Source organism: Streptomyces sp. NPDC016851 (assembly GCF_055562795.1).
Genome location: NZ_JBVHEP010000009.1, coordinates 287,359 through 330,233, shown reverse-complemented (window position 1 = coordinate 330,233; position 42,875 = coordinate 287,359). Strand labels below are relative to the sequence as shown.

General features: G+C 71.2%; 32 protein-coding genes and 2 pseudogenes (1 of these 34 running past the window's edge). 18 read left to right on the top strand and 16 right to left on the bottom strand.

Features of this window, described 5'->3' with window-relative positions; genetic code table 11:
* Both ACZ3I3_RS17480 and ACZ3I3_RS17475 read right to left on the bottom strand, forming a co-directional pair.
* On the bottom strand, nt 1-693 hold a 693-nt coding region (locus ACZ3I3_RS17480), incomplete at its 3' end, for a maltotransferase domain-containing protein (protein WP_467365938.1).
* A 215-nt stretch (nt 694-908) separates the two neighbouring features.
* Nucleotides 909-2,111, bottom strand: coding sequence for a S8 family peptidase (locus ACZ3I3_RS17475; protein WP_467365936.1), 1,203 nt, complete (start codon nt 2,109-2,111; stop codon nt 909-911).
* 289 nt (nt 2,112-2,400) lie between these two features.
* Between ACZ3I3_RS17475 and ACZ3I3_RS17470 the strand changes: the two genes are divergently transcribed.
* Nucleotides 2,401-5,022 carry a glycosyltransferase family 1 protein gene (locus ACZ3I3_RS17470; RefSeq protein WP_467365935.1) on the top strand — a complete coding sequence of 874 codons (2,622 nt, stop codon included), beginning with the start codon at nt 2,401-2,403 and terminating at the stop codon, nt 5,020-5,022.
* 93 nt (nt 5,023-5,115) lie between these two features.
* On the opposite strand, the gene ACZ3I3_RS17465 is transcribed toward ACZ3I3_RS17470, so the two are convergent.
* From ACZ3I3_RS17465 to ACZ3I3_RS17445, 5 genes are all read right to left on the bottom strand, one after another.
* Nucleotides 5,116-5,649 (bottom strand): DUF1990 family protein, encoded by a 534-nt coding sequence (locus ACZ3I3_RS17465; protein ID WP_467365933.1) that lies wholly within the window; start codon nt 5,647-5,649, stop codon nt 5,116-5,118.
* Nucleotides 5,650-5,711: 62 nt separating this feature from the next.
* Nucleotides 5,712-7,358, bottom strand: a complete 1,647-nt coding sequence (locus ACZ3I3_RS17460) for a M4 family metallopeptidase (RefSeq protein WP_467365931.1) — start codon at nt 7,356-7,358, stop codon at nt 5,712-5,714.
* Nucleotides 7,359-7,566: 208 nt separating this feature from the next.
* Nucleotides 7,567-9,627 carry a M4 family metallopeptidase gene (locus tag ACZ3I3_RS17455; protein ID WP_467365929.1) on the bottom strand — a complete coding sequence of 687 codons (2,061 nt, stop codon included), beginning with the start codon at nt 9,625-9,627 and terminating at the stop codon, nt 7,567-7,569.
* 195 nt (nt 9,628-9,822) lie between these two features.
* On the bottom strand, nt 9,823-11,775 hold the full coding sequence (locus ACZ3I3_RS17450; protein ID WP_467365927.1) for an ABC transporter ATP-binding protein: 1,953 nt from the start codon (nt 11,773-11,775) through the stop codon (nt 9,823-9,825).
* On the bottom strand, nt 11,772-13,613 hold the full coding sequence (locus tag ACZ3I3_RS17445) for an ABC transporter ATP-binding protein (protein WP_467365925.1): 1,842 nt from the start codon (nt 13,611-13,613) through the stop codon (nt 11,772-11,774). The genes ACZ3I3_RS17450 and ACZ3I3_RS17445 overlap by 4 nt, the downstream gene beginning before the upstream one ends.
* Nucleotides 13,614-13,979: 366 nt before the next feature.
* Here ACZ3I3_RS17445 and ACZ3I3_RS17440 point away from each other — a divergent pair, with 366 nt between their 5' ends.
* Nucleotides 13,980-15,230, top strand: a complete 1,251-nt coding sequence (locus tag ACZ3I3_RS17440; RefSeq protein ID WP_467365923.1) for a sensor histidine kinase — start codon at nt 13,980-13,982, stop codon at nt 15,228-15,230.
* The gene (locus ACZ3I3_RS17435; protein WP_467365921.1) at nt 15,223-15,942 is read left to right on the top strand and encodes a response regulator; all 720 of its coding nucleotides are present in this window, start codon (nt 15,223-15,225) and stop codon (nt 15,940-15,942) included. Before ACZ3I3_RS17440 ends, ACZ3I3_RS17435 begins: the two co-directional genes overlap by 8 nt.
* A gap of 19 nt (nt 15,943-15,961) precedes the next feature.
* On the opposite strand, the gene ACZ3I3_RS17430 is transcribed toward ACZ3I3_RS17435, so the two are convergent.
* A complete protein-coding gene (locus ACZ3I3_RS17430) occupies nt 15,962-17,416 on the bottom strand; it encodes an MFS transporter (protein ID WP_467365919.1) in 1,455 nt (484 codons plus the stop codon).
* A 246-nt stretch (nt 17,417-17,662) separates the two neighbouring features.
* On the opposite strand from ACZ3I3_RS17430, the gene ACZ3I3_RS17425 reads away from it, so the two are divergent.
* A complete protein-coding gene (locus tag ACZ3I3_RS17425) occupies nt 17,663-18,313 on the top strand; it encodes a TetR/AcrR family transcriptional regulator (RefSeq protein ID WP_467365917.1) in 651 nt (216 codons plus the stop codon).
* Nucleotides 18,314-18,330: 17 nt separating this feature from the next.
* Here the strand turns inward: ACZ3I3_RS17425 and glgX are convergent, their stop codons facing one another.
* Complete coding sequence (gene glgX, locus ACZ3I3_RS17420; RefSeq protein ID WP_467365915.1) at nt 18,331-20,598, bottom strand: glycogen debranching protein GlgX; 2,268 nt, start codon at nt 20,596-20,598, stop codon at nt 18,331-18,333.
* A 186-nt stretch (nt 20,599-20,784) separates the two neighbouring features.
* Here glgX and ACZ3I3_RS17415 point away from each other — a divergent pair, with 186 nt between their 5' ends.
* The 8 genes and pseudogenes from ACZ3I3_RS17415 (at nt 20,785) to ACZ3I3_RS17380 (ending at nt 28,287) form a co-directional block, all read left to right on the top strand.
* Nucleotides 20,785-22,029, top strand: coding sequence for a L,D-transpeptidase (locus ACZ3I3_RS17415; RefSeq protein WP_467365913.1), 1,245 nt, complete (start codon nt 20,785-20,787; stop codon nt 22,027-22,029).
* A 160-nt stretch (nt 22,030-22,189) separates the two neighbouring features.
* Nucleotides 22,190-23,422, top strand: coding sequence for a L,D-transpeptidase (locus tag ACZ3I3_RS17410; RefSeq protein ID WP_467365911.1), 1,233 nt, complete (start codon nt 22,190-22,192; stop codon nt 23,420-23,422).
* 81 nt (nt 23,423-23,503) lie between these two features.
* Nucleotides 23,504-24,271 (top strand): enoyl-CoA hydratase/isomerase family protein, encoded by a 768-nt coding sequence (locus ACZ3I3_RS17405; protein ID WP_467365909.1) that lies wholly within the window; start codon nt 23,504-23,506, stop codon nt 24,269-24,271.
* A 169-nt stretch (nt 24,272-24,440) separates the two neighbouring features.
* Nucleotides 24,441-25,049, top strand: coding sequence for an ATP-binding protein (locus ACZ3I3_RS17400; protein WP_467365907.1), 609 nt, complete (start codon nt 24,441-24,443; stop codon nt 25,047-25,049).
* 111 nt (nt 25,050-25,160) lie between these two features.
* The gene (locus tag ACZ3I3_RS17395; RefSeq protein WP_467365905.1) at nt 25,161-26,339 is read left to right on the top strand and encodes a YncE family protein; all 1,179 of its coding nucleotides are present in this window, start codon (nt 25,161-25,163) and stop codon (nt 26,337-26,339) included.
* A 93-nt stretch (nt 26,340-26,432) separates the two neighbouring features.
* A complete protein-coding gene (locus ACZ3I3_RS17390; protein ID WP_467365903.1) occupies nt 26,433-27,068 on the top strand; it encodes an ADP-ribosyltransferase in 636 nt (211 codons plus the stop codon).
* A 45-nt stretch (nt 27,069-27,113) separates the two neighbouring features.
* A pseudogene (locus tag ACZ3I3_RS17385) lies at nt 27,114-28,027 on the top strand (helix-turn-helix domain-containing protein).
* 47 nt (nt 28,028-28,074) lie between these two features.
* The gene (locus ACZ3I3_RS17380; protein WP_467365901.1) at nt 28,075-28,287 is read left to right on the top strand and encodes an EF-hand domain-containing protein; all 213 of its coding nucleotides are present in this window, start codon (nt 28,075-28,077) and stop codon (nt 28,285-28,287) included.
* A 69-nt stretch (nt 28,288-28,356) separates the two neighbouring features.
* Here ACZ3I3_RS17380 and ACZ3I3_RS17375 read toward each other — a convergent pair whose 3' ends face one another.
* Nucleotides 28,357-29,151: an ABC transporter ATP-binding protein gene (locus ACZ3I3_RS17375; RefSeq protein ID WP_467365899.1), complete on the bottom strand. Its 795-nt coding sequence runs from the start codon at nt 29,149-29,151 to the stop codon at nt 28,357-28,359.
* Nucleotides 29,148-30,860 carry a 2-isopropylmalate synthase gene (locus ACZ3I3_RS17370; RefSeq protein ID WP_467365897.1) on the bottom strand — a complete coding sequence of 571 codons (1,713 nt, stop codon included), beginning with the start codon at nt 30,858-30,860 and terminating at the stop codon, nt 29,148-29,150. The genes ACZ3I3_RS17375 and ACZ3I3_RS17370 overlap by 4 nt, the downstream gene beginning before the upstream one ends.
* A 195-nt stretch (nt 30,861-31,055) precedes the next feature.
* Here ACZ3I3_RS17370 and ACZ3I3_RS17365 point away from each other — a divergent pair, with 195 nt between their 5' ends.
* From ACZ3I3_RS17365 to ACZ3I3_RS17345, 5 genes and pseudogenes are all read left to right on the top strand, one after another.
* Nucleotides 31,056-31,748: a FadR/GntR family transcriptional regulator gene (locus tag ACZ3I3_RS17365; RefSeq protein ID WP_467365895.1), complete on the top strand. Its 693-nt coding sequence runs from the start codon at nt 31,056-31,058 to the stop codon at nt 31,746-31,748.
* Between the two features lie 57 nt (nt 31,749-31,805).
* On the top strand, nt 31,806-32,489 hold the full coding sequence (locus tag ACZ3I3_RS17360) for an NADPH-dependent F420 reductase (RefSeq protein WP_467365959.1): 684 nt from the start codon (nt 31,806-31,808) through the stop codon (nt 32,487-32,489).
* 771 nt (nt 32,490-33,260) lie between these two features.
* Entirely contained in the window at nt 33,261-33,818 is a 558-nt protein-coding gene (locus tag ACZ3I3_RS17355; protein WP_467365957.1) for an endonuclease domain-containing protein, read from the top strand.
* Between the two features lie 39 nt (nt 33,819-33,857).
* A protein-coding gene (locus tag ACZ3I3_RS17350; RefSeq protein ID WP_467365893.1) for an IS5 family transposase occupies nt 33,858-34,675 on the top strand; the annotation gives its coding sequence in 2 pieces (ribosomal slippage) (nt 33,858-34,200 and nt 34,200-34,675; 819 coding nt in all).
* A 66-nt stretch (nt 34,676-34,741) separates the two neighbouring features.
* Nucleotides 34,742-35,045 (top strand): annotated as a pseudogene (locus ACZ3I3_RS17345) (IS5/IS1182 family transposase); the annotation flags it as partial.
* A 101-nt stretch (nt 35,046-35,146) separates the two neighbouring features.
* Here the strand turns inward: ACZ3I3_RS17345 and ACZ3I3_RS17340 are convergent.
* The 3 genes from ACZ3I3_RS17340 to ACZ3I3_RS17330 form a co-directional block, all read right to left on the bottom strand.
* Entirely contained in the window at nt 35,147-35,704 is a 558-nt protein-coding gene (locus ACZ3I3_RS17340) for a GH25 family lysozyme (protein ID WP_467365892.1), read from the bottom strand.
* Nucleotides 35,705-35,789: 85 nt separating this feature from the next.
* Complete coding sequence (locus ACZ3I3_RS17335) at nt 35,790-37,049, bottom strand: McrC family protein (RefSeq protein WP_467365890.1); 1,260 nt, start codon at nt 37,047-37,049, stop codon at nt 35,790-35,792.
* Nucleotides 37,046-39,238 carry an McrB family protein gene (locus ACZ3I3_RS17330; protein ID WP_467365888.1) on the bottom strand — a complete coding sequence of 731 codons (2,193 nt, stop codon included), beginning with the start codon at nt 39,236-39,238 and terminating at the stop codon, nt 37,046-37,048. Before ACZ3I3_RS17330 ends, ACZ3I3_RS17335 begins: the two co-directional genes overlap by 4 nt.
* 108 nt (nt 39,239-39,346) lie before the next feature.
* Here ACZ3I3_RS17330 and ACZ3I3_RS17325 point away from each other — a divergent pair, with 108 nt between their 5' ends.
* On the top strand, nt 39,347-40,564 hold the full coding sequence (locus tag ACZ3I3_RS17325; protein ID WP_467365886.1) for an ATP-grasp domain-containing protein: 1,218 nt from the start codon (nt 39,347-39,349) through the stop codon (nt 40,562-40,564).
* 536 nt (nt 40,565-41,100) lie between these two features.
* Here the strand turns inward: ACZ3I3_RS17325 and ACZ3I3_RS17320 are convergent.
* Nucleotides 41,101-42,468, bottom strand: a complete 1,368-nt coding sequence (locus ACZ3I3_RS17320) for an L-serine ammonia-lyase (protein ID WP_467365884.1) — start codon at nt 42,466-42,468, stop codon at nt 41,101-41,103.
* A gap of 96 nt (nt 42,469-42,564) precedes the next feature.
* On the bottom strand, nt 42,565-42,875 hold the final stretch of the coding sequence (glyA, locus tag ACZ3I3_RS17315; protein WP_467365882.1) for a serine hydroxymethyltransferase. Its footprint extends 952 nt past the window's final position; 311 of the gene's 1,263 nt are visible here — the last part of the coding sequence; the start codon falls outside the window, past its right edge — the gene reads right to left on this strand; it ends in the stop codon at nt 42,565-42,567.

Below are 42,875 nucleotides of genomic sequence, written 5' to 3'. Positions count from 1 at the left end.
CAGCGGCTCGGAGGTGGTGACCAGGTCCCGCAGCGGATGCCGGGCCAGGACCTCGTCCACCTCCGGCGTCAACGCCGCCGCCAACCGCGCCGCCGCCGGGCGGTTCTCGTCCCGCAGGGCTGCGACGGCCGCGAGGATCACGTCCCGGCGGCCCTCCTCCTCGGGCACCCCGGCGGCCGCCCTCTCGTACAGGCGCGCGCCCTCCTCCAGCACGACGTCCGTGTCCATGCCCGCCGGGATCTTGATCTGCGCGTGATGGCGCCAGGTGCTGACCGGGTCGCCCCACGCCTCCACCGTGAACGACCACAGGCCGGGCTCCCCGGCGGTGACCTCGGCGCCCCACCGGTCCGTCCCCGGAGCCAGCTCACGCATCGGCGTCCACGGACCGGGGCGGCCCTCGGGATCCTTCAGGACGGCATTGGCGGCGACCGCGTCGTGCCCCTCCCGGAACACGGTCGCCGAGATCTCGAACGTCTCGCCGGTCACGGCCTTGGCCGGCCGGCGTCCGCGCTGGACGACCGGGCGGACATCGAGAACGGGTATGCGCCCGACGGCGGTCGCCTCGCCCGCGGGGGGTGGTTGCGGAATCTGCGGACCGGCGTCGGCCGGGCGCGCGGAACGGGACTCGCCGCTGGGCGCGCGCGCCCCGGTGCGACGGGTGGGGGGTGGTGACGAATGGTGCTTGGCGGGCATGACCGCTCCTGTCCGCGTCAACGTGGGTGGGCGGATGTCTGTGGGGAGGTGGGTCCTGCATGGTGCTCCTGAGAGGGGTACCCGCAGGAGCCTTCCCACCCTATTCGGGTGGGCAATCCGGCACTTTGTTAACTACTCACGCGTATGTCGACACACAAGACCGGCCTCGTCCGCGAAGGACGAGGCCGGCCCCTGCGCGAGGCTGCTCCTTCGCCCTAGCCGTGCGGCACCCGCAGTAACTTGTCCGGTGAGCCGGGACCCCGGCCGGAGATCTTCCCGGTCGCCGCTCCCGTGGTCAGAGCCCTCGTGACCTGGGCCGGAGCAGCTTTCGGATGATCGGCCAGATACAGCGCGGCCGCGCCCGCGGCGTGCGGTGCCGCCATCGAAGTACCCGAGAAGGTGACCCGTGCGGTGTCGCTCGCGGCTGACGCCGAGATGATGCCCACGCCCGGGGCGAACAGATCGAGGGCCGGACCGTGGTTGGAGAAGGCCGGTTTTGCATCCCTCCGGTCGGTCGCGCCGACCGTGAGCGCCTGCTCGACGCTCGCCGGGGAGTACAGGCCGGCCGGCCTGCCGTCGTTGCCCGCGGCGACCGTGTAGGTGACGCCGGAGGCGATGGAGGCGCGGACGGCGGCGTCCAGCCGCTCGTTGCGCGGGCCGCCCAGGCTGAGGTTGGCGACGGCGGGTTTCTTCGCGTGCCGGGTCACCCAGTCGATCCCGGCGATCACCCGGGCCGTGGTGCCCGCCCCCGCCGCGTCGAGGACGCGCACGGAGACGACACGGGCCTGCTTGGCGACACCGTGGGTCCTTCCGGCGACCGTGCCGGCGATGTGTGTGCCGTGGCCGTTGGCGTCCGACGCGACCTTGTCGTTCCCGACGAAGTCCCAGCCGTGGCTCGCCCGGCCGCCGAAGTCCCGGTGCGTGGTCCGGACGCCGGTGTCGATCACGTACACGCTCACCCCGGAGCCCGCCGAATCGGGAGAGGTGTAGCTCCGGTCCAGCGGCAGGCCCGTCTGGTCGACCCGGTCCAGGCCCCACGAGGGCGGCTCGGCCTGGGTGCGCTCCAGCCGTACGCGGGTGTCCTGGACGACCGAGGCGACCCGGGGATCGGCGGCGAGCCGCCCGGCCCGTCTCTCGTCGGTCCTGATCGCGTAGCCGTTCAGAACGGCGCCGTAGGTGTGGCTGATGTGCACCCCGTACTTCTCGGCGAGGGCCTTTCCGGCCGCCGATGGCGCCCGGGTGCCCTCCTTCAGTGTCACCAGGTAACTTCCGTCCACAGAGCCGGGTTGTCCGGCGCCGAGTATCCGCCCCTCCGGTACGGCGTGCGCGGGCAGGGTGGTGGCCGAAAAAGCCGCGGCACAGATCGCCGCCGCCAGGCCCCCCGTCCAGCGCAGACGCCGTGCGCGCGTCCGTGCCATGGTCCGAGTTCCCCTCCTCGACTCGGCGTACGGCTGCCGTGCGGCGCCGCGTACGGCAGGCACGGGCCCGGTACGCCAGGGGCAGCCTCTCGTGACAGGTGAAGCGCCACAAGGACGCCTATGGGGCGGAATCGGCCATATCCCTGGATGGGCCGGTTCCGGCCGATCGGGCGTCGGGAGGCGGAGCTTCAGCGGCTGCGGCACCGACGCCGGTACTGTCGTAGGTGACGTCGATGAAGCCCTGTGTCAGAACCCTGCGTCATCCTGCGAACGCGCCGAGGTGGAACCCGTGAAGGCGATCCGTCGATTCACCGTCCGACCCGTTCTCCCCGAACCCCTCCGGCCGCTCAGTGATCTGGCCCGCAACCTGCGCTGGTCGTGGCATGCGGAGACCCGTGACCTGTTCCAGTCCGTCGATCCGGAGCGCTGGGCCGCCTCGGGTGGCGACCCGGTCCGGCTGCTGGGCAGCGTGCCGCCCGCGCGGCTCGCGGACCTGGCCTCAGACCGCCGCTTCCTGCGCCGCCTCGCCGCGGTCGCGGGCGATCTGAACGACTACATGACCGGCGAGCGCTGGTACCAGGCCCAGCCCGACGAACTCCCCGCCGCGATCGCCTACTTCTCGCCCGAGTTCGGCATCACGGCCGCCCTGCCGCAGTACTCCGGTGGCCTCGGCATCCTGGCCGGCGACCATCTGAAGGCCGCCAGCGACCTCGGTGTCCCGCTGATCGGCGTCGGCCTGCTCTACCGGCACGGCTACTTCCGCCAGACCCTGTCCCGGGACGGCTGGCAGCAGGAGCACTACCCCGTCCTCGACCCCAACGAGTTGCCCGTGGTCCTCCTGGAGGAGCCCGACGGCACCCCCGCCCAGGTCGCCCTCGCCCTGCCCGGCGGCAGGCAGCTGCACGCCCGGATCTGGCTGGCGCAGGTCGGCCGGGTCCCGCTGCTGATGCTGGACTCGGACGTCGAGGAGAACGACCTCGGCGAGCGCGGCGTCACCGACCGGCTCTACGGCGGCGGCAGTGAGCACCGGCTGCTCCAGGAGATGCTGCTCGGCATAGGAGGGGTCCGGGCGGTGCGCACGTACTGCCGGCTGACCGGGCACCCCGCTCCGGAGGTGTTCCACACGAACGAGGGACACGCCGGGTTCCTCGGTCTGGAACGGATCGCCGAGCTCTGCTCGCAGGGCCTGGACTTCGACTCGGCGCTGGAGGCGGTCCGCGCCGGGACCGTCTTCACCACCCACACTCCCGTCCCGGCCGGCATCGACCGCTTCGACCGCGAGCTGGTCGCCCGCCACTTCGGCCCCGACGCCGAGCTGCCCCGCATCGACGTCGAGCGCGTCCTCAAGCTGGGCATGGAGACCTACCCCGGCGGCGAACCCAACCTGTTCAACATGGCCGTGATGGGCCTGCGCCTGGCCCAGCGCGCCAACGGCGTGTCCCTGCTGCACGGCAACGTCAGCCGCGAGATGTTCTCCGGCCTGTGGCCCGGCTTCGACGCCGACGAGGTGCCGATCACCTCCGTGACCAACGGGGTGCACGCCCCGACCTGGGTCGCCCCCGAGGTGTTCCGGCTCGGCGCCCGGCAGATCGGCGTCCACCGCGCCGAGGACGCCCTGACCGTCGGCGGCTCGGACCGGTGGGACGCGGTGGCGGACATCCCCGACCAGGAGATCTGGGAACTGCGTCGGGGCCTGCGCGAGCAGCTCGTGACGGAGGTGCGGGAGCGGCTGCGGGCCTCCTGGCGGCAGCGCGGCGCCGGCACGGCCGAGCTGGGCTGGATCGACGGCGTGCTCGACCCGGACGTCCTCACCATCGGCTTCGCGCGGCGCGTCCCGTCGTACAAGCGCCTGACGCTGATGCTGCGCGACCGCGACCGGCTGATGGACCTGCTGCTCCATCCCGAGCGGCCGGTCCAGATCGTCGTGGCGGGCAAGGCGCACCCCGCGGACGACGGCGGGAAGCGGCTGGTGCAGGAGCTGGTGCGGTTCGCGGACGATCCGCGGGTGCGGCACCGGATCGTGTTCCTGCCGGACTACGGCATGGGGATGGCGCAGAAGCTGTACCCGGGGTGCGACATCTGGCTGAACAACCCGCTCAGGCCGCTGGAGGCCTGCGGCACGTCCGGGATGAAGGCGGCTCTCAACGGCTGTCTGAATCTGTCCGTCCTGGACGGCTGGTGGGACGAGTGGTTCCAGCCGGACTTCGGCTGGGCCATTCCCACGGCCGACGGTGTGGGGACCGACCCGGACCACCGCGACGACATAGAGGCCGCGGCGCTGTACGACCTGCTGGAGCAGCGGGTGACGCCGCGCTTCTACGAGCGCGGCGGGCAGAGCGGGCTGCCCGACCGCTGGATCGAGATGGTCCGCCAGACCCTGAGCCTGCTCGGGCCGAAGGTGCTGGCCGGGCGCATGGTCCGGGAGTACGTGGAGCGGCTCTACGCCCCCGCTGCGCTCTCCCACCGGTCCATGGGCCCGGACGTGGCGCGCGATCTCGCGGAGTGGAAGACCAGGGTGCGGGCGGCGTGGCCGGGGATCACCGTCGACCATGTGGAGACGTCGGCGTCGGCGGCGCTGGCGGAGCTGGGTACGACGCTGGGGCTGCGGGTGAGGGTCGGTCTCGGGGATCTCGGGCCCGATGACGTCGAGGTTCAGGCGGTTTCCGGGCGGGTGGACGAGGAGGACCACATCGCTGACGCGGCGGTCGTTCCGTTGAAGCCGGTGGGGTCTCCCGACCAGGACGGGCGCTGGGTTTATGAGGGGCCCTTGTCTCTGGATCGCACCGGGCCTTTTGGGTATACGGTGCGGATCCTTCCCGCGCATCGGCTGTTGGCTTCGAGTGCGGAGTTGGGGCTGGTGGCCGGGCCCTCGGAGGAGTTGGTGGAGGCTGCCGGGTTGTTGATGCGTTGAGGGTTGTCTGCGGGCGCGTGGGGGCTTGTCGCGCCCACGCGGCGGAGCCGCAAATCGATACAGCCCCGCGCCCCTACGGACGCTGCCCCTCGGTCAGTCCAAGAGTCCCTGGTTGGCCAAATCCCGCAGGACCGTGCCGCACCTGCGGGCGTACGCGTGCTGGAACCCCCTGGTCGCCGGGCCGCCGGCCCTTGCGTACCACTTGGCGCCGCGGCTGAAGGCGTTCACGGTCAGCCAGACCGTGCCGTCGCCTGTGCGGTCCACGACGAAGGACTCCTCGCCGCACTCGGGATGGCCGGGCAACGTGCCGTAGGCCCAGCCCGCGCGGCGGGGTTCCTCGATCGTCCACACGATGCGGCAGGGGGCCTTGATCATGCCGGCGAGGGTGACGGTGACGTCGACGCCGGGGGCGGCCCGGTCCGCGCCCGCGTCGATGCCGACGCCCAGGGCCCGGTGCATCTCCCAGGTGAGGACCGCCTCCGAGGCCCGGCGGAAGACCTCCTCGCCCTCGCCGAGGCGCGTGCGCACGTTCATGGGATGGAAGCCCGGCGGGCAGAAGCCCTGGTCGCGGGTGGCGCCGACATCGGCGTAGGTGAAGTCCTTCGGATCCGCATAAGACACGGTCACCAAGAGTAGGGCGGTACCCGGGTCTGCCTTCGGCCCGGGTACCGCCCTCGGTCGTACCTCGATCAGCCCACGTTGACGGCGGACCAGGCGGACGCGACCGCCTTGTACTCGGCGCTGCTCGCGCCGTAGAGCGCCGAGGCCGCGTTCAGGGTCGCCGTGCGGGCGCCCGCGTACTTGGTCGTCGACGTCATGTACGTCGTCAGCGCCTTGTACCAGATCTGCAGCGCCTTGGTGCGGCCGATGCCGGTGACCGTGGAGCCGTTGGACGTCGGCGAGTTGTAGGTCACGCCGTTGATGGTCTTCGAGCCGCTGCCCTCGGACAGCAGGTAGAAGAAGTGGTTGGCGGGGCCGGAGGAGTAGTGGACGTCCAGACTGCCCAGACCGGCCGACCAGGCGTCGGCCGAGTCGCCGTCCTTGCTGGGCTTGTCCATGTACCGCAGCGGGGAGCCGTCGCCGCGGATGTCGATCTCCTCGCCGATGAGGTAGTCGCCGACGTCGGAGGCGTTGCCCGCGAAGAACTCCGCGCCCGCGCCGAAGATGTCGCTGGTCGCCTCGTTCAGGCCGCCGGACTCGCCGCTGTAGTTGAGGCGTGCCGTGGCCGAGGTCAGGCCGTGGCTCATCTCGTGGGCGGCCACGTCGAGCGAGGTCAGCGGGTGGGTGTTGCCCGAGCCGTCGCCGTAGGTCATGCAGAAGCAGCCGTCCGACCAGAAGGCGTTGACGTAGTTGTTGCCGTAGTGGACGCGCGAGTGGGCAGCCTTGCCGTCGTTGCGGATACCGCTGCGGCCGAAGGTGCTCTTGTAGAAGTCCCAGGTCACCTGGGCGCCGTAGTGTGCGTCGGCGGCTGCGGTCTCCAGGTTGGACGGGTTGCCGTTGCCCCAGATGTCGTCGGAGCCGGAGAAGAGGGTGCCGGTGCCGGAGGTGCCGCGGTTGAGGTTGTACGTCTTGTGGCCGCCGCGCGTGCCGTCCGTGAGGTTGTACGAGGACCCGGACTTGGTGGTGCCGAGGGTGACCTTGCCGCTGTAGGTGGTGTTGCCCGTGCCGGTCTCGATGCCCTGGTACTCGTAGAGCTTCTTGCCGGTGGCGGCGTCCGTGATGACGTGCAGCTCGTTCGGGGTGCCGTCCTCCTGGAGGCCGCCGACGACCGTCTCGTAGGCGAGGGTGGGCTTGCCGTCGGCCGCCCAGATCACCTTGCGGGGCGTGGAGTTCGCCTCGGTCTTCTCCGAGCCGGCCGCCTTCGCGAGCGTCACGGCCTGCTTCTCGGCCTTGGCGGCGGTCACGGCGGGCTTGAGCGAGTCGACCGCGAGCTTCGCCTTCGTCGCTCTGGTGACGCCCTTGGTCGCGCCGGACTTCGACGCGTGCACCACGAGGTCGCCGCCGAGGACCGGCAGGCCCGCGTAGGTGCGCTCGTAGCGGGTGTGGACCGTGCCGTCGGCGTCCTTCACGACGTCTCTGACGACCAGCTTCTCCTGTTCGCCGAGGCCTATCTCGTCGGCGGTCTTCGCGGCGTCCGCCTGGTGCTCCTTGATCAGGGCGGTGCGGGCGGGCGCGGAGAGCAGGACGGGGGCGGCCGCGAGAGCCGGCTTGGAGGAGGCGTCGGCGGCGGCGCTGCTGCCGGAGGTCAGACCGGTGGTGAGCAGGGCACCGGCCGCGACTGCGGTGGCGATGGCGAGCGTGGTGCGCTTGTGACGCGCGTAGAGAGAGGTGGACACACAAGCTCCTCGGTGTGGGGGAAGTGCTGTGGTGCTGTGCGGCGGGTGGGGGAAGAGTGGCACTTGAGGCGCGTACATGTCAGGACTGTGCGTGATGTTGGCCGGAAATCGACGACGAGGTGGACGCCTGGACACGTGAAGCGGGCGCCGTCCCGGGGGAGTCGAACCCGCCGGGGCGGCGCCCTGTCCTGGGCGGACCGCGACAGGCCTACGGGAAGGTGAGCTTCCAGCTGTTGATGTAGCCGGTGTCGCGGGCCGCGTTGTCCTGGACCCGCAGCTTCCAGGCGCCGTTGGCGGCCTCGGACGAGGCGTTCACGGTGTAGGTGGTGGCGATGTTGTCCGCGCTGCCGCCGGTGCCGTAGCCCTTCAGCGTGTACGCCGTGCCGTCGGGGGCGACGAGCTCCACTTTGAGGTCACCGATGTAGGTATGGACGATGTCCACGCCGACCTGGAGGTTGGACGGCGCGTTGCCCGTCCGGCCGGAGACGGTGAGGGACGAGGTGACCGCCGCGCCCCGGTCGGGGATCGCCACGTCCGCGGTGTTCTCGAAGGACGTACCGCCGCCTCCGCCGCCGCCGGAGCGGGTGCCGACGTTCACGCCCGCCCACGCGTCTTGGACCGCCTTGTACTCGACGCTGTCGGTGCCGTAGAGCTCACCGGTCGCCGCGAGGGTTCCGGTGCGGGCGCCCGCGTAGTTGGTGGTCGAGGTGAACTTCGTGGTCAGCGCGCGGAACCAGATCTTCTCCGCCTTGTCCCGGCCGATGCCGGTGACCGGGAGGCCGTCCGAGGTGGGCGAGTCGTAGGTGACACCGTTGATGGTCTTGGTGCCGCTGCCCTCGCTCAGCAGGTAGAAGAAGTGGTTCGCGGGGCCCGAGGAGTAGTGCACGTCGATCGAGCCGATGCCCGAGTACCAGGCGTCCTTGGAGTCGCCGTCCTTGCTGGGCTTGTCCATGTAGCGCAGCGGCGTTCCGTCGCCGTTGATGTCGATCTCCTCGCCGATGAGGTAGTCACCGACGTCGGAGGAGTTCTTCGCGTAGAACTCGACGGTCGCGCCGAAGATGTCGCTGGTCGCCTCGTTCAGACCGCCGGACTCTCCGCTGTAGTTGAGGCCCGCGGTGTTGGAGGTGAGCCCGTGGGTCATCTCGTGCGCGGCCACGTCGATCGACGTCAGCGGGTTCGCGTTGCCCGAGCCGTCGCCGTACGTCATGCAGAAGCAGCTGTCCGACCAGAAGGCGTTGACGTAGTTGTTGCCGTAGTGGACGCGGGAGTACGCGGCCACGCCGTCGCCGCGGATGCCGCTGCGGCCGTGCACGTTCTTGTAGTAGTCCCACGTCAGCGCGGCGCCGTAATGGGCGTCGGCGGCGGCCGACTCCAGGTTGGAGGGGCTGCCGTTGCCCCAGACGTCGTCGGGGCCGGAGAAGAGGGTGCCGGTGCCGGAGGTGCCGCGGTTGAGGTTGTACGTCTTGTGGTTGCCGCGGGCGCCGTCGGTGAGGTTGTACGCCGACCCGGACTGGGTGGTGGTGAGGTCGACCGTGCCGGAGTACACCGTGTTGCCGGTGCCGGTCTCGATCGCCTCCCACGCGTACAGCTTCTCGCCGGTGGTGGCGTCGGTGACCACGTGCAGTTCCTGCGGGGTGCCGTCGTGCTGGAAACCGCCGACGACGGTCTCGTAGGCCACGACCGGCTTGCCGTTCCCGGCCCAGATCACCTTGCGGGGCTCGCGGTTGACGCCGGGGCTCTTGGCCTTCTCGGCCTTGCTCGCGGCCAGGGCCTGCTGCCGGGCCCGCGCGGCGGGCACCGCGGCCTGAGTCGTGGCCGGCTTGATCGCGGCGCGGGTGGCCTTCACGACGGAGGCGGTGGCGTCCGCCTTCGTGCTCTGGACGACCAGGTCGCCGCCGAGGACCGGCAGGCCGTCGTAGGTGCGCTCGTAGCGCGTGTGCACGGTGCCGTCGCGGTCCTTGAGGACGTCGCGGACGACCAGCTTCTCCTTGGCGCCGAGGCCCAGGTCCTTCGCGGTCCGCGCCTTGCCGGTGTCGGCCGCGCGGATCAGCGCGGCGCGCTGGGCGGGGGTGAGCCTGACCGATTCCGAGCCGGGGTTCGCCTTGCTCGCGGCCGACGGTGCCTTCTCCGGTGCTGCGGTGGCGGTGCCGCCCTGCACGGCGGCGGCGATCAGTGCGGCGACGCCGGCGAGGGCCACGGCCGCGGTCCGGCGGGGGGTGCGGGGAGTGCGTCTGTGGGAGGTGCTTCTTCGCGAGGAACTGCTTCTCAACACTGGCTCCTTCTGCGGGACCGGGGGTCGCCCGGCCTGGGGAGGTGGAGGTGTTGCTGTGGGGTTGCTGTGGAGCAGTCGTGGGAAGCGTGGCAGGCGAGCGCGCTTTCTGTCAGGGGCGCGTCAAGAGTATGGCCGGAAAAGGTTCGTTGACCGGAAAGTCGTGTTCGCTATGCGGACGGTCTCGTGGCCCTCCTACGCCAGGCTGTCCCGCCAGGCCCGGTGCAGATCCGCGAACCTGCCCGTGCCCGCGATCAGTTCGGCCGGTTCGCCGTCCTCGACGATCCTTCCGTGTTCCATCACCAGGACGCGGTCCGCGATCTCGACGGTCGACAGCCGGTGCGCGATGACCACCGCCGTACGGCCCTTCAGCACCGTCGCCATCGCCCGCTGCACCGCGCGCTCGCCCGGGACGTCCAGCGAGCTGGTCGCCTCGTCGAGGATCAGCACCGCCGGATCGGCCAGCAACGCCCGCGCGAACGCGACCAGTTGCCGCTGACCGGCCGAGATGCGGCCGCCCCGCTTGCGTACGTCGGTGTCGTAGCCGTCGGGCAGGGAGCTGATGAAGTCGTGCGCGCCGATCTCCTTCGCCGCGCGCTCCATCTCCTCGCGGGAGGCGTCCGGCCGGCCGATCGCGATGTTGTCGGCGACCGTGCCGGAGAACAGGAAGGCCTCCTGCGTCACCATGACGACCCCGCGCCGCAGTTCGGGCACGGCGAGGTCGCGCAGGTCGACGCCGTCCAGCAGCACCCGGCCCTCGGACGGGTCGTAGAACCGGGCGAGCAGCTTGGCCAGCGTCGACTTGCCGGCGCCCGTGGAGCCGACGACCGCGACCGTCTGCCCGGCCGGGATCGTCAGGTCGAAGCGGGGCAGCACCTCGCCGCCGGTGCGGTAGCCGAAGCGGACGCCGTCGAAGACCACGCTGCGGCCGGGGTGTTCGCTCTCGAGCGGCGGGAGCTGCCGGGGGGTGGCCGGCTCGGGGACCGACGGGGTCTGGGCGAGCAGCCCGGCGATCTTCTCCAGCGAGGCCGCCGCCGACTGGTACGAGTTGAGGAACATACCGAGCCGGTCGATGGGGTCGTACAGGCGCCGCAGGTACAGCACGGCCGCCGCCAGCACACCGAGGGCCAGCGTGCCGTCCGCGACCCGGTAGGCGCCCCACAGCACGATCGAGGCGACCGCCGTGTTGGCGACCAGCCGCGAACCGGTGACGTACCGGGCCATCTCCAGTGTCGCGTCGCCGTTGGTCCGCTCGTGCCGCTGGTTGAGCGCGCCGAAGTCCGCGTCGTTGACGGTCTCGCGGCGGAAGGCGCGCACCGGGCGGATGCCGTTCATGGTCTCGACGAACTTGACGATGACGGCGGCGATCGCCGTCGACCGTGCCCGGTACACCCGGCCGGCCCGCCGCTGATACCACCGCACGAGCGCGTAGAGGGGCACCAGGGACGCCACCGCGACACCGCCGAGGCCCAGGTCGAGCCAGAGGAGCATGGCCGAGATGTAGACGAAGGACAGGATGACCGTCACGAGCTCCTGGAGACCCTCGTCGAGCAGCTCGCGCAGCGACTCCACGTCCGTGGTGGAGCGGGAGATGAGCCGGCCCGAGGTGTAGCGCTCGTGGAAGTCGACACTCAGCGCCTGCGCGTGGCGGAAGATCCGGCCGCGCAGGTCCAGCAGCACGTCCTGGCTGACGCGGGCCGCGGCGGCGACGAACGCGAACTGGAGCCCGCCCGCGGCCAGCGCGCACGCCAGATAGCCGACGGCCACCGCGATCAGCGGCCCGTTGTCCTGCGCCCGGAACGCCGGCACGGCACGGTCGATGGCGTACGCCACCAGCAGCGGGCCCGCCTGCACGACCGCCTGCTGGAGCAGCAGCAGGAGCGTCGTGACCGTGACGCGGGCCTTCATGGGCGCGAGGAGGGAGCGCAGCAGGGCGGCGGTGGCGCCCGGGGGCGTGGGCAGGGCGTCCCGGTCGAAGGGGTCGCCGGTGGCCGGGGTCCGGGTGTCGGCTTTCCCGCCGGCGGCTTTCCCGTCGGCGGGTTTCGCGTCGCCGGGCCTCTTGGTGTCGGGCTTCTCGTCGCCGGGTGTCCGGCCGGGTTTCCCGCCGTCGGGTGTCCCGCCGGCCGGTGCGGTGGTGGCCGCCGTCATCGTGCGCCCTCCTGTTCGGCCGGCAGTTCCCCGGACGGTTCGCCTGACTGTTCCCCGGACGGTTCGCCCGACGGTTCGCCGGACATCAAGTGCGCGTACTCGGCGTTCGTACACAGCAGTTCGTGGTGGGTGCCGACCGCGGTGATCCGGCCGCCGGACAGCAGGGCGACCCGGTCGGCGAGCAGCACGGTGGACGGGCGGTGCGCCACGATCAGGGCGGTGGTGTCCGCGAGGACCCGCCGCAGGGCGGCCTCCACGGCGGCCTCCGTGTGCACGTCCAGGGCCGACAGCGGGTCGTCCAGGACGAGGAACTCCGGCTGTCCGACGACGGCCCTGGCCAGTGCCAGACGCTGCCGCTGCCCGCCGGAGAGGCTGTGGCCCTGCTCGCCGACCCGGGTGTCCGTGCCCTGCGGCAGCGCGTACACGAAATCGGCCTGGGCGACGGCCAGGGCGCGCTCCAGCTCGGCCGGACCGGCCGTGTCGTCGGCGCCCATGAGAACGTTGTCGGCGACCGCGGCCGAGAAGAGCGTGGGCTCCTCGAAGGCGACCGCGACCCTGGCACGCAGCTCCTGCCGGGACAGGGTCCTGATGTCGACGCCGTCGAGGGTGATACGGCCCGAAGTCACCTCGTAGAAGCGGGGGATGAGCGCGGTGAGGGTCGTCTTGCCGCTGCCCGTCGTGCCGACCAGGGCCATGGACTCGCCGGGGCGGACGTGGAGGTCGATCCCGTCCAGGACGGGAGGGGAGTGGGGCGGGGCGTCGGGGTAGCGGAAGGTGACGTCGTGGAACTGGAGACCGGGCCGGGCAACGGGCACCGGCGCCGCGTCACCGGCACTCCCCGGCTCCTCCACCCCCTCGTCCATCACCTCGAAATACCGCTCCGTCGCCGTCGCCGCCTCCTGGCTCATCGCCAGCAGGAAGCCGATCGACTCCACCGGCCACCGCAGCGCCAGCGCCGTGGACAGGAACGCCACCAGCGTCCCCGCCGACAGCCCCCCGTCGGCCACCTGCACCACCCCGACCACCAGCGCCGCCCCGATCGCGACCTCCGGCAGCGTCACGATGACGCCCCAGATCGTCGCCAGCAGCCGCGCCTTGCGCAGCTCCGTGCCGCGCAGCGTCCCCGACAGCTCCCGGAACGCCCGGGCCTGGCTGCGGTGCCGTCCGAAGCCCTTGATGATGCGGACGCCGAGCACGCTCTCCTCGACGACCGTCGTCAGGTCGCCGACCTGGTCCTGGGCGAGCCGGGCCACCTTGGCGTACCGCTTCTCGAAGATCACGCACATGACCATGACGGGCACGGCGGGCCCGAGGATCACCAGCCCCAGCGTCCAGTCCTGGAGCAGCATGATGACCACGCCGACGAGGATCGTCACGCTGTTGACCAGCAGGAACGTCAGCGGGAAGGCGAGGAACATGCGCAGCAGCATCAGGTCCGTCGTCCCCCGGGACAGCAACTGCCCCGAGGCCCACCGGTCGTGGAAGGCCACCGGCAGCCGCTGGAGGTGCCGGTACAGGGCCGCCCGCATGGACGCCTCGACGTGGGCGAGCGGCCGGGCCACCAGCCACCGCCGCAGCCCGAACAACAGGGCCTCGGCGAAGCCGAGCAGCAGCAGATACAGCGCGCCGAGCCACACCCCGCCCGGGTCCCGGCCGGCGATCGGCCCGTCCACCATCCACTTCAGGACGAGCGGGATCACCAGGCCCGCGCAGGAGGCCAGTATCGCGACGAACGCGGCGGTGAACAGCCGCATCCGCACGGGCCGCACATACGGCCACAGGCGCAGCAGCGTACGCACGGTGGAACGGTTCCGGGCGGGGGCGGGTGTGGTGGCCATCAGCAGCGAGCCTACGGAACGCCACTGACACTGCCCACCGAGTTTCCGCCGTACCGAACTCGGGTGCCGGTCCTGCGACCTGGGGGTACCTCCCTGCTCGAGCGAAGCCGAGAGCTTGGGGGAGCGTTCGAGAGGTCGCACGACGGCATCAGCCGATCGGATGATGTCCGTTCGAGCGCGACGGCCGATGCGCGGACCCGGCCGCCCCCGGGACCCTCGACGCATGCCCGTCATCGAACTCACCGACCCGCGCAAGGCCTCTTCGGATCCGCCCTCGCCCTGCCGCCGACCGTGCCGGACACCCTCGCCCGGTCCGTCGGTCTGTTTCCGCCGGGAGCAGGCGAAGCAGCAGTGCACACTGGGCAGATGACCACGGCGGACGAGCGGATCGAGCACCGTCAGAACCAGTTCCACACCTGGGGCGCCTACGGACTGCTCGCCGTCTCCACCCTGCTCTCGCTCGCCGCGAGCGAGCTGATGACCAGCCCCGCCGAGTGGTACGCGGGCGGGGCGCTGGTCCTCGCGGCGGTGCTGCTCCAGCTGTGGCACGGCCCCCGCCGCGGCCGCCGGACCCCGTCCCGCCGCGGCACCGCCTACTACATCCTGCGCTGGGCGATCTCCTTCGCCCTCACGTGGCTGACCCCGTTCTTCGGGTTCTACGCGTCCACCGGCTACTTCGACAGCGACGAACTGATCCGCGGGAAACGCCGGCAGTGGCTCGGTCTCCTCGCCACCGTCGTCGTGGTGGCGAGCTCGCAGTCCGGCGGGATGCCGATCCGCAGCCCCACCCAGTGGCTGCTGTTCGGCGTGCTGCTGGTCGCGAACTCCGGCCTGGTGATAGTGGTCGGCCACATCACCCAGCAGGAGGAGCAGCGCTCCCGTGACCGGGCCGTCGTCATCACCGAACTCGAACGCGCCAACGCCGCCCTGCAGCAGGCCCATGACGAGAACGCCGCCCTCCATGCCCAACTCCTCGTCCAGGCAAGGGAAGCGGGCGTCGCCGACGAACGCCGGCGGCTGGCCGCCGAGATCCACGACACCATCGCCCAGCGGCTGACCGGCATCATCGCCCAGCTCCAGGTCGTCGCGAACGCCCCCGACCTGGCGGTGGCCCGCACGCACCTGGAACGCGCCTCCGACCTGGCCCGGCACAGCCTCGGCGAGGCCCGCCGCTCCGTGCACAACCTCGCCCCCGTCGCGCTGACCGACACCGGACTGCCGGAAGCCCTGAAGAAGACGGTCGCCGAGTGGGGCGAACGGACGGGGGTGCGCGCCGAGTTCACGGTCACCGGCACCACCGAGCAACTCCACGAGGAGGTCGCGGCCACCCTTCTGCGGATCGTCCAGGAGGCCCTCTCCAACGCCGCCCGGCACGCGTCCGCCGCCCGTGTCGGCGTCACCCTGTCCTTCCTCGGCGACGAGGTGATCCTCGACGTCCGCGACGACGGCCACGGCTTCGACCCCCTCACCGTCCCCGCCCGCACCGGCTCCGGCGGCTTCGGCCTCGGCGGCATGCGCGCCCGCGCCGAACGCATCGCCGGCTCTCTCACCGTCGAGTCCGAGCCGGGCCACGGTACGGCGGTCTCCGCTCGCGTACCGTTGGTCCGCCATGACTGAACACGCCGCTGCGGGTGACGCCGCGACCTGTGACGCCGCTACGGGTGACGCCGCGACCGGTGTCGCCGCTACGGGTGACGCCGCGATCACCCTGCTCATCGTCGACGACCACCCCGTCGTACGGGACGGCCTGCGCGGCATGTTCGAGTCCGCGCCGGGCTTCAGGGTCCTCGGGGAGGCGTCGAACGGCGTCGAGGCGCTCTCGCTCGCCGCCGGCCTCGATCCGGACGTGATCCTGATGGACCTGCGCATGCCGGGCGGCGGGGGCGTGGACGCCATCCGCGCACTGACCCGCACCGGCGCCCGTGCCAAGGTCCTCGTCCTCACCACCTACGACACCGACTCCGACACCCTCCCCGCGATCGAGGCGGGCGCCACCGGCTACCTGCTGAAGGACGCCCCCCGCGAGGAACTGTTCACCGCCGTACGGGCGGCGGCACAGGGCCGTACGGTCCTCTCCCCGGCCGTGGCCTCGCGCCTGGTCTCCGCCGTCCGCACTCCGAGGGCACCCGGCAACGAGCCGCTCTCCGCACGCGAACGCGAGGTGCTGGCCCTGGTCGCCAAGGGCACGTCCAACCGCGAGATCGCCCGTGAACTGTTCATCAGCGAGGCGACCGTGAAGACCCACCTCACGCACCTGTACGCCAAGCTCGGCGTCAAGGACCGCGCGGCGGCGGTGGCGGTGGCCTACGACCGGGGGATCCTCGGCTAGCCCGGGGAACGGAAGGGGCTCACACGTCCCGAGCTGCGGAGGACTGGTCCAGATCACGGTCACGGACCATGGTGAAGATGGCGATCGCCCCGGCGAGGGCCACACAGGCCAGCACCACGTGGACGACGCCCCAGCCGTGCTGGAGACCCTGGACCGCCCGGTCCACCAGGTCCTGACCGCCGCTCGCGCGTACGGAACCCAGCCGGCCCTGGACGACGTCGTCGGCCATCGCGCCGTCGTCCGCGGACAGTTGCCGACGGGTCGAGGTGAGCAGCAGCCCGCCCACACACGCCACGCCGATCGTCTCCCCGGCGACCCGGAGGGTGTTGAACATGCCCGACGCCATACCGCTGCGCTCGGCCGGCACCACACTGACCGCCGCGTTGTCCATGACGCCGAAGGCCAGACCGATGCCGACACCGGCCAGCAGCAGCGCCGCGTACAGCCCCGTACGGGAGGACACCGGGTCGGTGAACGTCATCAGCAACAGCGCGACGGCCAGCACCGCCGGTCCGAGGGCCAGCAGCATCCGCACGGACAGCAACCGCACCAGTGTGCCGGTGAACAGCGGCAGGACGAAGACCGGCAGCGTCAGCGGCAGCAGCATCGCTCCGGACATCGTCGAGCCCGCTCCGCCCGCGCCCTGGAAGTAGGGCGGCAGGTAGACGAGCAGGGCCGCGAACGCGAAGACGATGCTCACCGGCTGCCAGATGATGGCGACGAACGTGGGGCGCCGCAGCAGGCTCAGGTCGAACATCGGCTCGGCGACGTGCAGTTCGACCACGACGAACAGAGCGAGGAACAGCGCCGCACCCGTGAAGGAGCCGAGCGTGACGATGCCGCCCCACCCTCGTGAGGGCCCCTCGACGAAGCCGAGGGCGAGCAGCATGAGGGCCAGGGTGAAGGTCAGCACGCCGGGCAGGTCGATGCGCCGCGCCCCCGGGTTCTTCGACTCGGGCAGCGTGCGCGCCAGGACGAGCACGACCGCACCGAGCAGGACGTTGACCAGGAACACCGCGTGCCAGGACGCGACGCCCACCAGCAGACCGGACACGAACGGGCCCATCGCCAGGCCGAACCCGATCGAGGCGCCGAAGATGCCGAAGGCCCTCGCACGGGCGGCCCCGCTGAACGTGTGGGCCAGCAGCGCGGAACCACTGGTCAGCACCGCGGCCGCGCCCATGCCCTGGACGAAGCGCGCCAGGTCCACGAGCAGGATCGTGGGCGCGGTACCGGCGACGAGCGAGGCCAGTGCGAAGACGGCCGTGCCGCTCCGGAACAGGCGGCGGCGCCCGAAGAGGTCGGCCGCGGAACCGGCCGAGAGCATGAAGGCGGTGAACGCCACGTTGTAGGCGTTCAGCACCCACTGGGTGGAAGCGGCCGAGGCGTTCAGCGCGCCCGACATGTCGGCGAGGGCGACTCCCGGCCCCGTGACGGAGATGGGCAGCATCACGGCGGCCAGGGCGATGGCCACCAGCACACGCGTAGGACCGGGGGCGGTCTCCGCAGGGACGGTCCTGGGTGGTGAGAGCTCGGAATCAACGGGCGACTGGGGCATCGGAACGTGTCAGTCCTGTTCTCGGGTCGGGTGCGTGGGCATGGCTCGGGCAGAGGCGACCTGTGTAGCGGTCTATCAATGGACTGTAGTCCATGTTTTTACGGTGGTATATTTTTCATGCCGGGGGAGCCCGCACAGTGACGTGAGAAGGCGAGGAAGCACATGGCCTCGGAACCCGCCCGGCCCCTCGGGCGCAGAGAGCGCAGCAAGCAGCGGGTGCGGGACCGCATCTACACCTCTGCCCTGACCCTCTTCGCCGAGCAGGGTTACGACCGCACGACGATCGACCAGATCGCCGAGCACGCCGACGTGGCCCGGGGCACCTTCTTCAACTACTTCCAGCGCAAGGAAGACCTGGTCACCGCCTGGGCCGAGGCCCGCAAGCGGCGCCTGGAGCTGTGCATGGAAGAGTCGATGAAGTCACAGGACGACGATGTGACGGTGCACCTGGAGCGGTGCATGGCGGCACTGGCGGAGTTCAACGAGTCCGAGCGGGAGATCACCGCCGTCATGCTCCAGGCCTGGGTGAAGGCCGGCCGGCCGCTCCTCGAAGAGCCCTACGCGGGCCAGGTCTTCGCCGACATCGTCGAAGCCGGGCGCCGGCGCGGGGAAGTCACCTCCGACATCGATCCGATGCGGGTCGGCAACATGCTCCGTGATTCCTACCTGGGCCTGCTCTACCGCTGGTCGCAGAACCCGGACGGGCCGCTCCACAACGAACTGCGCGAGGTTCTCAGGATCGTCCTCACGGGCGTCCTGCCCGACTCCCGGCACGGGCGCGGCACTCCGGCGTCGTCGACTCCGGCCGCCTAGCCGCCCGGCCGGCCGCCTCAGCCCGCCACCCGCAGCAGCAGCACCGCCCGCGCCGGCACCGTGATCTCCGTGCCCGCCGGGTGCTCCACCCCCGGCGCCTCCTCCTGCTCCTCCAGACTCGTGTCGACCACGACCTCGTACCGCTCCGCCCAGGGCGGCCCCGGCAGCACGAAGGTCACCGGCTCCTCGCCCGCGTGCAGGACGGCGAGGAAGCTGTCGTCGAGGATCTGGTCGCCGTGCTCGTCCCGGCCCGGGATGTCCCGGCCGGACAGATACATGCCCAGCGTGGCGGCGGGCGCGTACCAGTCCTGCTCCGTCATCTCGGTGCCCCGGGACGTGAACCAGGCCAGGTCGCGCAGGCCGTCCGCGGTCTGCGCCCGGCCCGAGAAGAACGCCCGGCGCCGGAGCACCGGGTGCCGGTGGCGCAGCTCGATCAGCCGGGCGGTCAGCGCGGACAGCGCCTTCCAGCCCGGGTCCCGCAGCAGGCCCCAGTCCACCCAGCTGGTCTCGTTGTCCTGGCAGTACGCGTTGTTGTTGCCGCCCTGCGTGCGGCCCAGCTCGTCGCCCGCGACCAGCATCGGCACACCGGTCGACAGCAGCAGCGTGGTCAGCAGGTTCCTCAGCTGCCGCCGCCTGAGCGCGGTGACGCCCTCGTCGTCCGTCTCGCCCTCGGTGCCGCAGTTCCAGGCCCGGTTGTCGTCCGTGCCGTCCCGGTTGCCCTCGCCGTTGGCCTCGTTGTGCTTGCGCTCGTAACTCACGAGGTCGCGCAGGGTGAAACCGTCGTGCGCGGTGATGAAGTTGACGGACGCGTACGGCCTGCGCCCGCCCCAGGCGTACAGGTCGCTGGAGCCCGACAAGCGGTAGCCCATCTCCCGCACGTCCGGCAGCGCGTGCCGCCAGAAGTCCCGTACGGCGTTGCGGTACCGGTCGTTCCACTCCGTCCACAGCGGCGGGAACGCCCCCACCTGGTAGCCGCCCGACCCCACGTCCCACGGCTCGGCGATCAGCTTCACCCGGCGCAGCACCGGGTCCTGGGCGATGACCGCCAGGAACGGGGAGAGCATGTCGACGTCGTGCATGGAGCGGGCCAGCGCCGCCGCCAGGTCGAAGCGGAAGCCGTCCACGCCCATCTCCGTCACCCAGTACCGCAGGGAGTCGGTGATGAGCCGCAGCACATGCGGCTGGACCACGTGCAGGGTGTTGCCGCAGCCGGTGTAGTCGGCGTAGCGGCGGGGGTCGTCCTGGAGGCGGTAGTAGCCGCGGTTGTCGATGCCCTTCAGCGACAGCGTCGGCCCCAGCTCGCCCGCCTCCGCCGTGTGGTTGTAGACCACGTCGAGGATGACCTCGATCCCGGCCGCGTGCAGGGCGCGCACCATGCGCTTGAACTCGCCGACCTGCTGACCGGTCGTCCCGGAGGCCGCGTAGGCCGCGTGCGGGGCGAAGTAGCCGATGGAGTTGTAGCCCCAGTAGTTGCGCAGGCCTCTGCGCAACAGGTGGTCCTCGTGCGCGAACTGGTGCACCGGCAGCAGCTCCACCGCCGTCACGCCCAGTTTCACCAGGTGCTCTATCGCCGCCGGGTGCGCGAGGCCGGCGTAGGTGCCGCGCAGCTCCTCGGGGATGTCCGGGTGCAGCCGGGTGAAGCCCTTGACGTGCAGCTCGTAGATGACCGAGTCCGCCCAGGGCGTCTTCGGGCGGCGGTCGTCCGCCCAGTCGTCGTCATCGTGGACGACGACGCCCTTGGGGACGTACGGCGCCGAGTCCCGGTCGTCGCGCACGGTGTCGGCGACATGCTGCTGCGGCCAGTCGCGCACGTGCCCGTACACCTCCGGCGGCAGGCTGCTGTAGTCATGTCCCTCGGCCCCGTCCACGGCACGGGCGTACGGGTCGAGGAGCAGTTTCGCCGGGTTCCAGCGGGCGCCGGTCCAGGGGTCCCAGCGGCCGTGCACCCGGTAGCCGTAGCGCTGCCCGGGCAGCACGCCCGGCACGAAGCCGTGCCAGATCTCGTGGGTCAGCTCGGCGAGCCGGACCCGTGACTCCTTGCCCCGCTCGTCGAAGAGGCACAGCTCGACCCCTTCGGCCCCGCCCGCCCACAGGGCGAAGTTGGTCCCCGCGACCCCGTCCGGGCCGACCCGGAACCGGGCGCCCAGCGGCGTCGGCGCGCCCGGCCGGGCGGGCACCGCGGGCGGTGGCGCGGCCCGCCGCGCGCCGTTCACGGCGGCGGCCTGGCGCCCGTTCCCGGTGGCCTGATGACCGGCCACCGCCTCCTGCTCGGCTGCGCTGGACACCTGTCAGCCTCCCGCGGCTCGTGGGACGACGGGGGACAGAGGGGTGCGGCTCTGCTGCGGCCCGGGTCGCGGCTCCCCTGCGCGTCGTCCTCCCCACTGTTCTGCCCAGAGCATGGGTCGCACTCACGTTTCCCCGGGGGCGGGCATGGTCGTTTCCCGGGGACGCGGCCGGTCGTTGGGCACCTCGTGAGGCACGTACAAGGGCGCGCGCGGCGCGCGAGGGCCGCGCTGGCCGCCGTAGTGACATGGGCAGGGCTCCTGACCGGGGCCACCGGCTGTACCTCGGACGACGCGGGCGGGATCGCCGGGGCGTTCGGCGCGCCCCCGGCGCCCGAGGACGTCATCCGGGTCTCGCCCGACGACGGCAGCAGGGGCGTGCGCCCCGGGAAGAAGCTGCGGGTGCGTGTGCCCGACGGCAGGCTGGAGTCGGTGAAGGTCGTCCGGTCGCAGGACGCGCAGGAGTCCCCGGTGCCCGGGCACCTCTCCGCCGACGGACTGTCCTGGGAGCCCGACGACGAGCGGCTCGCGCTGGCCGCCGAGTACACGGTCGACGCGGTGGCCGTGGGCGGCGACGGACGCCGCTCGGCCCGGCACACCACGTTCACGACGTACGTCCCGGAGGAACGCTTCATCGGCTACGTCAGCCCGGAGAACCGGGCCACGGTCGGCACCGGCATGATCGTCTCGCTGGAGTTCAACCGGAAGATCGCCAACCGGGCCGCCGTCGAACGCGCGGTGAAGGTCACCGCCCGCCCGGCCGTCGACATCCGCCCGCACTGGTTCGGCCGGACCCGCCTCGACTTCCGCCCCGAGCACTACTGGAAACCCGGCACCCAGGTCACCGTCGCCCTGCGCCTGCGGGACGTCGAGGGAGCGCCCGGGGTCTACGGCCTCCAGCACAAGACGTTCTCCTTCACCGTCGGACGCAGCCAGGTCTCCGTGGTCGACGCCGCCCGGCACACCATGGAGGTCCGGCGCGACGGCGAGCCCCTCGCCACCGTGCCCATCACGGCGGGCGCGCCGAAGAACACCACGTACAACGGCAAGATGGTGGTGACCGAGATGCTCGACGTCACCCGGATGAACGGCGCCACGGTCGGCTTCAAGAAGCGCAACGGCAAGGGCGAGTACGACATCCCGGACGTCCCGCACGCCATGCGCCTGACCGACTCCGGCACCTTCCTGCACGGCAACTACTGGGCCCACCACACCGTCTTCGGCCGCACCAACGTCAGCCACGGCTGCATCGGGCTGCGCGATGTGAAGGGCGGCGGCTCGGACACCCCGGCCGGCTGGTTCTTCGACCGCAGCCTCATCGGGGACGTCGTCGAGGTGGTCCACAGCAACGACAAAAAGGTCGCTCCCGACAACGGGCTCGGAGGCTGGAACATGGGCTGGAAGGCATGGAAGGCGGGCAGTGCGGTGAAGTAACCCGAGAGGGGGGCGGGCTGCTTCAACTTTCCGTGGAAGTTGGGACTGAACGGTGACAATCGCAGGTCGTCGGGGTGCGGCGCCTTGTGGTTAATATTCGCCGGTGCGCGGGGGACGCGCAGGGGTGCGGGCCTGACCAGGCCCTGGGAGGGGAGAACAAGTGAACGGGCGACCGATATCGGGGGCGTCGGCCCGCGGCAGGCAGGGACTGCTCGCACTGATAGTGGGAGTGCTGCTGCTCGCCGTCACGGCGTGCGGTGGCGGGGGGACCGGCTCCGGTTCCGGCGGGGGCGCCGGCAAGGGCGAGGACGCGAACGCCGCGCAGAGCAAGCAGTCCGAGGCCGTCGTCGGCATCACGCCCAAGGACGGCGCCAAGTCCGTCGACACCAGCGGGGCGCTGAAGGTGACCGCCGCGAAGGGCAAGCTGACCGAGGTCGAGGTAAAGGACGCCAAGGGCAAGAAGGTCGACGGCGAGATATCCGGGGACGGCGCCACCTGGACGCCGTCCACCCACCTGGCCGCCGCCACCAAGTACACGGTCCACGCGGTCGCCAAGGACTCCGAGGGCCGCACGGCCGCGGAGGACGCGGACTTCACGACCCTGACGCCGAAGAACACCTTCATCGGCACCTTCACCCCCGAGGACGGCTCCAAGGTCGGCGTGGGCATGCCGTTCTCCATCCGCTTCAGCCGGGGCATCACCAACCCCGACGACGTCGAGAAGGCCATCCGCATCAAGACGGAACCGGCCGTGGACGTCGAGGGCCACTGGTTCGGCAACGACCGTCTCGACTTCCGCCCCGAGAAGTACTGGAAGCCCGGCACCAAGGTGACCGTCGACCTCGGCCTCGACGGCGTCGAGGGCCGCCCCGGCGTCTACGGCGAGCAGGACAAGAAGGTCGAGTTCACCATCGGCCGCAACCAGGTCTCGGTCGTCGACGCCAAGAAGCTCACGATGAAGGTCATGCGCGACGGCAAGGTCTTCAAGACCATCCCGGTCACCACCGGCAAGCCCGGCATGGAGACCTGGAACGGCCAGATGGTCATCAGCGAGATGCTCACGGTGACCCGGATGAACGGCGAGACCGTCGGCTACGGCGGCGAGTACGACATCAAGGACGTCCCGCACGCCGTGCGCCTCACCACCTCCGGCACCTTCCTGCACGGCAACTACTGGGCGGGCGGCGCCTTCGGCAACCACAACGCCAGCCACGGCTGCATCGGCCTGCGCGACGTGCGCGGCGGCTGGGACAAGAAGACCCCGGCCGCGTGGTTCTTCAACCACTCGATGGTCGGCGACGTGGTGGTCGTCAAGAACTCCGAGGACCGCATCGTCGACCCGGACAACGGGCTCAACGGCTGGAACATGTCGTGGGAGAAGTGGAAGAAGTAATTCTCCGCCACTGACAAGAGGGCCCCGGTGTGACGGACCGCACCGGGGCCTTCGCCGTTAGTGGGCGTTAACCTGCTGCGTATGACCGTCTCTCTCGAAGTCGCTGAAGGCGTCGGCACGCTCCGTCTCGACCGCCCGCCCATGAACGCGCTGGACATCGCCACGCAGGACCGGCTGAAGGAACTCGCCGAGGAGGCCACGCGCCGCGAGGACGTGCGGGCCGTGGTGGTCTACGGCGGCGAGAAGGTGTTCGCGGCCGGCGCGGACATCAAGGAGATGCAGGCGATGGACCACACCGCGATGGTCCTGCGCGCCCGCGCCCTGCAGGACTCCTTCACGGCGGTGGCCCGGATCCCCAAGCCGGTCGTCGCGGCCGTGACCGGCTACGCGCTCGGCGGCGGCTGCGAACTCGCGCTGTGCGCGGACTACCGCATCGCCGGCGAGAACGCCAAGCTCGGCCAGCCGGAGATCCTGCTCGGCCTGATCCCCGGCGCGGGCGGCACCCAGCGCCTGGCCCGCCTGGTCGGCCCGTCCAAGGCCAAGGACCTGATCTTCACCGGCCGGATGGTCAAGGCCGACGAGGCGAAGGAGATCGGCCTGGTCGACCGGGTCGTGCCCGCCGACGAGGTGTACGCGCAGGCCCACGCCTGGGCCGCGAAGCTGGCGCAGGGCCCGGCCCTCGCCCTGCGCGCCGCCAAGGAGGCGGTCGACACGGGCCTGGAGACGGACATCGACACAGGCCTGGCGATCGAACGGAACTGGTTCGCGGGCCTGTTCGCCACCGAGGACCGCGAGCGCGGCATGCGCAGCTTCGTGGAGGAGGGGCCGGGCAAGGCGAAGTTCCTCTGAACCCCCCCTCCAGGGGCTTGCACTTGACGCGGTGTCTGATCCGGGTCCCTCGATGGGGCGGTTTATGGCGACCTTAAGACAGCCTTAAGCGTGTCCGGTCGCCCTCCTTCGCCCCATGCCCCGAATCGGGCCGTCACCGCAGGTCAGATGGGATTTGGGTGACTCCGAAATGCCCTTGGCACATGCCCTCGGCCCGCCGTCGCGCACCCCGCTCCGGGGGCCGTTTTCCCCGGGAACGGCCCCCGAGGCCGCTCCGGGCGGCCATGATGGGGGCATGGCGGGGCTGGAGGGTACGGAACAGCCGCGGGGACACGCACATGCGGCCGCGGCGCGCTGGTCACCGACCGTCGAGGACGAACGCGCGCTGAAGGCGCTGGAGTTGTACGGCGACCCGACGGAGGCGGAGGTGCCGCTGCCGTCCCGCCCCGAGTCCGCGGCCACCGCCAGACGATTGACCCAGGTCGTCGTCCTGCGCCACTGGGCGCTCACCCCCAAGATCACCGAGGACGCCGTCCTGCTCGTCTCCGAGCTGGTGGGCAACGCCGTACGGCACACGGGCGCCCGGGTCTTCGGGCTGCGCCTGCACCGCCGCCGCGGCTGGATCCGAGTCGAGGTCCGCGACCCGTCCCGGGGGCTGCCCTGTCTGATGCCGGTCCAGGAACTGGACATCAGTGGCCGGGGCCTGTTCCTCGTCGACAAGCTGGCCGACCGCTGGGGCGTCGATCTGCTGCCCCGGGGCAAGACCACGTGGTTCGAGATGCGGGTCAGCGACCGCTGAGGGCGGCCCCCGCGGCGCGGGCTGGACGAGGGGCGTGACCTGCGACAGTCCGCCTGGCCGCCGATCGGGCGAATCACCGGTTTCCCCGCGAAGCGGACCTTGAATGGTGCGATGCACCGCCACCTTGTCACCAGCGCCCTCGTCGTGGGCGCCGCCCTCGCCTGCCTCGCCGCCTGCGGCACGCAGGGCGGGGAACGCACCTCCGAGGCACACGGCACCAAGGCCGCCGTGCCCGCGCCGCGCGAGAAGAAGCCCGTTCAGGGGCTGCCCGGGATGCCGCCCGTCCTCGACCCCGAGGACGTGTACGCGGCCGACCGCCCGAACAAACTGTCGCCCGTGGTCAAGGACTTCCCGTCCCGGGTCTACGTGCCCAACACCGAGTCCGACACGGTCTCCGTCATCGACCCGAAGACGTACGAGATCGTCGAGACGATCCCCGTGGGCCGGCAGCCCCAGCACGTCGTGCCCTCCTGGGACCTGAAGACGCTCTGGGTCAACAACAACCGCGGCCACACCCTCACCCCGATCGACCCGAAGACCGGCAAGGCGGGCAAGGAAGTCGAGGTCCACGACCCCTACAACCTCTACTTCACGCCCCACGGCAAGTACGCCGTCGTCATGGCGTCCCTCGACCGTGAACTGGTCTTCCGCGACCCGCACACCATGGAGATCAAGAAGACGGTCCCGGTCTCCTGCTACGGCGTCAACCACGCCGACTTCTCCCTCGATGGGCGCTACTTCATCGTCTCCTGCGAGTTCAGTGGCGAACTGCTCAAGGTCGACACCGAGAAGATGAAGGTCGTCGGGCAGCAGCGGCTGCCGTTCGAGGGCGCCATGCCGCAGGACGTGAAGGTCTCGCCCGACGGCGAGAAGTTCTACATCGCCGACATGATGGCCCACGGCATGTGGGTCCTGGACGGCGACACGTTCACCGAGCCCACCCTGTTGCCCACCGGCAAGGGCTGCCACGGCCTGTACGTCAGCCGCGACTCCCGCGAGATGTACGTGTCCAACCGCGGCGAGGGCACGATCTCCGTCTTCGACTTCACGCAGGACAAGCTGACGAAGAAGTGGCGGCTGCCCGACGGCGGCAGCCCCGACATGGGCGGTGTCTCCGCCGACGGCAAGGTGCTGTGGCTATCCGGCCGCTACGACGGCGAGGTGTACGCCGTCGACACCCGCACCGGCACCCAGCTCGCCCGCATCCCCGTCGGCAACGGCCCGCACGGCCTCGCGGTCTACCCGCAGCCCGGCCGCTACTCGCTCGGGCACACGGGCGTCTTCCGGTGACGGTCAGCAGCCGTCCACAAAGGGGCAGTTGACACGCCCCTGATCGAGTGAGGGTCCCCGGCCCGGCGCCGCGGACCCGCGATCGTGCTCCTCATGATCACCACCAGCATGCGGCGGCGCACCGCTGCCGCCGCTCTCTCCCTCGCGGCCGTCCTCACCACGACGGCCGCCACGCCCGGCCAGGCCCCCGCGGCCACCGCGGCTTCCGTGACGGCGGCCGCCAAACCCGCCGCCCCCGGACCGGCCGCCTGCCCCGTCCAGTTCGACGACAAGGTCAAGGCCGCCGCCGACCGCCGGGTCCAGGTCGACCGCATCACCCCCGACCCGTCCTGGCGCACCAGCTGCGGCACCCTCTACCGCGCCGACGGCCGCGGCCCGTCCGTGGTCTTCGAGGAGGGCTTCCTGCCCCGGGACGTCGTCAACGGCCAGTACGACCTCGAGAAGTACGTCCTGGTCAACCAGCCGTCCCCCTATGTGTCGACCACGTACGACCACGACCTGTTCAAGAAGTGGAAGTCCGCCTTCAACTACTACGTCGACGCACCCGGCGGAGTCGACGTCAACAAGACCATCGGCGACACCCACAAGTGGGCCGACCAGCAGGAGGTCGCCTTCCCCGGCGGTATCGCCCGCGAGTACATCGTCGGCGTCTGCCCGGTCGACAAACAGACCAAGACCGAGATCATGAGCGAGTGCGAGAGCAACCCGCACTACAAGCCCTGGCACTGAGCGGGGCTTGAGTCTCCACCCGCTGGAAGGCCCAGACTCCCCCACATGACCGACGACGGCACCGGACTGCACACCATCGGCGAACTGGCCCGGGTCACCGGGCTGTCCGTGCGCACCATCCGGTACTGGTCCGACGAGGGCGCGCTGCCCCCGGTGGCCCGGTCCGCGGGCGGCTACCGGCTGTACGACGCCGCGTCCGTGGCCCGTCTGGAGCTGATCCGGACCCTGCGCGAACTCGGCCTCGGGCTGGCGGACGTCCGCCGGGTGCTCGCCGGTGAGACCACGGTCGCGCAGGTCGCGGCCACGCACGTGGTCGCGCTGGACGCGCAGATCCGCGCGCTGACGGTGACGCGTGCGGTGCTGTCGACGGTCGCGAAGCGGGGTTCCGGTGCGGAGGAGACGACCCTGATGAACAGACTGGCACGGCTGTCGGCGGCCGAGCGGCGGCGCATCATCGAGGAGTTCGTGGACGAGGTGTTCCACGGGCTGGACACGGCGGACCCGATGATCCGGGAGCACATGCGGAACACCGCCGCCGACCTGCCCGAGGACCCGACACCCGAGCAGGTGGACGCCTGGCTGGAGCTGGCCGAGATGCTCCAGGACCCGGACTTCCGGGCCGAGATCGCAAGGTCGCCGAGTTCAACGCGGCCGACCGCGGTCATGACACACCCGCCGGGGCGTCCCTGTGGTTCTCCCGGCGGCTCGTGCAACTGGGCGCCCGGGCCCGGGAGCGCGGGATCGCCCCCGACTCACCCGAGGCCGCCGAAGTACTGGGCGAGCTTCTGGGCGATGCCGACCCCGCCGCCGTGCTGGAGCGGCTGCGGTCGCACGCCACCCACCGGGTCGCCCGCTACCGCGAGTTGCTCGCCGTCGTGAAGGGAGCCGGACCCGAGGCGGCCCACCGGGAGGAGTTCGCCTGGGTGGTCGCCGCGCTGGAGGAACGTACGGGCAGTTAATCTGACCTGCGTCAGCAAGACCTGGAAAAGAGAGTAGGGGCGGATCGGTGGCGGACATCGAGGAAGCACGCAAGCAGTTCGAGCGGATCGATACGGACGGGGACGGATTCATCACCGCTGCCGAGTTCAAGACCGCCCTGGCCCGGTCCGGCGACTGGAACGTCACCGAGTCGGTCGCCGAGGTCGTCATCAAGACCCGCGACCTCGACGGCGACAAGAAGCTCAGCTTCGACGAGTTCTGGGCCTACCTGAGCAAGTGACGCCGGCTCCGAAGGTGCCGCGAGGTGTGGGGGCCCGGGTCCGTCCTGCGGACGGACCCGGGCCCCTCGTCATGCCCGCCGGGCCGTGCGTACGCTCCAGCGGCCGTCGTGCCGTTCCAGCGCCAGCGGCAGGTCGAAGCACTTGCCGAGCCGGTCGTCGGTCAGCACCTCGGCGACCGGGCCGCCCGCGAGCGGCCGCCCCTCGCGCAGCAGCAGGGCGTGCGTGGTGTGGGCCGGCAGCTCCTCCAGGTGGTGGGTGACCAGGACCGTCGCCAGCCGCGGATGCTCCCGGCGCAGCTCCCCGAGCGCCTCGATCAGCTGCTCCCGGCCCGGCAGATCCAGGCCGGTGGCCGGCTCGTCCAGGAGCAGCAGCCGGGGCTCGGGCATCAGCGCCCGGGCGATCAGCGTCCGGCCGCGCTGCCCCTGGGACAGTGTCGGCCAGCGCGCCTCACGGTGCTCGGACAGTCCCAGCGTCCGGATCAGCCGCTCCGCCCGCTCCCGCTGCTCCGGCGCCGGACGCCACCGGGGCAGCGGCTGCTCCACCGAGTTGGTCAGGCCGGTCAGGACGACGTCCCGTACCCGCAGCGGCGAGGTGAGCGGATGCCGCGGGTCGACATGCCCGACGTGCGCGCGCAGCTCCCGCAGGTCGACCCGGCCCAGTCGGTGGCCCAGCACCTCCACGCGGCCCCGGGTCGGGTGGAGATGCGCGCCGAGCAGGCCGAGCAGGGTCGACTTGCCCGCGCCGTTCGCGCCGAGCAGCGCCCAGTGCTCACCGGCCCGGACGGTCAGCGACACCTCCGCCAGGATCGGCCGGCCGTCGCGTACGACGTGGACGTCCTCGGCGCGCAGGACGACCGGCGTCACCGCAACGCCCTGTTCACCGCGGACAGCACCGCCTGGACCGAGGCGCCCAGGAAAGAGGAGTCCCGGCCCGCGCCCCAGCACGTCCTGCCGCCGACACGGCACTCGGCGAAGGCGTCCGTGCCCTCGTCGCCGGCCCGCTCGCAGAAGTCGAGCACGTCGACGCGGATCCCGGCCCCGGCCAGCGCGTCGACGAACGCGGAGACCGGGCCGCTGCCGGTGCCCTCGTAGTCGCCGGTGCGGTCACCGGTGCGCAGTGTGCACACGAAGCGGTGGCCGCCGGTCTCGTCCCGGTGCACGGACCAGGTCTCCAGCGCCACCTCCCCGTCCTCCACCAGGTACGCCGCCCGGAACAGCGCGTACAGCTCCTTCGCCGTCATCTCCCGCCCGCTGTCGTCCGTCGCCTCCTGGACGGCCCGGGAGAAGTCCGGCCGCATGCGCGCGGGCAGGTCGACGCCGTGGTGGGTGCGCAGCAGATAGGCCATGCCGCCCTTGCCCGACTGCGAGTTCACGCGGATCACCGCCTCGTAGGAGCGGCCCACGTCGGCCGGGTCGATCGGCAGGTACGGCACCGACCAGGGCGCCTGCCCCTCGGGCACGCCCAGCTCCCGGGCCCGCTCGGCGTGCCGGGCCAGGCCCTTGCTGATCGCGTCCTGGTGGGTGCCCGAGAAGGCGGTGTGGACGAGCTCCCCGGCGTACGGGTGGCGCGGGTGCACGGGCAGCCGGTTGCAGTGCTCGACCGTCTCCCTGACGGTGTCGATGTCCCGGAAGTCGACCATCGGGTCGACGCCCTGGGCGTACAGGTTCAGCGCCAGGGTCACCAGGTCGACGTTGCCGGTGCGCTCCCCGTTGCCGAACAGGCAGCCCTCGACGCGCTGGGCCCCCGCCAGCACGGCCAGTTCGGCGCAGGCGACGCCGGTGCCGCGGTCGTTGTGCGGGTGCACGGAGAGGATCACGCTGTCGCGCCGGGACAGATGGCGGTGGACGTACTCGATCTGGTCGGCGTAGACGTTCGGCGTCGCGATCTCCACGGTCGCCGGGAGGTTGTGGGTCACCGGCCGGTCCGGGCTCGCGTCCCACAACTCGGTCAGCCCGTCGCACAGTTCCAGGACGAAGTCCGGCTCGGTCAGGTTGAAGGTCTCCGGGGAGAACTGGAAGCGCACGTACGAGGCCCGGTCCGCCCGGCGGGCCATGTGCTCGGCGGCCTCCCGCACGGTCCGCCACACCTCGGCCCGGTCCCGCCCCAGGACGACGTCCCGCCACACCGGCGAGGTCGCGATGTACAGATGCACGACGGCCCTCGGCAGTCCCTCGATCGCCTCGAAGGTGCGGTCGATCAGGTCCCGGCGGGCCGGAGTGAACACGACGGGCGTGACATCGTCCGGTACGGCACCGGAGGTCGCCAGGTGCCGTACGAAGTCGAAGTCGGTGCGGCTCGCCGACGGGTAGCCGACCTCGATCTCCTTGAAGCCCATGCCGGTCAGCAGGTCGAAGAAGCGGCGTTTGCGGGGGGTGTCCATCGGCTCGGCGAGGGCCTGGTTGCCGTCGCGCAGGTCGACGGGGACCCACAGGGGAGCGCGCTCGATCCGGGCGGCGGGCCAGTCGCGGTCCGCGGCGGGCACGGGCACGCGCTCCTGGAAGGGGCGGTAGCGGTGGAAGGGCATGGGGCCCGGGCGCTGGGGGTTCCAGACCGGGGCAGGGGTGGTGGTCATCGTCGGCTGTGGCCTTCCGGCTCGGTCGGACGGTGACCGGCAGCACGGCGCCCCGCGGCGGGGTGCCGGTCGCGTCAGGCCCCGCCGCGGCAGCCGAGAAGGAGACCGGGGAAGATCATGCGCAGTACGCTATCCACCACTCAGGTCCTCAGACAAGTGGAAACCCCCTCCTCCTCAGACAAGTTGGTGAAGCACATGCCGCTAGCCGCCGTCCGCCCCAGCCCCCTGGTCGAGCAGGCCGCCGCCCGGCTGCGCGAGCAGATCGCCGGCGGCCACTGGCCGGTCGGCACGCGGCTGCCCGGGGAGACGACGCTGGCGAAGGAACTGGGTGTGGGCCGTTCCACCGTCCGTGAGGCGCTGCGCGCGCTGGCCGGAGCCGGGCTGGTCCGGTCCCGCCAGGGCGCCGGCGTCTTCGTCATCGCGACCGAGCCCGTCGAGGACTGGCCGACCCGGCTGCGCCGGGCCGCCGTGACCGACGTCTACGAGGTCCGGATGGCGGTCGAGGTGCACGCGGCCCGGCTCGCCGCGCTCCGCCGCACCCCCGAGGACGTCACGGCGCTCCGGGCCGCACTGGAGGGCCGCCGAGCCGCCGGCACGGCCGACGACGCCGCCTTCGTCGACGCGGACATCGCCTTCCACGCGGCCGTGGTCGCCGCCGCCCACAACCCGGTGCTGGCCGACCTGTTCACCGAGTTCAGCCCCGTCCTGCGCGAGGGCCTGATCGAGCTGCTGTCCCTGACCGGCCTGCGCGCCGACGACCCCGACACCGGCGACGAGGCGCACGAGGCGCTCGTCCGGGCGGTGGCGGACGGGGACGCGGAGGGGGCGGCGGAGGTGCTGCGGGGGGAACTGGAGGATCCGTTCGCACCTTCCCGGAAGCCGGAATAGCCCCTGAGCCCCGCAGGTTGACCCTGATCACGAAGCTGGCCAAGAACTCCTGACTCCCTGGAAGGGCGAGGCGAGGACATGAAGATCGGCATCATCGGAGCGGGCAACATCGGCGGCAACCTGACCCGGCGGCTCACCGCCCTCGGTCACGACGTGTACGTGGCCAATTCCCGCGGCCCGCACACGCTCACGGCCCTCGCGGAGGAGACCGGCGCGACACCCGTGACGGTCGAGGAGGCACCGCGGGGCGCCGAGATCGTCGTCGTCACCATCCCGCTGAAGGCGGTCCCGGACCTGCCGTCGGGCCTGTTCGACGAGGCGGCCGACGGCGTCGTGGTCATCGACACCGGCAACTACTACCCCCGCCAGCGGGACGGCAGGATCGCCGCGATCGAGGACGAGGGCCTCACCGAGAGCCGCTGGACGGAACGCCAGATCGGCCACCCCGTGATCAAGGCCTTCAACGGCACGTACGCCCAGGACATCCTGGACCGCCCGCTCCCGGCCGGCGACCCCGAACGCATCGCCCTGCCGGTGGCCGGCGACGACGAGGCGGCCAAGCGCAAGGTACGGGATCTGATCGACGAACTCGGCTTTGACACCGTCGACTCGGGCGGCATCGACGACTCCTGGCGCCAGCAGCCCGACACCCCGGTCTACGGCCTGCGCGGCGGCGTCGAGGCGGTCACGAAGGCCCTGGCGGAGGCGTCCCCGGAACGCAAGCCGGAGTTCCGGGCATAAGGTCCACAGGCCGAGCAGATCAAGGAGGAGTGGGGCCGGTGACCGAGATGCTGCCTGCTTTGATGCGCACGCGGAAGTCGTGACGTCGGATGCGGACGACGCCTGGCGCACCCTCTCCGTACCCTGGCCCCTCCTTCGCGGGGCCTCTCGCAGCCCGGTATGCCAAGCCTGATCGACTGCACCTACACACACGGCACCCGCCCCGCCGCGGAGAACTCAACCCTTGAAGCCTCCGGGTGACGACCGATCCGGGGCTGGCCCCTGTTCCTCTGAGGCGCTCACGGCTTCTCGGCCTACACCCTGACTTTCCCTCTTCTTCCCATCACTCCGCCACACCCGCCTCCGAGCCGTCCCGAGCCACCTGCCCGGGCCGACCCATGAGTACGCCCTGCCCCCTCGTCATCAGTACAGGCTTCCGCGTGAGGGCAGTGTGGCGCCTGCTGGCGAGTACGAGACGCGGGGCCGAGTGAGGATTGAGCCGACCTCCCGTGATCCGAGCTTGCACGGTCTGACGTGCGAGAGCGTTACATGTGTTCGGCGTCCTCGTTGATCGGATGGTAGGTCGACAGGATGAAGTAGCGGGGGAACGAAGTGCGGGTGTGTGAAGCGGGCGGAGACGGATGGACCTGCGACCGGTCATCTGGCCGGTTTCCGCTGACGAAGGGGTTGTGCAAGACCCACTACACCCAGCTCCGGCGAGGAAAGGTGCTGACTCCCATCAACGTCGGCCGCGCGGTCGCGGAGAGCCGGACGTGTGAGTTCGACCGATGCATGAGGGCGGTATCTGCAAGGGGGCTGTGTACAGGCCATTATCAGCAGCGAATGAAGGAGCAAGCGCTCTCGCCGCTCCGACGGAAGAGGGGCAACGGTGCCATCCAGGAGATGATCGAACGCGGGATCATCGAGTGCCGCGAATGCGGCGAGCACAAACCCGTATCCGAGTTCTCGACACTCAACGCATCCGGTGTTCCGCGCCCGTACTGCAAACCTTGCAATGCCGAGCGTGTCCGCCTTGGGCATTACAGTCTCACCAAGGAATTCGTGCATTTACTTCTGCGGTTCCAGGAAGGGAAATGTGCCCTCTGTGCGGCGGTTGGCAGGGGCCAGAGGGCGATGGACATCGACCATGACCATGCCTGTTGCCCAGGTAGGCGAAGTTGTGGTGAGTGCGTGCGAGGCCTCGTCTGCAGCAGTTGTAATTTCCACGCTCTGGGATGGTACGAAGCTCTGCCGCCCGAGCTTCGTACTTTCGATCTTTTGAACACTTACCTTGCGCACCCGCCCGCGAAGCGGCTCCGGGTGCAACTGGTGGCTCCGGCAGGCGGCTAAGGCCGTGTCCTACGTGGTGAGGCGGACGTTGGTCTGGTCATGGGGTGGGGTACATGGAGTTGGATTGTTCCGGACGGGCTGTGGGAGATCGCCAAGCCGCTGATCCCAGCGTCGAAAGTGCGGCCGCAGGGCGGCGGAACACAGGACACGCCTGATGAAACGCTCTTCGCGGCCATTATCTACGTCCTCGCCAGCGGCTGCGCCTGGCGCCAACTTCCGCCCTGCTTCGGGATATCGAAGTCGACCGCCCACCGTCGGTTTCTGATCTGGTCGAGAGCCGGTGTCTGGGTCCGCCTGCACCAAGCCGTGCTGCATCACCTCGACGACGCCGGCCTCATCGACGTCACCCGCGTCGTCCTCGACACCGCCCACGTCAGGGCCAAAAAGGGGGCGAACACACAGGTCCGAGCCCCGTGGACCGGGGCAAGCCGGGTTCCAAGATGCACATCCTGTCGGACGCGAACGGACTGCCCCTCCCCGTCGGCATCTCGGCTGGCAACACCTACGACAGCGAAGGGCTCAAGCCCATGATCGAGGGTCACCAAACGAGACACGACCCCCACCGCGGCCGGTACTTCAAGCCCCAGCGCCTACACGCAGACAAAGCCTACGACCGCGCCGACCTGCGCAGATGGCTCCGATGGAAACGAATCGGAGTACGCATCGCCCGCAAAGGCATCGAATCCAGCGAACGATTAGGGCGCCGCCGCTGGGTCATCGAGCGGACGATGTCCTGGTTCTCCGGCTACCGACGCCTGAGCCCTCGCTACGAACGCAATCCCCGCAACTACCTGGCCTTCCTCGGACTCGCAGCAGCTCTCTGCTGCTACAAGCGACTCGTCCGCCTCACCACGTAGGACACGGTCTACAGCTGGAGTACTAAAGGGTGTTGCAGGAGGCTTGGTGGCGGGCACTTTGCCTGTATGGGTGGGGTGTTGAGGGCTGAGCCGGTGTGGGTGGAGACGTTCACCGGGTTGCCGATGGGGCCCTTTGAGAAGCTGCTTCGGGTGGTGCGGGAGCGAGGCGGCAACGGCCCCGGTGGCGCTGCTCGCGCTGGAGCCCGCGCCCAGGCCGGTGCCGGGCACCGACCGGTTATGGATCGTGGACGGCACCCTGATCCCGGTGCGTGACCGGCAGGTCGCAGCCTCCTCGCACAACTACCGGTTCTCGGCTTCCTCTGTGACTGCCACCAAAGAGGCGAAGGCCTCCACCACGCCGTCCAGGCCGTAGCCACCATGCACAACCTCGCCATGGCAGGGTGAAACAGCAGGCCAGCCATCACCCGGACATGCCCGCCACCAAGCCTTCCGCAACTCCCTTCAGGCGTGTCAGGCGTCCTCGGCCCACCTTCGCAGCGCCGCCTTGCTCTCGAAATCCGCCGCGTTCATGTCCAGCGGATCGTCGGTGTACTGGTGGAATCGCCATTTGGCCTTGATACGCGGCTTCCCGGCACTGACGTAGTCGGCGATCCACAGGCCGTCGCCCGCGTAGGAGGTTTTGTCGATGGTCAGCCAAAAATGCCTGTTCGCGTACAGAATGACCTGGTTGTTCGGCCGGAGGTCCTTCAGCTTCCGGATGAACAGATCCTTCTGCGCGTTGCTCGCGTGCGTCCCGTTGCTGGTCGTCTCCCAGTCGACGGCGAGAATGTCACCCGGCCGGTCCGGGGCCTTGGAGACGAAGTACTCGGCCTGGGCGGTGAGGTTGCCGGGCCACAGGAAGTGGTAGAAGCCGACGACCAGCCCGGCGTCGCGGGCCCGCTTAGTCTGGGCGGCCAGTCTGGGATTGACGTAGGAACGCCCCTCGGTCGCCTTGACGAAGACGAAGGACAGGCCGTCGGTGTCGTAGGAGGAGGACTGGTAGGCGCTCACGTCTATGCCGCGCAGCATGGGGGTCTCCCTGAAGTGCCGGTGGGGGAGGGGGAGTCGGTGCCCACCACCATGGCACGGGCTGCTGTGGACTGACGTGGAAATGTCAACTTGGGCGGGCCGTGGGGTGGGCGCGGGCCGCCGTGGCGGTGATCCGGTCCGCCAACCCGGCGACGGACGCGAGCAGTTCGGCGGGCGGGCGGACGAGGTCCAGGGCGTGGGCCGTGACGGTGATCCCGGAGCGGCGGATGACGTGGTCGGCCGGGCCGTCCTGGGAGGTGGCGGCGTAGACGAGGTGGCCGTGCGGCAGGCCGAGCGCGGTGCAGTAGCCGAGCAGCTGGCCGAGGTGGTCCGTGGAGGGGGCGGGCCTGTCGAGGAAGACGTACTTCGCGTCGACGACGGAGACGGGGCGGCCCGCCCGGTACAGCACGATGTCCGGACGCAGACGCACCCTGCGGGCCTCGTCCAGGCGGTGGTGTCCCTCCTGCCCGGCGCACCGGATCCCCTGGCGGGCGAGTACGTCGCCGAGTGCCAGGGTGAGGAACCGTTCGAAGACGTCCGGCATGTCGAGCAGGAAGCCGTCCGCCGCGGTGGGTGTCCCGCCGGCCGGCTGGACGGAACGGGCGGACAGCACCAGTTCGGCCAGCCGCAGTACCCGGGTGTAGCGGGAGTTGAGGCGGTTCGGCGTCCAGCGGGGCAGGGGCGCGCCGGGGTGGAGGGGGCGGACGCCCGTGAGGTGGCCGGCCAGGTGGCGCAGGGTCATGGCCGTGCGCCGGGGAACTCCGGGGAGCCGGGCGGCCAGGTGCAGGGCCGTGAGCAGGACGCGGTTCTCGGCGATGTCCGGGGTGTGGTCGTCGTAGCGCACGGCGACCGGCAGCGGCAGGCCGACGCGGCGCAGCTGGTCCGCCGTGCGGATCCGGCCCCGGATCAGGGGCAGGTCCTCCTCGACCGTGCGATAGCCGTGCAGCACTCCCGCGTCGAGCGTGCGGCGGGCGGTGCGGGCGAGCAGGTCGGCGACGGCGGGCAGCAGGTCGTCCGACTCGGCGGCGGTGACCGGCTCGGGCCGCCAGGGGTCGCCGGGGGAGTAGGAGAGCAGGAACAGCAGGTCACGGACCGGGAGTTTGGGACGCAGGCGCAGCTGGACGGCTCCGCCGGACGGCGTGCGCAGCCGCACCAGGCCGACCTTCTGGTTTCCCCTCAGGCGCCAGCGTCCGCCCGCCGCCGGGGTGAGCCGGACCAGGTCCGGCACGGAGAGCAGCCCGGCGATCTGGTCGCCGGTCAGCTCCCGCACGGTGCCGGGGCCGGTCTCCCGCACGGTGAGGTCGAGGCCGGCCGGGCCGGGGCCGGCGGGGCGGGGGGCGGTCACGCCTCCTCCGGGTCCTGCCCGAGCGCCGCCCGCAGGGCGGGCAGGCCGTACTCCTCCTCCACGTCGACACCGGTGCCGTAGAGCTGGTCCTCCAGCAGGGGCAGGATCTGGGTGCGCCAGACGAGGTCGAGTCCCTCCGGCCGGGCCGCGGCGGGCTTCATCAGGTACGACGGCCCGATCGCCCGGTCGGCGTCGCCGAGCCGGGCGTTGAGCGCGTCCAGCAGCCTGGCCGCGGTGTCCGGCAGTCCGCGCTCATGCAGCCAGCGGTCCAGCAGGCCCTGGACCGGCGGCTTCTCGGGGGAGAGGCGGCGGAAGGCGAAGCGTCGGCGCATCGCCGCGTCGACGAGGGCGATCGAGCGGTCGGCGGTGTTCATCGTGCCGAGGAGGAACAGGTTGTCCGGCAGGGTGAACGGGGCGTGCGGGCTGTACTGGGTGGTGACGGGCTCCTCGCGGTACTCCAGCAGGAAGTACAGCTCGCCGAAGACCTTCGCCAGGTTGGCCCGGTTGATCTCGTCGACGATCAGGACGTACGGGTTGGCCGGGTCCTTCGCGGCGCGTTCGGCGAGCAGCCGGAACGGCCCGGGCACGACGTCGAACACCACCGAGCCGCCCTCGCCCCGGACGGGACGGAACCCCTCGAAGAAGTCCTCGTAGGTGTACGAGGGGTGGAACTGCACCAGCTCCACCCGGTCGGGCCCGGCGAGATGCCGGGCGAGGGCGCGGGCGAGGTAGGTCTTCCCGGTGCCGGGCGGGCCGTGGAAGACGAGCTGTCCCTGCTCCTGGAGCTGTTCGGCCGTCTCCCGCAGCCACTCCAGGGGCATCAGCAGGCGGGCCGCCAGTTCCTCGGTGACCGGCGGCAGTTCCAGCGCCTTGGTGACGTCGACGTCGACGAGCTCCTCGGCGACCACGTCCTCCAGCCCCGCCCGCTCGGCGAGTTCGGCCGCGACGCTGCTGATGTCGTAGACCGTCGGCGGCAGGGGCAGCCGGGCCTGCACGCGCTCGGGCAGCTCCGCGCGGACGAGCGGTCGCTCGGCGGTGGCCCAGCGCACCGGCCGGCGCCGGGCGTTGTCCGGGCCGTCCGAGGCGTCGTACGCGGCCGGGCCCTGGACGGTGCCGACGTGCACCTCGTCCGGGGTGACGGTGACGACCAGGTCGCCCGGCTGCATGAGGGTGAGGAAGGCGTGCAGCTGGTACGCGGCCTGCCCGCGCAACTGGGCGCTCGACTCCGGCATCGCCTCGGCGACGGCCCGCTGGACGTCCTGCTTGGCGGCGCCGGCGGGGAGCTCCGGGATCTCCCGCCAGGACATCGAGCAGTAGCCGCGCCCCAGCCAGTCGGGGATGAAGTTGCGCCCGTCCACGTTGTATCCGCGCACCAGCCAGCCGCGCTGCTCGTGCTCGACGGCGCCCCTGCGCCACCTGCCCACCCACGGCTCGTCGTAGAAGTCGACCGCTTGCCCGGTCTGTTCCTCCAGCGTCCGGCACAGTTCCAGCAGGTCGCGGTCGTCGTCACCGGTGGGCTCGGGGAGTTCGTCCGCGAACGCCTTGACGATCTCCTGCTTGTGGTAGGCGCTGGCGATCGGCTGGTAGAAGTCGGGGAAGAGCAGGAACAGCAGGACGTGGATCTGCGCCCGCCCCTTCTTGTGCCCGACCGACTCCTGGATGCCCAGGCACAAGGCCTTGAACCCCAGGGGATCCGTCAGCACCGCCTCCCGCTCCGCACCGGTCATCCCGGCGAGCCGCTCCACCAGCAGGACCAGGATCTGGAACTGCGCCCAGCGGTAGTTCAGAAAGCCCTGGCCGCCGTTGATGAAGCCCTTCAGGCCAGGCTCCAGATCCTCCGGAACGGCCACCGGGCGGCCGGTCCAGGACAGCACCTCGCCGAGGATCTGGTGTTTCTTGGCCAGCCCGATCTGCTCGGGCACCAGCGGTGCCATGTTCACGAACAGCAGCTCGGCCGCCAGCACGACCGTCGCCTCGGGCGCGCCGTCGAGCTGCCGCCGCAGCTTGACCAGGAAGGTGTCCGAGGACTCGTCCGGCCGGTCCACGAACCGCGCGCGCAGATCGGCGGCCGTGGCCTCGCTCCAGGCCGGCACCTCCCGCGCGAACGCGGACTTCCCGCTCAGCAGACCGTCCCGGAAAACCCGCCGCACCGCCGCCACGACCTCGACGCTGTCCGCCCGCCTCGTCACTGCGCCCACCCCCTGGTGCTCGAAGGGCCCAGACTAGGCGGACAGCGGCACGAAGGCCTCCAAGGGGGGCGCAGGCCACGACGGCGAACGAGAACGGTGTCCGACCAGATGACGACAGCACACACCCCCGCGGTGACCCCGACGGCAGCGGACGACGGCGGCGAGGCCGGGAGCGGCACCGTGCTCTACCTCGGCCTGCGGCGCTCCCCCCTGGAATGGCGCGCCGAACTCGACGCCGCCGCCGCACGGGGACTGACCGTCCACGTCGCGTCCGACGCCGACGTCTCCGACACCGGGCTGCCCGGCCACCGGATCGGCTCCTTCGACCGTGGCTCCTCGCTCGCGGAGCAGGCCGCTGAGGCATCCCCGGACCAGGCCCCCGTCGCTGTCGTCTGCTGGGGCGACAAGTACGTGGGCCTCACCGCGCTGCTCGCCGAGCGGTTCGGGGTGCGCGGCATCGGTACCGACGCCGCGGCCGTCACCACCGACAAGGCCGCCCAGCGCCGGTCCATGGAGCCGTACGGGCTCAACCCGCCCTGGCGGGCGGGCCGGACGCCCGACGACCTGCGGGCCGCCGTGTCGGAGCTCGGCACCACGGGCCGTCCCCTGGTGTTCAAGCCCGCCCACTGCTCCGGCGGCCGCGGCATGGCGCTGATCACCCAGGACACCGGCCTGGACGAGGTGTTCGCGCTCACGGCCGCCAACTACTCAGGGACCGGCGACTTCCTCGTCGAGGAGTACGTCGACGGCTCCGAGCACTCCGTCTCGGGTGTCGTCTCCGACGGCACGGTGCGGATCCTGGGCGTCACCGACAAGAGTGTCGACGGGCCCTTGTCCCCGTCGTGGGCCACGGCTGTCCCCTCCGCCCTGACGGACATACAGGTCAAGGACCTGATGCGGGCCGCTGAGCAGGCCGTGCTCGCCGTCGGCCTCAGGACCGGCGGGTTCCACGTCGACCTGCGGCGCGGCTCCGCGGGCCCCGTCGTCCTGGAGGTCGGCGGACGGCTCGGAGGCGACCTGATCAACTCCCACCTCATCCCGTACGCGCACCAGGGGGCTGTCCGGCCGTACGAGGCGCTGCTCGCCCTGCTCACCGGCGGAGAGCTGCCCGGCGAGACCCCCGAGCCCAGCCGCGGCGCGGCCATGGTGCTGCTGCCCCGGGCCGGGCGCCCGGCGGGCGAGGTGGCCGTGGCCGCGCTCGCGCGCCCGCGGGTCGTCCTCGCCGAGGACTGGCCCGGCACGGACACCGTCGTGGCGGTCGTCGTCACCGAGGACCCGGCCGACCTGCCCGCGGCCGTCGCGGAGGTCCGCGAGGCGGCCAGGTGACCGCGGGCCCCACGCCTGGGCCCCGCCTTCGACGAGCTGACGCGCCTCACCGGCAGGGGCGGCGACAGCGGCTTCCGCCGGGACCGCCACGACCACGGCGGCCGCCGCCCGGCGCCGCGCGGGCCGTCAGCACGCGATGGTGTTGACGGCGAGTCCGCCCCGCGCGGTCTCCTTGCACTTGACCGACATGTCGGCGCGCTGCGACCCGGCACTGCTTTGCTCGCCTCGCCGGACCTGGTCTCGGCCCGCCTGAAATTCCGCGCGCCAGGCGGTCTGACGCCGCTGAGAACCCGATCGGCGCATTTCCGATTTCAGGTCGCCGCGTCGTTCCGGCCGGTTCGGGCCGCACAACCCGTCCTTCCCCCTGTCGTGACCAAGTGCGCCAGTTCATGACCAAGTGCGCCAGATCGCGGGGGGGGAGAGAGAGTGAGCAGGGCCTGACGTGCCCCAGTAAGTTCCAGGGACTTTCCGCCGCGTGAGCAGGAAGGGCTCGCCAGCACTGAAAGGCACGAACGCGCTGGTCAGGGCCCATGCCCTCAGCACTCGATGATGTTGACCGCCAGCCCGCCCCGCGCCGTCTCCTTGTACTTGACCGACATGTCCGCGCCGGTGTCCTTCATCGTCTTGATGACCTTGTCCAGGGACACCTTGTGGGAGCCGTCGCCGCGCATCGCCATGCGCGCCGCCGTGACGGCCTTCACCGCGGCCATGCCGTTGCGCTCGATGCAGGGGATCTGGACCAGGCCGCCCACGGGATCGCAGGTGAGGCCCAGGTTGTGTTCCATGCCGATCTCGGCCGCGTTCTCCACCTGTTCCGGGGAGCCTCCGAGGACCTCGGCCAGCGCGCCCGCCGCCATGGAGCAGGCGGAGCCGACCTCGCCCTGGCAGCCGACCTCGGCGCCCGAGATGGAGGCGTTCTCCTTGAAGAGCATGCCGATCGCGCCCGCGGCGAGCAGGAAGCGGACCACGCCCTCCTCGTCGGCGCCGGGCACGAAGTTCATGTAGTAGTGCAGGACGGCCGGGATGATGCCGGCCGCGCCGTTCGTCGGGGCGGTGACGACCCGGCCCCCGGCCGCGTTCTCCTCGTTGACCGCCATCGCGTAGAGGGTGATCCACTCCATGGCGAGGGCCTTCGGGTCGCCCTCGGAGCGCAGTTTGCGGGCGGTGTTCGCGGCCCGGCGGCGCACCTTCAGACCGCCCGGCAGGATGCCCTCGCGGGACATGCCGCGCGCCACGCACGCCTCCATGACCCGCCAGATCTCCAGCAGTCCGGCGCGGATCTCCTCCTCGGTGCGCCAGGCCCGCTCGTTCTCCAGCATCAGCGCCGAGATGGACAGGCCGGTCTCCTGGGCCATCCGCAGCAGCTCGTCGCCCGTGCGGAAGGGGTACTTCAGCACGGTGTCGTCGAGCTTGATGCGGTCCGCGCCGACCGCTTCCTCGTCGACGACGAAGCCGCCGCCGACCGAGTAGTACGTCTTCGTCAGCAGCTCGGCGCCCGAGGCGTCGTACGCCCACAGCGTCATGCCGTTGGCGTGGTACGGCAGGGTCTTGCGGCGGTGCAGGACCATGTCGTCGTCGTAGGAGAACGCGATCTCGTGCTCGCCCAGCAGGTTCAGCCGGCCGCCGGCCTTGATCGTCTCCACCCGTTCGTCGGCCTTCTCCACGTCCACCGTGCGCGGCGAGTCGCCCTCCAGGCCGAGCAGCACCGCCTTGGGCGTGCCGTGGCCGTGGCCGGTGGCGCCGAGCGAGCCGTAGAGCTCCGCGCGGACCTTCGCGGCCGGGGCCAGCAGCTCCTCGTTGCGCAGCCGCCGGGCGAACATCCGGGCCGCGCGCATCGGGCCGACGGTGTGGGAGCTGGACGGGCCGATGCCGATCGAGAACAGGTCGAAGACCGAGATGGCCACGGGGGACTCCTGACTACGGGGGTGGTGCAAGGGGTGGTGCAGGGTTTCAGGGCGCCCCGCCCCACGCGGAACGGGGCGCCCTGAAAGGTTTCTTCGTTATGTGGTCGAACCCGGGTACAGCGGGTGCTTGTCGGCCAGGGCCTTCACCCGGGCCTTGAGGGCTTCGGCGTCGTACGACGGCTTCAGCGCCTCGGCGATGACGTCCGCGACCTCCGCGAAGTCCTCGGCCTGGAACCCGCGGGTGGCCAGGGCCGGTGTGCCGATCCGCAGGCCGGACGTCACCATCGGCGGGCGCGGGTCGTCCGGGATCGCGTTCCGGTTGACCGTGATGCCCACCTCGTGGAGGCGGTCCTCGGCCTGCCGGCCGTCCAGCTCCGAGTGGCGCAGGTCGACCAGGACCAGGTGCA

What these genes read in the sequence shown, in the direction of transcription:
- ACZ3I3_RS17475 (WP_467365936.1), bottom strand. Translation starts at nt 2,111, where the DNA reads ATGGCACGGACGCGCGCACGGCGTCTGCGCTGGACGGGGGGCCTGGCG.
- ACZ3I3_RS17450 (WP_467365927.1), bottom strand. Translation starts at nt 11,775, where the DNA reads ATGACGGCGGCCACCACCGCACCGGCCGGCGGGACACCCGACGGCGGG.
- ACZ3I3_RS17445 (WP_467365925.1), bottom strand. Translation starts at nt 13,613, where the DNA reads ATGGCCACCACACCCGCCCCCGCCCGGAACCGTTCCACCGTGCGTACG.
- ACZ3I3_RS17440 (WP_467365923.1), top strand. Translation starts at nt 13,980, where the DNA reads ATGACCACGGCGGACGAGCGGATCGAGCACCGTCAGAACCAGTTCCAC.
- ACZ3I3_RS17435 (WP_467365921.1), top strand. Translation starts at nt 15,223, where the DNA reads ATGACTGAACACGCCGCTGCGGGTGACGCCGCGACCTGTGACGCCGCT.
- ACZ3I3_RS17425 (WP_467365917.1), top strand. Translation starts at nt 17,663, where the DNA reads ATGGCCTCGGAACCCGCCCGGCCCCTCGGGCGCAGAGAGCGCAGCAAG.
- ACZ3I3_RS17405 (WP_467365909.1), top strand. Translation starts at nt 23,504, where the DNA reads ATGACCGTCTCTCTCGAAGTCGCTGAAGGCGTCGGCACGCTCCGTCTC.
- ACZ3I3_RS17400 (WP_467365907.1), top strand. Translation starts at nt 24,441, where the DNA reads ATGCCCTTGGCACATGCCCTCGGCCCGCCGTCGCGCACCCCGCTCCGG.
- ACZ3I3_RS17395 (WP_467365905.1), top strand. Translation starts at nt 25,161, where the DNA reads ATGCACCGCCACCTTGTCACCAGCGCCCTCGTCGTGGGCGCCGCCCTC.
- ACZ3I3_RS17390 (WP_467365903.1), top strand. Translation starts at nt 26,433, where the DNA reads ATGATCACCACCAGCATGCGGCGGCGCACCGCTGCCGCCGCTCTCTCC.
- ACZ3I3_RS17370 (WP_467365897.1), bottom strand. Translation starts at nt 30,860, where the DNA reads ATGACCACCACCCCTGCCCCGGTCTGGAACCCCCAGCGCCCGGGCCCC.
- ACZ3I3_RS17365 (WP_467365895.1), top strand. Translation starts at nt 31,056, where the DNA reads ATGCCGCTAGCCGCCGTCCGCCCCAGCCCCCTGGTCGAGCAGGCCGCC.
- ACZ3I3_RS17355 (WP_467365957.1), top strand. Translation starts at nt 33,261, where the DNA reads ATGAGGGCGGTATCTGCAAGGGGGCTGTGTACAGGCCATTATCAGCAG.
- ACZ3I3_RS17340 (WP_467365892.1), bottom strand. Translation starts at nt 35,704, where the DNA reads ATGCTGCGCGGCATAGACGTGAGCGCCTACCAGTCCTCCTCCTACGAC.
- ACZ3I3_RS17325 (WP_467365886.1), top strand. Translation starts at nt 39,347, where the DNA reads ATGACGACAGCACACACCCCCGCGGTGACCCCGACGGCAGCGGACGAC.